Raw genomic sequence first — 55,293 nt, 5'->3', positions numbered from 1 at the left:
CGAGGCGCCGGCATGTTCGATCCGGGTCAGCAGGTGATGCAGGCCATGGCCGAATTCGTGGAAGAGGGTGGTGACTTCATCATGGGTCAGCAGCGCCGGGCGCTCACCCACCGCCGGGGTGAAGTTGCAGACCAGGTTGGCCACCGGCGTCTGCAGGGTGCCCAGGCAGGTGCGGCGCTTGTCGCGCGCACCATCCATCCAGGCGCCGCCGCGCTTGTTGGCACGGGCGTAGAGGTCGAAGAAGAAGCGGCCGACGTGCTCGCCGTTCTCGCGGATCTCGAACAGGCGCACGTCCGGGTGCCAGCTGTCGAAGTCCTCCAGCTCGTGAATCTCGATGCCGTACAGACGCTGGACGATGGCGAACAGCCCCGACAGCACCTTGTCGATGGGAAAGTATTCGCGCAGCTCTTCCTGATTCAGACTGTAGCGCTGCTGGCGCAGCTTCTCGCCGAAGTAGCCCAGGTCCCAGCTCTGCAGGTCGGTCACGCCATGGTCGGCAGCGAAGGCGCGCAGCTCCTGCAGGTCGCGCTCGGCGAACGGCTTGCTGCGCACGGCCAGGTCACGCAGGAAACCCAGCACCTGGTCGGTGCTTTCGGCCATCTTGGTGGCCAGCGACAGCTCGGCGTAGTTGCCGAAGCCCAGCAGCCTGGCCAGTTCCTGGCGCAGATCGAGGAGTTCTTCCATCACCGGGCCGTTGTCGAACTGGCCGGCATTCGGGCCCTGGTCCGAGGCGCGGGTGGAATAGGCGACGTAGACTTCCTCGCGCAGGGCGCGGTCGTCGGCGTAGGTCATCACCGCGTAGTAGCTGGGGAATTCCAGGCTGATCAGCCAGCCATCGAGTTCCTTGGCCTTGGCGGCTTCGGCCATCTGTGTCTTGGCCGAATCGGTGATGCCGGCCAGCAGGCTTTCGTCGGTGACGTGCTTGGTCCAGGCCTGGGTCGCATCGAGCAGCTGGTTGGAGAACCTGCTGCCCAGTTCGGCGAGCTTCATGCGAATGGCGCCGAAACGCTGCTGCTCGGCAGGCGGCAGGTCGATGCCGGACAGGCGGAAATCACGCAGGGCATGTTCGATGATGGTCTTCTGCGCCACATCGAAACCGTCCGCCTCGGGGCTCAGCGACAGCGCCTGGTAGGCGGCGAACAGATCGGCATTCTGCCCGAGCTCGGTGGCATAGGCGGACAGTTTGGGCAGGCAGGCCTCGTAGGCGGCGCGCAATTCGGGGTTGTTGCACACCGCATTCAGGTGGCTCACCGGCCCCCAGGCACGGCTGAGGCGCTCGTTCATTTCATCCAGGCCGACCACCAATGTCGACCAGTCGAGGCTTTCCGCCGGACGGCTGAGCAGTTCCTGCAAGGCGACGCGGTTGTCGCCGAGGATGCTGTCCACGGCCGGCTCGACATGCTCGGGGCGAATCTCGGAATAGGGCGGCAGGTCGAAATCGCGAAGCAGCGGATTGGTGGCGGTCACGGCATTGGCCCTTTCTGATGGATACCCGTGGCATGTTAAAGACAAATGCCTGACCGCGCAGCTGGGAATCGGCGCTATAGCGCTTCCCTATGCGTTATGGCGCAGCGGTCTCGGGTAGCTGCTCCGGCTCCTCCTCTCGCTGCGCATAGCGCTGGGCGAGCACCGCGCAGACCATTAGCTGGATCTGGTGGAAGATCATCAGCGGCAGGATGATCGTGCCCACCGCGCTGGTGGCGAACAGCACCTGCGCCATGGGCACGCCGGTGGCCATGCTCTTCTTCGAGGCGGCGAAGAGGATGGTGATGCGGTCTTCCAGATTGAACCCCAGGCGCTTGCCGAGGAAATGCGTGGCCCAGAGTACGATGGCCAGCAACAGGCAGCAGACCAGCGTCAGCGCCAGCAGTCGCGACAGCGGTATCAGTTGCCAGAGACCTTCGACCACCGCATCGCTGAATGCGGTGTAGACCACCAGCAGGATGGAGCCCTGGTCGACGGTTTTCAGCCAGCCCTTGTTGCGCGTCACCCAGGCGCCGATCCAGCGCCGTGCGAACTGTCCGGCGACGAAGGGCACCAGCAGCTGCAGCACGATCTTGCCGATGGAATCAAGCGTCGATCCGGCTTCGCCTTCAACGCCCAGCAACAGCATCACCAGGATCGGCGTGAGGAAGATGCCGAGCAGGCTGGAGGCCGCCGCGCTGCAGATCGCCGCCGGGATGTTACCGCGCGCCAGCGAAGTAAAGGCGATGGCCGACTGCACGGTGGCTGGCAGGGCGCAGAGGTAGAGGATGCCCAGGTACAGCTCGGTGCCGACCAGCGGCGTCAGCAGCGGCTTGAGCGCCAGGCCCAGCAGCGGAAACATCACGAAAGTGCAGGCGAAGACCAGCAGGTGCAGGCGCCAGTGGCCGGCACCGGCGAGAATCGCTTCGCGCGACAGCTTGGCGCCGTGCATGAAGAACAGCAGGGCGATGGCCAGGGTCGTGGCCCAGCCGAAGATCACCGCGCCCTGGCCTTCGCAGGGCAGGAAGGTGGCGATGGCGATGACCGCCAGCAGGGCGAGGGTGAAGTTATCGAACAGCAGGCGCAGATGAGCCATGGCGTAAAATCCTTGTAACTTGCAGACAACAGGCCGCGACCTTATCGTGATCGGAATTTTCCGACTAACGCCAGGCAGGCACTAAATGTCGCCAATCGGACAAGAGGCTGCGCTGATCGCCCGCCTCGGTGAGCTCCGGCAATTGCCACGGCCGGTCTATGGCCAGCTCGATTCACCGCCCAACCTCAAGCTCGGCTATCGCCACAGCCATCCCTGGGTGCAGCTGTCCCATGCGGTGGAAGGGGTGCTCGAGGTGCGTACCGACCGTGGCCGCTTCATCGCGCCGCCGCTGCGCGCGGTATGGGTGCCCGCCGGCATCACTCATCAGGTGTTCTGCGCGGCGGATACCTGCATCCGCAGCCTGTACATCGACCGCAGCGTGGTCAGCGACGCCCCCGAGCGCTGCCGCGTCTTGCAGATCAGCCCGCTGTTGCGTGAGCTGATCCAGCACTTCAGCACGCTGCCCGAAGCCTATGCCGAGGATGGTCCGGAAGGCCGTCTGGTGCAGGTGTTGCTGGATCAGCTGGGTTGCGCGCCGGAGATCGAACTGGTGCTGCCGCTGCCAGCCGAACCGCGCCTGCGCCAGCTGTGCAAACGCCTGCAGAACCACCCCGACTCCCGCGAGAGCCTGGCCGACTGGAGCCAGGCGCTAAACGTTTCGGAACGCACCCTGAGCCGGCTGTTCCTGCGCGAAACCGGCCTGACCTTCCGTGCCTGGCGGCAACGCCTGCGGCTGCTCAGCGCGCTGCCGGCGCTGGAGCGTGGCGAGCGGGTCACCGATGTGGCGCTGGGCTGCGGCTACGAATCGCTGTCGGCCTTCATCGCCGCGTTTCGCGAGCAGTTTGGCGCCACGCCCGGCGAGTTCTTTCGCGATGCCCGGCGAGAGAATCAGCCATAAGCTTCACGCCAAGGAGGTTCTGCTCTGCTTGGCGTTCATTCATCACTGGAGTCAGCCATGTCCATCCGCACCTACCAGAATCACACGCCGAAGCTCGGCGAGCGCGTATTCGTCGACCCCAGCGCCGTGCTGATCGGCGACATCGAGATCGGCGAAGACAGCTCGGTCTGGCCATTCACCGTGATCCGCGGCGACATGCACCGCATCCGCATCGGCGCGCGCAGCAGCATCCAGGACGGCAGCGTGCTGCACATCACCCACGCCGGCCCGTTCAACCCGGACGGCTTCCCGCTGACCATCGGCGACGAAGTCACCGTCGGCCACAAGGTCACCCTGCATGGCTGCACCCTGGGCAACCGCATCCTGGTGGGCATGGGCTCAATCGTCATGGACGGCGCGGTGGTCGAAGACGACGTCATCATCGGCGCCGGCAGCCTGGTACCGCCGGGCAAAACGCTGGAAAGCGGCTTCCTCTATGTCGGCAGCCCGGTGAAGCAGGCCCGCCCGCTGACCGAGAAGGAGCGCAGCTTCTTCAGCTATACCGCCGGGAATTACGTGAAGTTGAAGGATCAGCACCGGGCCGAAAGCTTCGCGGGTTGAACCGGGGCCGATCCGGAACGCACACCGCGTCCGGATCGAGCCAGCACTCTCAGAGAAACATGCCTCCCGACGCCTCGATGCGCTGACCGGTCATCCAGCGTCCTCCCTCGCCGAGCAAAGCGGCCACTGCCAGGCCGATATCATCCGCCTGCCCAGCGCGCCCTAGCGCCGTGTTGCCAGCGACAAAGGCATTGAGATCGGCGTTATCGCGCACCGCACCGCCACCGAAGTCGGTCTCGATCGCGCCGGGGGCGAGCACATTGACGCGGATACCGCGCGCACCGAGCTCACGCGCCTGATAGCGGGTCAGCACTTCGATGCCACCTTTCATCGCCGCGTAGGCGGCATAACCGGGTAGCGAGAAACGCGTCAGTCCGCTGGACAGATTGACGATGCGCCCGCCGTCAGTGATCAGCGGCAACAGCGCCTGGGTCAGAAAGAATGGACCTTTCAAATGGATATTCATCAGCAGATCGAACTGCTCCTCGCGGGTATCGGCGAAGCTGGCGGTCTGACCGATACCGGCATTGTTGATCAGAAAATCGAGGCTCTGGCGGTCGAAGCGCTCGAGCACAGCCGCGCGCAGGCCGTCAGCGAAACCGGCAAAACTTGCACTGTCGCCGACATCCAGTTGCAGCATCAGGGCCCGCGCGCCGAGGCGCTCGATCTCATCAGCGACCGCTTGCGCTTCGCCCGCCTTGCTGTGGTAGGTGCCAATGATGTCGACACCTTGTGCGGCCAGTTGCAACGCAGCGCTACGGCCCAGCCCGCGGCTGGCACCGGTGATCAATGCGACTTTGCCTTTCATGTGGGTCTCCCGTTCGATGAGTGTCGGGACCACTCTATTTGTTCATGAATGCCCGGATAAACCGGCACCTTCTGGATAGACTGTTCGACACAACCGGCCAATCGAGCATTCGCACATGAACTTGCTGGAGTTACTGCGCACCTTTGTTCGGGTCTATGAGCTGACCAGTTTTACCGCCGCCGCCGACAGCCTGGGGATGCCCCGTTCGACGGTTTCAGAACAGATCCGCGTGCTCGAACAACGGCTCGGTGCACGCCTGCTGCAGCGCACGACGCGGCGGGTGCAGCCGACCCAGGACGGTGTACTGCTGTACGAGCGCAGCCGCGACATGCTTGATCAGGTGGAAGAAGTCGAAGGGCTGTTTCGCGAGGGCAGCACGCTTGCCGGACGCCTGCGCATCGACCTGCCGGTCGCCCTGGCGCGCAATCTGGTGATGCCGCGCCTGGGCGAGTTCCTCGATCGACACCCGAACCTGGAAATCGAAGTGAGCGCGACCGACCGACGCGTGGATCTGGTGCGCGAGGGCTTCGACTGCGTGCTGCGTATCGGCGAGGTCAGCGATACGGGCTTGGTGGCACGCCGACTCGGCCGCTACCCCCTGGCCAATTGCGCCAGCCCTGACTACCTGAAGACCTACGGCATTCCGAAGACGCTGGCGGACCTCGCCAACCATCAGCTGGTCCACTATGTCCCGGTGCTCGGTGCACGCTCGGCCGGCTTCGAATATGAGGAGAACGGCAAGCCGATGTGCCTGCCGATGCGCGGCCGGGTCACGGTCAACAACAGCGACAGCTACAAACAGGCCTGTCTCGATGGCTTCGGCCTGATTCAGGTGCCGCTTGCCGGTGTTCGGGAGTCACTCGATCGCGGCGAACTGCAGCTTGTGCTGCCCGACCACGTGCCGGCACCCATGAGCGCATCGCTGCTTTACGCCCATCGGCGCAACCTGCCGCGTCGGGTCCGGGCGTTCATGGATTGGCTGGGCGCGATGATCGAACAGGACATCGCCGCCGCGCATGCGCTTGCACAGCGTCTGCAAACCGCAGCGCGATGATGCGTGGTTTGCCCGAATGCCGACAGGTGCGGGACAATCGACGACCACCCAGCTGTCGGCGCTTTTCCATGCATCATTCCACCATCCTCTTCGATCTCGACGGCACCCTCACCGATCCGCGCGAAGGCATAACCCGGTCGATTCAGCATGCGCTGGCCAGGCTCGGCATCGACGAGCCGGATCTCGCCAAGCTGGAGCCTTTCATCGGCCCGCCGCTGCTGCAGGCATTCATGCAGTTCTATGGCTTCGACGAGGCGCGCGCGTGGGAGGCGGTGGGGCATTACCGTGAGCGTTTCAAGGTCACCGGTCTCTACGAGAATCTCCTATTCGACGGCGTGCTGGAGATGCTCGAACACCTGCGTGGCCAAGGCCGCACGCTCTATGTCGCCACTTCCAAACCCTCAGTGTTCGCTCGCGAGATCGCCCGGCATTTCGCCTTCGATCATCACTTCAAGGTGATCTACGGCAGCGAGCTGGACGGCACCCGCACCAACAAGGTCGAATTGATCGCCCACCTGCTCGCCGAGGAAAAGCTGGAAGCCGCGCAGACGCTGATGATCGGCGACCGCAAGCACGACCTGATCGGCGCCCGCGAAAACGGCCTGCAGGCCGCCGCCGTCGGTTACGGCTTCGGCAGCCATACCGAGCTGATGGCCGAATCGCCCGCCTATTACTACGCCACGCTCGAAGAGCTGCGTCGGGCCTTCGCCTGACAAGAAACATCGAGCAAAAAAGACGCGCCCGAGGGCGCGTCAAGATCAAGCGCACGCGCTATCTATTTGATCTGCACGATCAGGTCGCGCCGGACCAGGGTCTTGATCTTCACCAGGTGGTCATCCTCCTGATCCTTGGCCTTGTGAAAGCTCTTGGCGATTTTCGGATGGCCGCCAGCCTCGGCCAGTTCGATCAGCAGCTCCCAGGCCGCATTGTCTTCCAGCTCGATGGTCAGCAACGCGCCCATGCCCTGGGCGAGGTTGGTACGTGGGTCGGTGAGCACTTGCAACACACCCATGGCCTTGACGCCGGCGACATCCGCGCAGGGCGTCACCGCTGTCGGATCGGCGCCCAGCGTCTCGATCGCCTCGCGCACCATGTTCATGTGCTCGAACTCTTCGTCGCGAATGTGCTGGAGCACCGGAATCAGGTCCGAGTCCGCCGTGCCCAACGCCTTGGCCTTGGCGATCATCGCGTCGTACAGGCGCACGCCGCTGCGCTCGAAGGCCAGGCGTTCGCCCAGCTTGTCGATTAGGATTTCCGGGCTCTTGCCAAGAGCCATGTCGAAGGTGGTCTTGAGCATGCCCTTGGCCGATCCCGGCACGGGGACCGAGCCGATGCGATCGGCTTCTTCGGTGCGCTTGATGCGTTCGAGCATCGCGCCCTTGTCGTTGCCCGCGACGTCCGGACGGATCTGCTCGACCGCTTCGAGCAGGCTCTTGGTGTCCTTGGGGGACATCTGTACGCCGGTCATGTTGGCGCCCACTTTGGCTGCAGTTGCCATATCGGAATCTCCTCAGGAGTGCTTGCGCATGAGTTCGCCACCTGGCGCCCATTGGTAGCCCGCCGAGACGATGTCGGACGCGAGCCCTTCCGAGGCCAGGTGGTTGCGGTAGTCGAGCGAGGATTGCGGCTCCTTGGCCTTGTCGACATAGGCCGGGCCGGCGGTGCGCAGATTAACCTCGGCGGCCAGTACCTGGCGGACGAACTCGCGCTGGCTCTTGAACTCGACCATCTTCGGCAGCGGGCCGGCGAGGATTTCCGCCGGGTCACGCCCTTCGATCTTCTTGAACCACTCGCAAGCCACGTTCAGATGGCCCAGCTCGTAATCGAGGAAGCGCTCCCAGATCGCCTTGATGCGCGGGTTGGTCTCCTGCTCGGCGCAGCTGGCGTACATGTAGACCTCCATCGCCTCGTGCACCAACCACTTCTCGATATGGCTCTCGCTGGGGTCGGACAACGCGCCGTACTGGGTCACGTGCTGTTCTTCGACCGAAGCGATTTCGGCGTACAGCTGACGTGCCAGTGGATCGGCGAATAGCGGGCCGATGTTCTGGTAGTAATCGTGGGTCTGATATTCGGCGCCAGTGATCAGCGCTGCGTGAATCTTGGTGATCAGCGCCGCGCTGTTCTTCTCATAGTTGTCGCGAATGTCGTTCTCGGGGTGGCGGTGGTGTTCGGAGGTTTTGCGCCCCGGCACGATATCGGTGTAGCCCTGCAGGATGTTGTTGGCATCCTTGCCTTCCAGCCGGTCGAGCATGGCCGAATAGCGATACAGGTGGTCGAAGTCCTCCAGCAAGCCGAAACGATAGGTCTGCGCCTGGTAGGGGTCGGGCTCGTTCTGCGCAACCGCGGCAGTGACCTCGATGGCCACCTGCTCATAGGCCACCGTAGTTTCCAGCGGCGAGTGATCAGCACCGATCAGCCAGTTGACCATGGTCGCCTGGTGCTGCTCGACACGACGTATCTCCGCCAGCGGCAGGCGCAGCTCCTTGTTGAAACGGGCGATGCCGTGTTTCAGGCGCAACGCGTCGGTTTCCACGCCGTTCATGAGAATGATGCGCACGCGGGTGAAGGCGTCGTCATCGAGCTTGCTGATCGGCTTGCCGGCCATTTCCTTCCATGTGAATTTCTGCTTTTCCAGCGGCGTGCCTTTGTTGTCGAAAATCCCGGAAATGGTCTCCATGGAGCCTCCGTTGTTCTGGTATCAGGCTAGGTAGGGCGCCGCGAAAAATATGGGCGACCCGATAGAAATGACTAGAGAGGCATCAAAACAATTCCGGCGACTGGACAGGAGGCAGACCGCCGGAGGCGGGGCGACATAGCCGGCCTTCCCATGACGCACAGCGTGCCTCGCTGAAAGCCTTGCTAGTGCTGGTTCTGGCGTTCCGCCTGCGCTTCGGACAGGCGTGCTTCCCGCTCATCGGACGAAAGCCGGGCCAGTTCGGCGACGCGCTGGTGGAAGCATGGCCAGTCGCCTGCGCACTGCTCGAAGATCGCCGAAAATGCCGGTACCCAGCGGTCGTACAGACCGAACGGCAGCAAGGTGGCATTGTTCAGCGGCTGGGCGAACCAGCGCTCGAAGCGCCGATCACCTTCCCAGGCGCCGTCACGCAGCGCTCGATAGCCCTGCCGCAGGTGCATGAATTCTGCCTGTTTGAGACGGCGCAGCTCCGCTGGCGGCAGCTCGGACGCATACAGCGTGGCCAGGCGTTCCCGTGTCTGCAGCACCAGTTCCACCAGTTGCCGATAACGAATCCTGCCCTGTTCATCCTGCTCGACCAGACCCCGGCTGGCCCGCCACTGGCGCAACCCTTCGCGCTCGACGAAGCTGGCATAGGATTCGTTGAACGCCGTGTCGCCGGGCAGGTACAGCTGCTGGTGCGCCAGCTCGTGAAAGATCAGCGCGGCCAGTTGCTCGTCGTTGCGGCGCAGCATGGTGTTGAGCAGCGGGTCGTCGAACCAGCCCAGCGTCGAATAGGCTTCCACCCCGGCGACATGGGTATCCAGGCCTTGCAAGCGCAACCGCGCAGCCTCGCCACGCGCAGCGCCCTGGCGGTAATAGCCGCGATAGGCCACGCAGCCGGCAACGGGGAAGCAATGCTGCAGCGGCTCGACGGAAAATTCCTCGGTGGCGAACAGGTTCCACACCACGTATGGCCGCTGCAGATCGGCATAGAGCCGATAGCTGTCGTTGTCCGGCAGGCCCAGCGCCTGGCTGGCGAATTCACGTGCCTGCAGCGCCTGGACAAGGCGCTGGCGCAGGGCGGTGTCCTGCGAGGGGTCGGCGATGATCGCTTCGACCGGTTGGCGCTGGCGCAGCAGTTCCAGTTGCCCCAGCGCCAACTGACCGTAGTAGGTGCTGCAACCATTCAGACCGACGGCAAGCAGCAAGGGAACCCAGCACAGGCGCAGGCGGTCGATCAAGGCGGCGTTGAGCTTCGGCATCGGGAAACCGTTTGCGGGACGGGACAGGCGCCTGGTGCGCATGGCGCACCCTACCGAGGCGGCGCGGTGGGTTGCAATCCCGGGCGCGCCACTTCCTTTCCGAATTCTCCAGCCGGAGCTCTTCCATGCGCGGTTTCGTTCTTGCCCTGTTCGTTTCGAGTCTCGCCGGCTGTTCGCTGTGGATGCCCAAGCCCGACCCGACGCAGGCCTGGATCGAGCTCGCTCCGCATCAGGAAACCGACCTGCAGGCGCTGGCGGTGGATGGTCGCCGCCTGGATGATGACCGCTATTTCCAGGTCCAGCCCGGCAGCCGCACGCTGGACATGCGCTACCGCTTCCAGGTCGACGGTGCCGACATCGGCCCCGACAGCGGTCCGCTGCCGCGTGACTGCAAGCTGACCCTGGAGTACGACCGTTTCACCGCCGGCGCACGCTATCGCCTGGTGGCCGGTGGCCATGGCTTCCGCCCCTGGGCCAAACTCTACGACCAGCAGCATTTGCTGCTGGCTCGGGCCTCGGAACAGGGTTGCGGCAATCTTGCGGAGCGATGAAGCCTGCAGGGCTGCATGATCGCGAGCAAGCGCGCTCCTACGGGTTTGATGGCGTCCAGGCTGGCAGCGTTGAAAACAAGTGGTAGTTGGCGCAGGCTCGGGCAACGATTCCATGAACTTCGGAGCCATCGCCATGCGCCTGCCGCTCGCCTTCCTGCTCGCTCTTGCCCTTGGCGGCTGCGCCAGCCCGCTGCCGCCGCATGATCCGGGCATGGCCTGGGTAGACATGAGTGCCCAGACCACCGATATCTTCATGTCCGACCACCTGGACGGCAAACGCACCTATGATGGCCGCTATTTCCTGGTGCCGCCGGGCGCGCATGAACTCGAAGCGCACTACGAATTCGAAGTCAGCAGCGGCGGCTTCGGCCTGTTCGGCGAGACCCAGACCATGCGCTGCACCCTGGTGGTGCAGTACGACAACTTCGAGGCCGGCAAGCGTTACCTGTTCCAAGCCCGTTCGCTGGGCTTCACCCCGCAGGGCTGGTTGCGCGACGAGCAGCGCAACGTGCTTGTCGAGGCCGAAGCCGAGCACTGTTACTGACTTTCGAGGTAGACGATGTCCCGCATTTCCAAGGCCCGCTTTTCCGCCCTCGACCTGGCGCCCATTCGCGACGACGGCACGCCGGCCCAGGCGCTGCACAACGCCCTGGCGCTGGCCCGGCACGTGGAAGGGCTCGGCTTCGAGCGTTTCTGGGTCGCTGAGCACCACAACATGGACGGCATCGCCAGCGCGGCGACCTCGGTGCTGATCGGTTACCTGGCCGCCAACACCGAGTGCATCCGCCTGGGCGCCGGCGGGGTGATGCTGCCCAACCATGCACCGCTGGTGATCGCCGAGCAGTTCGGTACCCTGGACGCGCTCTACCCCGGCCGGATCGACCTGGGCCTGGGCCGTGCGCCCGGTGCCGACCAGTTCACCGCCCACGCCTTGCGCCGCGACCGCATGGGCAGCGCCGACGACTTTCCCGCCGATGTCGAGGAGCTGGAAACGCTGCTCGGTCCACGCCAGCGCAACCAGCGGGTGATCGCCATGCCCGGCGTCGACAGCAAGGTGCCGATCTGGCTGCTGGGCTCCAGCCTGTTCAGCGCGCAATTGGCGGCGGCCAAGGGGCTGCCCTATGCCTTCGCCTCGCATTTCGCGCCACGCTTCATGCACCAGGCGATCAAGCTCTACCGCGACCACTTCCAACCGTCCGAAGTGCTCGACAAGCCCTACGTGATGCTCGGCGTGCCGCTGATCGCCGCCGACAGCGACGAACAGGCCGAGTATCTGGCCACCAGCGTCTATCAGCGCATCCTCTCGCTGATCCGCGGTCAGAGTCTGGTGCTGCGCCCGCCGGTGCAGAGCATGCAGGGCCTGTGGCTGCCGCACGAGCAGCAGGCGGTGGGCGATTTCCTCGGGTTGGCGTTGATCGGCGGGCCGGAGAAGGTTCGCGCGCGGCTGGAGGTGTTGCTGGAGCAGACCGAGGCCGACGAGCTGATCTTCACCTGCGACCTCTACGAAACCGCCGACCGCCACCGCGCGTTCGAGATTCTGGCCGGATTGAGGTAAACGCTCGCCCTGGTGCACGCTGGCGGGCCTGTTGGCCAAATGAATTCGGCCCTACGGGTGCGGAGGGGGCTTGTCCGCGAGCTTTGCTGCCTTGCTGCCATACGAAAGCATGCGGAGCAAAAGCAGCTGCGGTTCCGTAGGGCCGAACTCGTTCGGCCTTTGGCGGGCCCGTTAGCCGAATGAATTCGGCCCTACGGGTGCGGGCGTGGGAGGGGGTCAGCTGTTCTTCAGGCGGAAGCCGATCTTCACCGTGACCTGAAAATGCGCCACCTGGCCATCCTGGACATGGCCGCGAATCTCGCCCACCTCGAACCACTCGACGTTCTCCAGCGTCTTGCTCGCCTCGGCGATGGCGTTGCGAATGGCCTCGTCGACGCTGTTGCGCGACGAGCCGACGATCTCGATTTTCTTGTAGGTGTGATGATCCGACATGAATGCCTCCTTCTGGTCCGCGAGACTCCGCTCGGATGAATGCGTCCTGCCTGAATTGAGGCCAGCGGCACAAGGCGAAGTTCAGGCGCAGGGTGGATAACGCTGAGCTTATCTACCGTTGCGCCTTGTCGGGCGGCGTCGCTACGCGTGGAAAATGCTGCGCAGTTTTCCACCCTACGATGCAGGCAGCTTTTGGAGTCGTCGCAGGCGCTTCCGTCGCTTGCCGCTCACGGGGAGCATGAGGTTGTAGGGTGGATGGCCGAAGCCATCCACGCGGGGGCATGGGAATGATCGGTTGGCGCACTTACTGGACGCGCCGGTAGGCGTAGTGCTGCGGCTTGAATACCTGGTTGAAATGCCGGCCCAGCGAGTCCGCCTCCAGCAATGCCTGAACGGCTTCGGGCGGTACCTGTTCATAGCGATAAACCGCGCCGCCACTGAACTCCACTTCCAGCACCTGCCGCTCGGGGTCGTAGCCCAGCGAACGCAGGCTGCTGGACGCCACCGATGCGCGCTTCACGGGCGCTCGGACCGGATGTCGAAGCCTTCGGCCTGCATACGCCAGAGGGCATCGAACTCGCCGCCGTGCCGGCGGAGCTCGTGGGGCGGGCCATCCTCGACGATCCTGCCGTCGCGCAGCACGACGATCCGGTCGAAGCTCGACAGGGTCGACAGGCGATGCGCCACCGCCACTACCGTCCGGTTGTGCACCAGATCGTTGAGCGCCACCTGAATCTCGGCTTCGGACTGGGTATCGAGGGCCGACGTGGCCTCATCGAGGATCAGAATCGGTGCATCCTTGAGAAACGCCCGGGCGATGCCGAGGCGCTGGCGCTGGCCGCCGGAAAGCATCACGCCACGCTCGCCGACAAGAGTGTCGTAGCCCTCCGGCAGACCGCGGATGAAGCCGTCGCAGAACGCATTACGCGCAGCCTGTATGACTTCCTCGTCGGTCGCTCCGGGGCGGCCGTAGCGGATGTTCTCGCGGATACTGCGGTTGAACAGTGCGGTTTCCTGCGGCACCACGGCAATCTTCTCGCGCAGGCTGTCCTGGCTGACGCTGCGAATGTCCTGACCGTCGATGAGGACACGCCCGTCACTTACGTCATCGAGGCGCTGGATGAGGTTGATCAGCGTCGATTTGCCTGCCCCGGAAGAGCCCACCACACCGACCTTCTGTCCGGCGGGGATATGCAGGTCCAGATGCGAAAACACGGTACCGCGATCGGGGTAGCCGAAGCTGACGTTCTCGAACGTGATATCGCCCTCGGCCAGCAGCAGCTGAGCATCGCTGTCTTCCAGGCCGTGCGGCTGGACGATGATGCGCAGCGTGTCGTCGATGGCGCCGATCTGCTGCGTGGTGTCCACCAGCGCCAGCGCCAGATCGCGCGAGCCATGCAGGATGCGGAAGGTCAGCGCGCTGACCAGCACCACGTCACCTGCGGTGACCTGCCCACCGATCCACAGATTGATGGCCCAGATCAGCATGCCGCCGGCCATCACCGACAGGCAGATGTCGTGCATGACCCGCGCCTTTTCCAGATACATCCAGCTGCGCCGCTGGGCGCGCGCCTCGTAGCCGATCTCGTGGGCCAGGCGTTCGGCCTCGCGATCGCGTGCGGAAAACGCCTTGATGGTCCAGACATTGGACACCGCATCGACCAGCTCACCGCCGACCCGTGCCGATTGCGCGGCGAACCGCTGGTGCTTGGAGCGACCACGAATGCCGAACCCGGTGATCAGCGCGGCAACGATGGCGACGAACAGGATCAGCGCCACCGCCATGCGCACGTCGACCGTCAGCAGCACCACCACCGCGCCGATGAAATCGACGATCGGCGGGACGATTTTCCAGGCCAGCCCGCCATAGATCGCGCCCGCCGCCTGGCCCACCGCCGAAATGCGATTACCCAGCGACCCGGCGAAATGCTCGGTGAAATAACGCATCGGATGACCGGTCAGGTGCTTGAACAGGTCGACCCGGATGTCCACCACGCTGGCCACCACCGTGCGGCAGCCGAGCCAGCCGCCGAGGCGCCAGAACACGTTCTCGATGACGATCAGGCTGATGAACAGCCCCAACGGGAACCAGACGTTGGTGGCACCACGATCCGCGGTGCCCTGCGCCATGGAGTCGACCAGGAGCTTCATCCCGTACTGCACCGCCACCGCGCAGCTGGCGGCACCGACGATCAGGAACAGCAAACCGCCGAAATGCCACGGTCGCAGATGGATGTAATGCCAAAGGAACGCGACCGGCCGGCTTGGAAGCGGCGCCTCCTGAGGCTTCGCTTTGGGCGGCTGGGCCGGAACGTTCATGACAGCGCTTCGGCGAAAGGCCGCGCGGCGCTGAGTTGGCTGAACCTCATCTGCTGCAGACGCAGCTCATCGGCCAGCCCTACATGCACGCAGCGATTGCCGTTTTCATCCGGGAAGCCCAGCAGCCCCACCGGGCAGTGGCGCTCGTCGGTCCAGCCCGGGTAGTCCAGCACCGGATACAGACAGATACCTTCCACCGGCACCCCGCGCTGCATGGCCAGGCCTGCCTGCTCGCTGACATAGCGCAGCCAGTCGCCGCGCAGGTCGCCCTCGGCGCCGGTTTCGGCGATCAGCAAGGGCCGTTTATAGCGCTGCCAGATTTCACTGAGGATGCCCTTGAAGGGCCGGTAGTCCGGGTTGTCGCGCTCGATGGTGCGACCGTCGCCGTGATACCACTGGTTGTCGGAATAGTAATTGACGCCCAGTACGTCGAGGTACTCCGGCGCGCCGCCCAGCCCCGACCAGCGCTCGCCGCAGAGCATGTCCCAGGCCTCGAACTGCGATTGGCGAAATCGCTCGGCCTCACGCTGCGGGCCGGGGCGGTCATTGGATGCGACGACGTGGATGGCCGGATCGACCTGGACGAAGCGCGCCCTTGGCTCCACGTCCCGAATCGCCTGCATGGCTGCGATGGTGGCGCGCACCAGCTGATGCTTGAGTTCGAAGCCACGACCTCGCGCCATCGGATTGAAATAGGCCTCGTCACCGCCGGCCCAGGCCCAGAACGAGATCTCGTTGAGCGGCGCATAGAAGGGCACCGCATTGGTTTCATCCTTGACCAGCTGCGCCACCGCCGCCGCGTAGCGGGCGAAGCGTTCGACGAACTGCGGACGCCAGATGTCTATATCGTCCGGCCAGCCATAGTGGCAAAGGTCCCAGATCACCTGGGTGCCCTGACGATGGGCGGCTTGCAGCATCGGCAGGAAGCTCGACCAATCGTACTGGCCCGGCGCCCGTTCGATCAGGTGCCAGCGCAGGCCGTCGCGCACGCTGTGCAGGCCGTGCCGGTGCAACACCGAGTAATCATGCGCCGCCCAGCGATCATGGCCGGTGGCTGCGAGCAGATCGAGACGCCGGCCATCGCTGCGGCGATGGTTCGAGCATTCGAAACCACCCATGAAGAAACTCTTGAATAGCGTGGGCTGGTACATCTTCGGCCTCGTCTCAGGGTGCCTGTTCGGCCAGCGACTGGCTGTGCTGGGCGCTTTCGCCAGCCTCGGCCCCGTGCTCGGCTTCCTCGATACGCTTGTACAGCGCCAGCGCCTGGCCCACGACCTGGTCCATGTTGTAGTACTTGTAGGTGCCGAGCCGGCCGACGAAGGTCACGCCCGGCGTCTCGTCCGCCAATTGCTGGTAGCGCTTGTACAGCTCGGCGTTCTCCGGCCGCGGAATGGGGTAGTAGGGGTCGCCCTCGGCCGAGGGATATTCGTAGGTGATGCTGGTCTTCGGATGGACCTGTCCGGTCAGGTGCTTGTACTCGCTGATGCGGGTGTAGGGCACGTCCTCGCTCGGATAGTTGACCGTGCCGACCGCCTGGAACTGTTCCTGGTCGAGCTGCTTGTGCTCGAACTTCAGTGAACGGTAGGGCAGCTTGCCGAAGCGGTAGTCGAAATACTCGTCGATGGGGCCGCAGAAGATCAGCTGGTCGTGCTGCACCTCGTCGCGGATCTCGCGGTAGTCGGTGTTGAGCATCACCTTGATGTTGGGGTGCGCGAGCATCTTTTCGAACATCTTCGTGTAGCCGTGCTTGGGCATCTGCTGGAAGGCGTCGGTGAAATAGCGGTCGTCGGTGTTGGTGCGCGTGGGGATGCGCGAGGTGACCGACTTGTCCAGCTGCGACGGGTCCAGCCCCCACTGCTTGCGGGTGTAGCCGCGGAAGAACTTCTGGTACAGCTCGCGGCCGATGCCGTTGACCACCACGTCTTCGCTGGTCCGGATGTGCGCCACCGGCTCGGCACGGCTGGCCAGATACTCGGCGGCCTCCTCGTCGGTCTGCAGATTCAGCCCGTAGAGCCTGTTCAGCGTGGTGCGGTTGATCGGGATCGGCACTTGCTGGCCGTCCACCTGGGCCAGCACACGGTGCTCGTAGGGCCGCCACTCGGTGAAGCGCGACAGGTAGTCGACGATGCGCTGAGCATTGGTGTGGAAGATGTGCGGCCCGTAGCGATGGATCAGCACGCCCGATTCGTCGTGATAATCGTAGGCGTTGCCGCCGATGTGCGGCCGCCGGTCGACGACCAGCACGCGCTTGTTCAGCCCGGCGGCCAGGCGCTCGGCCAGCACGCTGCCGGCGAACCCGGCGCCGACGATCAGGTAGTCGAAGCCACGCCTGGTGCTGGCGGGACGATCGCCGGCGCCACCGCCTGCGAAATCCGTGGTGCTGTCTCGCAGGCTCATGTCGCGCATTGCATCTTCTCCTTCATCAGGCTCCAGGTGTGATCCCAGGACATGTCGCCGAGGATCTCGTCGGCCTTGGCCAGCAGGCCGTCACGGTCCTCGGCGTCGGCCAGGGCGGCTTCGGTGGCGGCGACGAAGGCCTCGGGGCTGTCGGCGATACGCACGATCCCCGTATCGCCGTAGGTGCGCACCACGTCGGTGATCGGCGTGGACACCACCGGGCGGCCGCCGGCCAGGTATTCGGGCGTCTTGGTCGGGCTGATGAAGCGGGTCGACTCGTTCAGCGCGAAGGGCATGATGGCCACGTCCCAGCCCGCCAGGTAACTCGGCAGTTCGTCATAGGTCCTGGCGCCCAGGTAATGAATGTTGTCGCGTTGCGGCAACAGGGCCGGGTCGATCTTCACCACCGGCCCGATCAGCACGATCTGCCAGTCCGGCCGTTGCGCGGCGACCTTGGCGATCAGCGCCAGGTCCAGCCGTTCGTCGATCACCCCGTAGAAGCCCAGGCGTGGCCGGGGAATCTCGGCCTGATCCGGTGGATCGGCCTGGGGTCGCCGCGCGGCGGCGAAATGCTCGACATCGACGCTGCTGGGGAACGGATGGGCGTTGTCGTGATGCTTGCGCTTGGCCTCGTAGAGGCTGTGGCCGCCGGTGAACACCAGGTTGGCGCGGCGCATCAGCTCCAGCTCGCGCTCGATCAGCTTGGGGGGCGCGCCGTGGAAGGCGGACAGCTCGTCCATGCAGTCGTAGACGGTCAGCTTCGGCTTGAGGTGATCCGAAAAGGCCAGGCTCATCGGCGTGTAGTACCAGAGCAGCAGCTCGTTGACCCCGAGCTTGGCCAGGTAACCGTCGAGCAGGTTGCGCTGCACCCGCTCGGCCGCCTCGCCTTCGCAGCCGGCCGGCAGGTGCGGGATCAGCACCTGCACACCGTTCTCCTCGGGGCGCACCTCCAGCCAGGGCTGGGCGTCTTCGGTGGGGATCGGCTCTTCGCAGAACAGCACGTTGAAGTCCCGGGCGAAGCGCGACATCAGGTGCTGCGGGCGCTGATAGACGAAGCTCCAGCGCAGGTGGGACAGACACAGCAGTGTCGGGATCTGCTCGTCGAAGACCACTTCGGCCGGCTCGGCCGACTTGTCGGGGGATTTGCCAATCTCGTACTGGAAGGGGCCTGCCCAGCTCATGAGAACCTCGGTACGGGTGGCGGTGCGGCCAGCGTCCCATCCGCTGCATCGCGCGTGAATTCGGCGCTGCCCTGCGCAACATATAAGGCGTACGGCGCGGCCATTAGTTCGTTTTCGAGCACACCGTTCGCCGGCTATGGACGGCGCGATGCAACCCGCGGTTCCCCCGTGTCCGGCGTGCGGAACACCCGTCATCGGCTGGGTTGAACTTGGCCGCACCTTGCCCGTCCCTACTTCAGGACGCCTGTTTTCTACTCGGTCCCCTGAGCGCTGCGCGCAGCCTGTTTTTCGCGCGATCCGGCAGGCCGACCTCACTTCGGAGACGCTTTGCGGCGCCGCATCTGCGGCCAGCTGCGACCTGTTCCTCGCGCGTCCATAAAACAGCATTGCGGAGGTACGAATTAATGATTCTGGTGACCGGCGGAGCGGGATACATCGGCTCCCACGCAGTACTGGAGCTACTTCTGGCAGGCGAGGAAGTGCTCGTTCTGGACAATCTTTGCAACAGTTCCAGGATCGCGCTCGATCGCGTCGAACAGCTGGCGGGACGACCGCTGCAGTTCGTCAAGGGCGACGTGCGCAACCGCTCGCTGCTGGCCGCGCTGTTCGCTTCCTATCCCATCCGCGCGGTGATGCACTTCGCCGGGCTCAAGGCCGTGGGCGAAAGCGTGCGCGAACCGCTGCGCTACTACGAAACCAATGTCAGCGGCAGCATCGCGCTGTGCCAGGCGATGGCCGAGGCGGGCGTGTTCCGGCTGGTGTTCAGCTCCTCGGCCACGGTCTACGGCGAGTCGCCGATGATGCCCATCACCGAGGACCGTCCCACCGGCGTGCCGACCAATCCCTACGGCCAGTCCAAGCTGATGGCCGAGAGCGTGCTCAAGGGCCTGGCCGAGTCCGACCCGCGCTGGTCCATCGGCCTGCTGCGCTACTTCAACCCGATCGGCGCCCACGAATCGGGGCTGATCGGCGAAGACCCCAATGGCGTACCCAACAACCTGCTGCCGTACATGCTTCAGGTCGCGGTCGGGCGGCGCAGGCAGCTGAGCGTCTACGGCGCCGACTACCCGACGCCCGATGGCACCGGCATTCGTGACTACATCCACGTGGTGGATCTGGTGAAAGGCCATCTGAAAGCCCTGGAGCGGCTCGAGGCGGTACGTGGCGTCTCGGTGTGGAACCTCGGCACCGGCAAGGGTCACTCGGTGCGCGAAATGATCACCGCCTTCGAGGAGGTCACCGGCCGGCCCCTGCCGCACGTGATCAAGCCACGCCGCGCGGGCGATATCGCTCAGTGCTGGTCCGATCCGGGCAAGGCCTGGCAGGAGCTCGGCTGGCGCGCCGAACGCGACCTGATCAGCATGCTCGCCGACGCCTGGCGCTGGCAGAGCAACAACCCTCGCGGCTACGCCGAACCGACCCCGGAAAAGAAAACGCCCACCGCACTGGCCAGCTAGCGCAGTCCGGCAATGGTGCACGGATCGCACCTTTCCTGGCTTTACCGATCCGCCTTCCTCGTGCTCTCCCCCCTTCCAGCCTGACGAAACGGCCACCGGCATCGACTTCACGCCATGGAAAATGGCAGGCTTGTGGATCGACGCCTGATCCAAACGGGACCCGCATCGGCATCGCGCGCGGCAGATCGCCAGCGCCCCGCCGCTCCAACCCATCGAGGAAATGCCATGAGCGACACCACCCCCTACGTTCCACCGAAGGTCTGGACACATGACGCACCCTCGGGCGGCAAGTTCGCCAGCATCAACGCCCCCACCGCCGGCGCGCGCGAGGAAAAGGCACTGCCGGTGGGCAGGCATCCGCTGCAGCTCTATTCGCTGGCCACCCCCAACGGCGTGAAGGTCAGCATCATGCTCGAGGAGCTGCTCGCCCTCGGCCATGCCGGCGCCGAGTACGACGCCTGGCTGATCAGCATCGGTGACGGCGACCAGTTCGGCAGCGGCTTCGTCGAGATCAACCCCAACTCCAAGATTCCGGCATTGGCCGACCACAGCGTCGACGGCGAGCCGCTACGGGTATTCGAGTCCGGCTCGATCCTGGTGTACCTCGCGGAAAAATTCGGCGCCTTCCTGCCCAGCGAAACCCGCGCGCGCACCGAAACTCTGAACTGGCTGTTCTGGCAGATGGGCTCGGCGCCCTTCCTTGGCGGCGGCTTCGGGCATTTCTACGCCTATGCGCCGGAGAAGTACGAATACCCGATCAACCGCTATGCCATGGAAGCCAAGCGCCAGCTCGACGTACTCGATCGCCAGTTGGCCGAGCGCCGTTTCATCGCCGGTGACGACTACAGCATCGCCGACATGGCCATCTGGCCTTGGTACGGCGCCCTCGCCCTCGGCGAGCTGTACGAGGCAGCGGCATTCCTCTCCGTGCAGGATTACCGGCACGTGCAACGCTGGGCCGCCGAGATCGCCGCCCGCCCCGCGGTGATTCGCGGCCGCAAGGTCAACCGCAGCTGGGGTGAGGAATCGGAACAGGCGCCCGAGCGCCACCAGGCGTCTGATCTCGACTGAGCCTCGCAGGGTGGAAACGGCAACGCTTTCCACCCTTCATCACATCTCAAATCCGCTCGACAGACACTGCGTGTCAGGCATCCCGCACTCATCGCTGCGACCGCCGATCCTACCGTGCTGAACTCTGGCAATAGCCGCACACCCAAGTTTCATGAGCGCAGCTTTTGGCTGCCTGTCATCCACCGATGGCGCGTCGTCGTGCGGATAAACGCAGCGCTCTGCATACCCGGTTGTTCAACACAACGTGAGGTGAATCATGAGACATACCCTGGTAGCAGCGTTCGCAACGCTGACCGACGCCAACCGCACCCGTGGAGACCTGATGGCGCGGGGCATTCCTCGGGAGCAGATACATGCCGTGGGCGCCGAAACCGCGGACATCCACGCCTACGATGCCCCCTATACCACCACCGACAGCCCTCTGGATCGCACGCATCACGAGTCCAGGGTCGCGCACTTCTTCAAATCGCTGTTCGGCCAGGAGCCGCATGAAGAGCATCGCCCGTACGCCCACGCCTATCCGGACGCCGTGCGTCGCGGCGCGCTGGTGATCGCCGTGGACGTCGACGACGAGGATCAGCTGGCAAAAGCACGCGACGCACTGGAGTACAACGGTGCCATCGACATCAATGAGCGTGGCGGTACGGGCACGGCCGACGGCTATCCAGGCCCGAGCAGCCCTTATGCGGGAGCAACCGGCGGCGACAGTCATCTCGACAAACACTTCACCAAGCCCGGTACGGGTTCGGCTGCCGGCACCACGGCCACTACCGGTGCCGGGCTGCAATCGACCAGCGAGCGATTCGGTGAAGGCACCGGAAAGCGAGCGACTACCGAGGTTGGCGGATTCACGTCCGAGCCGACCGACTACGCCGACCGCAGCTCCGCCGACACCGGGCGCTACGACATCGGCAGCGCAGCCAAGCGCGCCGGCACTGACTACCCGGAAACTGCCGCCACCAGCGCCCCGACTGGTGCGGGTATTACCGGTCATGGGGTCGGCACCGAAAGCCTCGAAGTGGCACCGGGCGTCGGCACCCGTGAAGCGGGCTTGTGCCGTGACCGCATCTGCGTGATCCAGCGACCGAGCTGACCTTGCCGCTGCAACCACGGGCCGCGCGATGCGGCCCATGGTCATTGCGCGTCGCTCCGAAACCCGGGATGGGCTGCAGCTCACCGCCATCCATGCGAACTTCGCCGGTGTGAGCTGCAGCCCACCACCATCCGCGAATATCGTCCCGGCGGGCCAAGCCCTACGTTGCGCTCGGGCGCCGCTCTAGCGACCGCCCCGCTGGTCGTTCAACGCCTGACGCAGCCCGGCGCGACCCACCGTCAGCGCCAGGCCTTCCTCGGCCAGACCGAGCGCCGCGTTGACCAGCGGCCTGGGTTGATAGGGCTTGCGCAGGGTCAGCCCGATCTTGGCGGCGATCAGCGCCGCGGTCGCACCGATCAGTGCCGGCACCAGCATCGGCTCACGCCGCACACCCGCCAACGCCGCAGCACTCACACCACCCGAAAGTGCACGGAACATCATCGACGGAACGATGGTGCGGTCCGGGGCGAACGGCATCTTGTCGCCAAGCATCTCGCCGGCCGCGAGCACTGGCAGAAATGTCTGCGCCGAGTCCGAGGTCAGCAGCTGCGCAGCCTCGCCCGCTCCGTCCAGATCATCGCGCTCGCTCAGCGCCCGACTGACCAGCGCCGGCGACAACATGCTGCGCATGCCCGTCACCGCTCCGATTGCCAGCGCCGCCCATAAAAGATTGCTCGAAGTCGTCATCGTCATTCTCCCAGTGGTTGCTAATAACGACCGGCCACCCGCCGCTAGCGTTCGGCCGCGCAGCGCAGCGCAGACATCGACGGGTGACGCGCTTGCCCGCATGGCCACGCTGCGCGCTCACCACTGGTAGAGCCCATAACCGACCACGCCAAGGCCGAAACCCATCTGCGCCAGCAGCAGCGAGCGAATCGCGAAGGTGTAGCTGATGACCCGGCTTTGCCCCAGGGCATCGGCGGCGAACAGCCGGTGGCTTTCGGGAAACTCGGCTTCCATCTCCTTGAGCGCCGCGATGGTCAGTTCCAGCAGCTGCCGACTGCGCGCATCCACCAGCCAGAACACCTGCGCCAGCAAGACGGTGAAGGCGCCCAGCAGAATCAGCAGCCCCGGCGAGAAGCCCCGCTGCAGAGCCGCCAGCACACCGCCATCGGCAAAGATGGCCAGCACCACGAAGAAGTTGAAGCCACGCAGACGCTGCTCGGCATTGAGCTTGAAATGCGCCCAGACAAACTCTCGACCATCCACGCGATTGCCCTCTGATGAGCCAGGCCGCAGCCGCGATCACTCGATAAGAACGTCGTTCTGACCGCCGGGACGACCGCAACCTGATTCTTACGCCGGCACGCCAGGTAGCGGGTTGGTGGGCTGAAGCCCACCGGTGTGTCCGTGTTGCCCAGTGATAACGGCTCGTCAGGCCGGATCGACCAGGTCCTGCCATTCCTCGTGCCGCTCGATGTACTTGGCGATGAACTCGCACTGCGGCACCACGCGCTTGCCGCGCCGCCGCGCATCCTCCAGCGCACCCTTGGCGAGCACACTGCCCAGCCCCTGCCCCGACAGGCTGGGGTCGACCTCGGTATGGGTGAAGACCATCTGCTCGCCCTGCTCGCTGTACGCGGCGAAGCCGAGGGGCTTGTCTTCGACCCACAACTCATAGCGCTGCTGCGCGGCGTCCTGGCGGACGGTGGCTTGTCTATCGGTCATGGCGGTCTCCCTCTCAGGTAAATGGCTGCGGCTAAGAGGTACGAGTGGGCGCTGCGGCCAAGGGTTCAGCGCGTTCGGCGCGCAGGCGGGCTCGACCTCGCGCCAGCCCTCAATCCACCCCGACAAAGCCACCCGTCTGGTGCTGCCACAGACGCGCATAGAGGCCGCCGCGGGCGATCAGCTCGGCGTGGGTGCCGGCCTCGATCACCTGGCCCTTGTCGATCACCACCAGCCGATCCATGCGCGCAATGGTCGACAGCCGGTGCGCGATGGCGATCACCGTCTTGCCTTCCATCAGGGTATCCAGGCTCTCCTGAATTGCCGCCTCGACCTCCGAATCCAGCGCCGAGGTGGCTTCGTCCAACACAAGAATCGGCGCATCCTTGAGCAGCACCCGGGCGATGGCGATGCGCTGACGCTGCCCACCGGAGAGCTTCACGCCGCGCTCGCCGACCATGGCCTCGAAGCCCAGGCCGCCCTGGCTGTCGTCCAGGGTCTTGATGAACGCGTCGGCGCGGGCCTTACGCGCGGCAGCCCAGAGTTCTTCCTCGCCGGCGTCGGGCTTGCCATAGCGCAGGTTGTCGCGGATCGAACGGTGCAGCAGCGATGTGTCCTGAGTGACCACGCCGATATTGGCGCGCAGGCTCTCCTGGCTGACCTCGGCGACATTCTGGCCGTCGATGAGGATGCGCCCGCTTTCCAAGTCATAGAGGCGCAGCAGCAGGTTGACCAGCGTCGACTTGCCCGCACCCGATGGCCCGACCAGGCCGATCTTCTCGCCTGGGTGAATATCGATGGTCAACCCGCTGATCACCCCGCCCTGCTTGCCGTAGTGGAAATGCACGTCGTCGAAGCGCACGCCGCCCTGCTCCACCTTGAGCGGCCTGGCGTCCTCGGGGTCGAGCACGTCACGCGGCCGGACGATGCTCTTCATGCCGTCCTGCACGGTGCCGACGTTCTCGAAGATGCCGTTGACCACCCACATGATCCACTCGGCCATGTTGTTGATGCGAATCACCAGGCCCAGCGCCAGGGCGATGGCGCCGGTGCTGATCAGCGCCTCGCTCCACAGCCACAGCGCCAGCGCGCCGGTGCCGACGATCAGCAGGCCGTTCATACAGGTGATCAGGAAATCCAGGCTGGTGATGACGCGCGACTGCAGGCGGAACTTGCCGAGCAGCTCCTGCATGGCCTCGCGTGCGTAGCTTTCTTCCTCCTTCGAATGGGCGAACAGCTTGAGCGTGGCGACGTTGCTGTAACCGTCGACCACCCGCCCCATCACCTTCGAACGCGCCGCAGATGCCGCCGCCGAACGCGCGCGGATACGCGGCACGAAATACCAGAGCGCAGCGCTGTAACCGACGATCCACAGCAGCAACGGCACGATCAAACGCAGGTCCGCGGCGGCGAACAGATACAGCGCGCTGCCGGCATAGACCACCACATGCCACAACGCATCGATCACCTGCATGGCCGAATCACGCAGCGACGGCCCGGTCTGCATCACGCGCTGGGCGATGCGCCCGGCAAAGTCGTTCTGGAAGAAGTTCAGGCTCTGCTTGAGCACGTAGCGGTGGTTCTGCCAGCGGATCAGGTTGGTCAGCCCCGGATTGATCGCCTGATGGGTGAGCAGGTTGTGCAGGCCGAACACCAGAGGCCGGATAATCAGCGCCACCACCGCCATCCACAGCAGCTCGTTGCGGTGCTCGGCGAAAAACGTCCGCGCGTCATCGGTCGCCTGGGCCATATCGATCAACTGCCCGAGGAAGCTGAACAGCGCCACCTCGATCACCGCCGCGAAGAAGCCGACCACCAGCACGGCCGTCATCAACGGCCAGACCTGCTTCAGGTAATGGGCGTAGAAGCGCAGCATCCCGGCGGGCGGCGCAACGTCCGGGCTGGGCTTGAAGACATCGATCAGGTTTTCGAAACGGCGGAACAGCATGGGGAAGTCTGCTTTGTGGCGAGGTGGGCGGGCGTCATTCTCGAATACGACCGCTCGGGCACGGCATCTCGGTTGGACGCCCCGAACCCGCGAGCGTTTCGCCAACCACATGCCCTGCCCGTCGATTCGCATTGTGGACAAGCGCAGCGTTGTCCACCCTACGCCACTCCGCGCCCTTCTGCCGATACCGCGCATTGGTAGGGTGGAAAACGGCGAAGCCTTTTCCACGCGTTACGTTCAGGCTACCTCGCTACCCCTTCGGAATGGTTTCCGGACGAAGGTAAGGCAGCATGTGCGCCACGTAGTCCGCCTTGCCCAGCTCGATCCCTTCCTTACGCAATATCGAGTAAGCGGTCATCACGTGAAAATAGAACTGCGCCAGCGTCCAGTCACGGGCGTACTGCTCCGCGGTCAGGTCGAAAATCATCCCGTTTGCCAGCTCGTGGGCGATTGGCTTGTCCGCGTTCACATCCAGCGCATCGGCGGTGAGGCCGTCGAGCAGCACGACCGTTTCATCGATCCGGGCATAGGCATCGGCAAGCGAGCCTGGCCGCTCACCAGCCTGTCGCCCCTCGTCCAGCAGCTCGTTGATGGCATCCGGAAACGCCTCTCCTCTCAGCCGGCACATGGCCTCGCGCGCCTGCACGCAGGCAAAGCGAATCTGGGTCGACAGCGGAAACATATCGGGCGCCAGCCGCACGGATAACAACGCCTGCGCCTCAACTTCTGGTAGCTGATCCTGCGCCTTCTTCAGCCAGCCGGAGAGGGTTTTGAGCATTTGGGTATAGGTGGGAATGAGGAGTGTCGTTAGCTGCATGGTGCTTACCTTGAGCGATTGAAGGCTACGCCGGAGAAAGTGAAGAGTGCTATGAAGCTAGCCAGCTGAAAGGTAAATAACTCCGTCAATCCTTCGCTCAAGCGCTCGCTGAGGGAGGAGCCTTGAAATCTGACAGGATGAATACCGTCTCGCTGCTTAACAACGCTTCCACCTCTGATAAAGACGCAAGCCTTTTATGGATCAGCGTTTCCGTGCCGGATGTGATCTTTACGTTTAATACATACGCTTGTTGATCGAACTTCAGTCGAGCTGAGTGCTTGGTTAACGTCTCGCCCGCTTCAATCAACGCGGTTGCCGACAGCTCACGATCAATCAGCATCCGGGTGGTTTGGCTATTCAACCTTTGCCTTTTGCCGCGCAGCTTTTGGGCTGTCAGCCAGCCACCTATCCATGTGGCCGCCATAACAACCCAAACCCAACCATACGGTGGAGGGCGCCTTCCAGAAAACCCTTGAGGACTACCCAGCCATTCAACAATGGAACTAACAGCTTCTTCCATGACGACCTCTTGCCTGTAGCCAACCGCGTGATCCGGTTATAAAAGGACAAAAGAATAAATCTGTCCCTTTTTCAGTGCTCTTTCCTTCAGCTATGCGCTACTTCACTTGCGCTACATGACGACGAGATCCGTCTTTACGTTTCATACGGCCATCTCGCATGAGGAGCCCGAGGAGGCTCCACGAGAGATAGTCTTTTGAGCCGCCTAAATAATCACTTTGCAAGCCAAGCGCCCGTGCGGCCTCGGAATTTAGAACTCCATTCGGATTTGCCTGAGCAAGTTCAAGAATCGCTTCTTTAAGAAAAGCTAATCCCAATTGTGCCTTTTCCCTAACGCCAGTCGGGAGGACAACACCTTTTGGAGCCACGGTTGTGGTGCCTGATGGAATCACTGAGTTCGTTAACAGGCCGCCGGTACTTTCCGTACCAAATGCTGAGATCAGCTCCGCTTCTAGTTTGAGCGCCTGAATTTCCGATAGCCCATCTGCTAGCAACGAAGTCACTACATCATGACCAGCAGCGTGTATTTTTTGGATCCGCTTACCTTTTCGCGTTTCATCGACCCGAGCCACATGGTCCCACGCGCGGGTTCCCGTACCCTTTCCAATATAAAAAGGCCTAGCCGGCGATTGCCTCGGATCTTTTAGCGCGTAGATGTAGTAAGCGGTATCAGTCATTGGCAAAAAGCACTCCATCTTTTACGGAACAGCGTATGAGCAGTACAAACCTACCAGTCCTGAGCTGACTGGGAGCTTTTTTACCACCACAACAGCTGGTAGCCGCAGCGCCTGGCGGTCGGCTGCGCATCCTGAACTGGCATGGTAGCCAGACCATTCGCAGGCGGGTATACCGCACAGGCCCAAGCACTGCGGCAGGTTGCTGCTGTACTGCGTCGCCGCCAAACATAAGCTTCCGCCAGCTCTCTCGAAAACGATCCCAATCATGAAAACCAACTTCGACGAAATACCCGAGGCCGAGGAACAGATGGCGCTGCGGCGGCAGGCGCTGGCCGAGCACAGCCTGATCGGCTTTACCGAGCCGGACCGCCTCAATGACTGGCCGGTGCGCTTGACGCCGGTAAAGCGCCACTCTGGATTAATCACTACGTTGCCTGGGGTTACCAGACATTTGGCCAGGCCGGATGCGAGCCCGCTTCGTGCAGGCTCGCACGGAGATATAGGTTATTTTTGCTTGTCTGGAGACTTTGGCATCGGGATCGCGACGCTGCTTTCTACGCTGCCGGCGGTGGCATCGCCTTCCTTGTAGAAGTGTTCCATCTCGTCTCTCGCTTGCGCCCAATGCTCACTTTCCTGCCCTTCGGGCCGGCCTTTAGCTTCCCAGATTTCGTAAGCCTTTTCGCGGATACGTTGCTCGTCGCTCATGTCGCTCACCTCGCCATGTGGATTAAGCCAGTGTCAGTCGCCTGCAGCGGTGCCTCGGACGTGACGACCCACCTGTTCAGCAGAGAGGGGTAGCGGGAGGATGGTTCCGGTATTCCTTTCGCGGCCGACGAACCGACTGCCCGGGGATGAGCCATGACGGGGATCGGCGCGGCTTCGCTTGGCTGCTTTCCGGAAGCGCCAGCTGATCACGCGATTGGCGTATCCAGGTTTCCAGGCCAGTGGCGACCAGCAGAAGGGGTCGTTGCCTGCCACTGGTCTTACTTAAAGCACCGGTGAAGCCGCACTCACTACCCGCAACGCCAGCCCTTCATACGGGTCGAGGTTGAAGGTCATTTCACCGTTTTCGGTCAGATCACCCTCGACCCGCTCATGAATGATATCGACTACCGGGCCGGGTGCGATGCCGGGGAAAAGGATCATTTCGCTGATGGGCTCAGCGCTGAAATTCAGTGCGGTGATCTGCACACCCTTGCCGGCAGGCAGTTCGTGCACCATCACCAGCAGGCCGGGCGCTTGCACGTCCGGAATCAGGATCTGCTTGCTGGCGGCGATGTCGTAGGCGCGGCGCACGCTGAGGATGTGCTTGAGCTGGCAGGCGAAGGAGCCGGGGCGCTGCAACTGTTCGACCAGACTGCCGTAGAGCGAGCGCGCCTTGGGCAAGCCTTCGGCAGAAGCGTCGGCCTCGGGGGCGAGATCGGCCAGGTCGTAGGCGCCGCGATGCAACCAGCGGGTATCGCCATCACCCATGAGGTGCTCGACCTGCTCGACTTCCAACGGCAGGGCGCCGACCAGGTCCCAGCCGGAGAGGGCGAACACACCGGGCTGCATGGCGTTGAACATCACCAGCAGGATATGCAGGCGCTGGATCTGTTCGATCTCGGCGGCGCCGATGGCATCGAGGTCACGGATGCCCAGCGCCGCAGTGATCACACTGACGGTCGTGCAAGACACGCCATTGGTGACGAACTTGAGGTTGTAGGGCGCGTGTTCGCCGGTCAGCCGCTCGTACATTTCCTCGCGGATGTGCTCGCGCAGGATACCGCCCGGCAAGGTCTGGCCGTGGTAGTGGTAATGGTCGTAGGCGTGCAGCGTCCAGAAGTGCACCAGTTCCAGGGTCAGCTCGTCGTGGTTCTGCATCGCGTGGATCAGCGAGGCCGGGTCGAGGCCGAAGGCATGCACCTCGCGCAGCATCAGTCGCAGGAATTCGGTATCGCCGGTCAGCAGGGCATGGTGATAGGCCGGGCGGGTGATGAAGTCGTAGGACAGGTCGGCACCGCCGTGGGACATGGCGGCGATGTCGTCGATGGTCAGGTTCAGCTCCTGGAAGCTGAAACCGCCGGCCTTGCGGATGGTGCTGGCGATCAGCTGGTTGCCGGTGACCGACAACGGATGGCTCTCGGACCAGGCGGTGCCCTCGGCACGGCGTTCGACGCCGAGAAAGCCGTTGGCGTCCAGGCGCAGCACGCGCGCTCCGGAGACATCGATGGCATGCAGGGCATCGCCGATGATCAGCTGTTGCGCGGCGAAGGTCGGGTCCAGCCAGTTCAGCGAGGGCTGGCCTTCCTTGAAGTAGTGCAGGTAGACCCAGCGCCGGCGCTTGCCGTCGACGCCCGTGATAACGCCGGTGGCGCTCCAGTCGGTGTCCTTGATCCCAGGCTCGAAGAAGATCACCCGTTGCAGCTGGCCGACGATGTAGTGCTTGTCCTTGAGCTGGTCCACCACCGCTGGCGGAAGGTTGACCGAGTCGCGCCCCGCCGGCACCTCGGGTAACAGCGGCCAGTCTTCCTCGTTGATCTCGACCATGTGGTACAGACCGGGATAATCGCCGCAAGCCATCTCGGCGAGGCGGAAATCCGGGCCTTTGCCGGTGTGTGCCGGGACGATGTCGTCGATGACGATGGCATTGTGCGCGGCGGCCATGCGGCTGAGCTGCAGCATCTGCGCCTCGGTGCCGAGGTTGGAGTCGATGTCGAAGCTGATGCGGTCGAAATTGCCGTCGATGGTCGGGGTGAATTCACGCCCGCGCAGACCGCCGGAGCGCTTCATCGGGCCGTTGTGAATGCCCTGCACGCCAAGTTCGGAAAGGGCACTCCAGAGCCGGTCATCACCCAGCGCCTGCAGCACCGAGCCGCCCTCGGCCGTGATGATGGCGGCGGGGTAGGCGGTGAACCATACCGAGGCAATCGCGCTCGCATCGCGCGGCCGCGCCTGGGCGTAGGGGCGCTGCCAGAGCCGGGCCTGGCCGGCATAGTGGCGAGCCCGCTCGCGGGCCGCTTGAAGCATGGACTGGCTTTCCAGCCATTCGATGTAGCTGCTGTCTGGTGTGCTCATGACGACGTGCATTTCCCGGTGCGCGAGGGACGATACGTCGTTTGAGTCGGGCGCAGCGGCATCGTTGCATCACAGGATGCATCGATGCCCGGAAGAGCCGTATCAGCGCGCGCCGGCTACCGCAGTCGCGGCATCGCCTGGCTGCCCGGCCAGTTGGCGCTCGGCCTGCTTCTGCGCCTTGTAGGCCAGGGCGGCAGGCGCCACCGGTGTGACCGTTCCGGTTTCCAGCCACTTTTTCAGGCGATTGGCATCGGCCATGTGGGTGTACTTGCCGAAGGCATCGAGCACCACGAAGGCCACGTCGCGCCGATCCATCACGGTGCGCATCACCAGGCAGTGGCCGGCGGCGTTGGTGAAACCGGTCTTGGTCAGCTGGATGTCCCAGTTGGGCTTGCGAACCAGGGCGTTGGTGTTGCGAAAGCCGAGCGCGTAGTTGGGCTTGCGGAAGGCCACTGTCTTCTCGGACATGGTGCTCAGTTCGTCGATCAGCGGATAGGCCTGGCTGGCGCGCAGCAGTTTGACCAGGTCATTGGCACTGGAGACGTTGAGCTCCGACAGCCCGGTGGGTTCGACGTAGCGGGTGCTGCTCATGCCCAGCGCGCTGGCCTTGAGGTTCATCGCCTGGATGAAGGCCGCGTAACCGCCTGGGTAGTGGTGGGCCAGGCTCGCCGCCGCACGGTTTTCCGAGGACATCAGCGTCAGCAGCAGCATGTCGCGGCGGCTGATCTCGCTGCCGACGCGCACACGGGAGAACACGCCCTGCATCTCCACCGCATCGTGGATGGTGATGGGCAGGCGCTCGTCCAGCGGCAGTTTGGCGTCGAGCACCACCATGGCGGTCATCAGTTTGGTCACCGAAGCGATGGGCACCACCAGATCGGGATTGCTCGAGTAGAGCACCTGGCTGGTTTTCAGATCCACCAGCAGGGCACTGCCGGAGGCCAGTTGCTGCTGAACCACGGCCGGAGCGGCCGAGGCGAAAGGGCTGGTAAAGGCACTGCTGCAGGCCAGCAGCAGGCCGAAAATCGAATGACGAAGCTTCACTGAAAGGCACCGAAAAAAAGGTGAAAAAAGAATGAAAAAGCGCCGCGCAGTATACGGAAAAGCGCATCCCATCACGGCAACGCCGCGCGATTTTCGTGTCGATCGCGTGTGGGTGGAGTGTAGAAGAGAATTTCCACGCCGCCGCTCTACCGCACCTTCAACGTCCGAGGCGGTCCAATCTCCAGTCGTCAACCAGGGGAGAACGCGCATGTCCCGCTTCAGCAGCACACCCACGACCCGTAACGATATCGAACGTGAGATCCAGAACCTGATGAGCGCACTGGACGAGCTCAAGCACGAGGCCACCCGCGGCTCGCGCCATCGACTCGATGACCTGCGCTCACGCGCCGAGTCGCTGTGGCACGACGCCAACTGGGACGAGCATTGCCAGGAGCTGTCCCGCCGCGGCCGCCAGGCCACGCGCATGGCAACCGACTGCGCACGCAAGCATCCCTTGAGCACCCTGGCGCTAGCCGCCGGCGCGGTGGCGCTGATCGGTTACCTGGCCACGCGCCGCTAGCAGGACGTTCCGCCATGCTCAACGCCGAAACGCCGCGCCTCAAGTTCGCCCTGTACGGGGCGCATTCCAGCCTTGGCAGCGCCGTGCTGTGCGAACTGCTGAGCCGCCAGCACGAGGCCGTTGCCTTGATCAACGACTTCAATTCGATCACCGCCCGGCCCGGACTGCGTGCCAAGGCCGGCGATCTGTTCGATGCGGCCAGCGTGTCGCGCAGCGTTGCCGGCATGGACGGGGTGATCTGCCTGTTCGACAGCCCCTCGGTTCCCACCGCACCGGATGCCACCCTGGTAGGGCAGCCGCAGGATCTGTATCAGGCGGTGTACACCTTGCTCCTGGGGATGACGGAAGTCGGCGTCGAACGTCTGCTGCTGGTGGCCGACTTCAACGCCCATGCCGAGGAATCGGAGCTTGCCGCAGCCTTGCAGCTCATCGCCTCGCATCCCCTGAAGTGGACCCTGGTGGATGCCAGCACGGCGGAGGAGGGGTTGTCCATCGAGGACTTCAGCAATATCGAAGGGCTGCCCAGCAACGATCCACGGACGAAACTGCGCCGCATCGCCGCGGCAATGGTCGATGAACTGGTGCAGCCGCAGCACCTGCACCAGCAGATACAGTTTCGCCTCTGAACGCGGCTCAGCCCTTGAGCTGATGGCGCAGCTCAGCCAGCACCGGCGCCGACTCCGGTCGTACCCCGCGCCACAGCTCGAAGGCCGCCGCGGCCTGCTCGACCAGCATGCCCAAGCCGTCGCGTACGGTCGCACCACGTGCTGCCGCCCACGCGCAGAAGGGTGTGGGCTCGGCCCCGTACATCATGTCGTAGCAGAAGCTTTCCCCGGCCTCGATCAGCGCATCGGCCAGTGGCGGCAGCTCGCCGGCAAGGCTGGCCGAGGTGCCATTGACGATCACATCGAAGCGACCTTCCAACTGTTCGAAGGCGCTCGCGCTCACCGTGCCCAGCTCGGCGAATTCGGCGGCCAGCCGCTCGGCCTTCGCCAGCGTGCGATTGGCGATCACCAGCGCGCCGGGACGCTGGGCCAGCAGCGGTTCGAGCACGCCACGCACCGCGCCGCCGGCGCCCAGCAGCAGGACACGCTTGCCCTGCAGGACGACGCCGGCGTTATCCAGCAGATCGCGCACCAGGCCCAGGCCATCGGTGTTGTCGCCCAGCAGCGTGCCATCGTCGAGCTTGTGCAGCGTATTCACCGCCCCGGCGCGACGCGCACGCTCGGTCAGCTGGTCAGCCAGCCGCCAGGCCTCTTCCTTGAAGGGCACGGTGACATTGGCGCCACGGCCGTCCACGAAGAACCGGCGCGCGAAGCCGGCGAAATCCTCCAGCGGCGCCAGCAGCGGCTCATAGCTGAGCGACTGCCCCGTCTGTTCGGCGAACAGCCGGTGGATCTGCGGCGACTTGCTGTGGCCGATGGGATTGCCGAATACGCCGTAGCGGTCCATGAAGTGCTCCAAGCTGCGAGTGACGGGCTGCAGGAATCAGGCACCGGCAAGCCAGTCGCGATCCTGCAGGAAGTATTCGGTCAGCCGCGCTTCCGGCGTGCCGGGCTCGGGCTGCTTGTCATAACCCCAGCTGACCTGCGGCGGCAGCGACATGAGGATCGACTCGGTGCGCCCGCCCGATTGCAGGCCGAACAGTGTGCCGCGGTCGTAGACCAGGTTGTATTCCACGTAGCGGCCGCGGCGCAGCAACTGGAATTCGCGCTCGCGTTCACCGAAGGCCGTGGCCTTGCGCTTGCGCACTATGGGCAGGTAGGCGTCCAGGTAGGCATCGCCGACCGCGCGCATGAAGGCGAAGCTGGTGTCGAAATCCCACTGGTTGAGGTCGTCGAAGAACAGCCCGCCGACGCCACGCGGCTCGTTGCGGTGCTTGATGTGGAAGTAGCGGTCGCACCACTCCTTGTAGCGCGGATAGACGTCGGCGCCAAACGGCGCGCAGGCGTCGCGGGCGACCCGGTGCCAGTGCACGCAGTCTTCATCAACGCCGTAGTAGGGCGTCAGGTCGAAGCCGCCACCAAACCACCAGACCGGCTCTTCGCCTTCCTTCTCGGCGATGAAGAAACGCACGTTGGCGTGGGAGGTCGGCACGTAGGGGTTCTGCGGGTGGATCACCAGCGACACGCCCAGTGCCTCGAAGCCGCGCCCGGCCAGTTCGGGACGATGGGCGCTGGCCGAAGGCGGCAGGCCGGTGCCGTGCACGTGGGAGAAGTTCACCCCGCCCTTTTCGATCAGCGCGCCGCTCTCGATCACCCGTGTCCGCCCACCGCCGCCGCCCGGGCGGGTCCAGGCGTCTTCGACGAAGCATGCTTCGCCATCCTCGGCCTCCAGCGCGGCGCAGATACGATCCTGCAGATCGAGCAGGTAGGCTTTGACGGCTTCGGTTCGGTCGTTCACGAAATCACCCTGGCATAAAGGACAGCGATACATCCCCGACGAACGCAGGAATGAGCGGAAGGTGCGCAAGCATATCATCCGCCCGGTTGACGAATTCCGACCAGGACGGTTGGATAGGCTCCTTTATGTACGGCCAGGAGCCCTCTCATGTCGCAGCGCATCCAGTTCAGCCAGCACGGTGGTCCCGAGGTTCTCGAACAGGTCGAGGTCGAGGTGCCCGTCCCCGCGGCCGGTGAAGTTCGCGTGCGCAACCACGCCATCGGCCTGAATTTCATCGACACCTATTTCCGCAGTGGCCTCTACGCGCCGCCAAGCCTGCCGTCGGGCCTGGGCACCGAAGGCGCTGGCGTGATCGAGGCGGTGGGCGAGGGCGTCGATCAGTGGCAGGTCGGCGAGCGCGTCGCCTACGCCACCGGTCCGCTGGGTGCCTACGGCGAGCATCACGTACTGCCGGCGCGGCATCTGGTGAAGCTGCCGGATGCGATCGGCTTCGAGCAGGCGGCGGCAGTCATGCTCAAGGGCCTGACCACACAGTACCTGCTGCGCCAGGTGCATCCGCTGCAGGCCGGCGAAACCATCCTCTTTCATGCGGCGGCCGGCGGCGTCGGCTCGATTGCCTGCCAGTGGGCGAAGGCGCTGGGCGCCCGGCTGATCGGCGTGGTCGGTTCGGCGGAGAAGGCCGAGCGCGCCAAGGCACTGGGCGCCTGGGCCACCGTCGATCGCACCCGCGAGGACGTGGTGCAGCGCGTGCTGGAGCTGACCGATGGACAAAAGTGCCCGGTGGTCTACGACTCGGTGGGCAAGAGCAGCTGGGAAATCTCGCTGGACTGCGTCGCCCCGCGTGGGCTGCTGGTCAGCTTCGGCAACGCCTCGGGCGCGGTGACCGGGGTCAATCTCGGCGTGCTGGCGCAGAAGGGCTCGCTGTTCGTCACCCGACCGATCCTGGCCGGCTATGCGGACACCGCGCCACGGTTGCAGGCGATGGCGGCCGAGCTGTTCGAGATGATCGCCAGCGGCAAGATCGAAGTCGAGATCGGCCAGCGCTTCGCACTTGGCGAAGCCGCCGAGGCACAGCGTTTGCTGGCCGAGGGCCGTACCACGGGGTCGACGATTCTGCTGCCGTGAAATTGAACTGCAGGGCCGAATTCATTCGGCCCTGATGGTTCGTGAAGGCCGAAGTGGTTCATCAAGGCCGAACAAGTTCGGCCCTACACGTTTCTAGCTCGCCCGGATGACTTCGCCGCTGCGCACATCGCGGATCGTGCTGGGGTTGCGCCGTCCGCCCAGCGGGCCGTCGAGGACGGCGTCGAGCTGGCGGGGGAAGTACTGCTCCACACGCAAACGCGAGCGTGCGGAAGGACGGCCGGCGGGATTGGCCGAGGTGGACACCAGCGGACCGGTGAGCGCGCAGAGCCGCGCCACCAGCGGATGGTCGGTCACTCGCAGTGCCACGGTATCGTGCTTGCCGGTGATCCAGTCGGGCAAGCGCTGGCGGTGCGGCACCAGCCAGGTGTTGGGCCCCGGCCAGCTGCCGGCCAGGCGATCCAGCCAGCGCTCCGGCAGATCCTCGAGGAGGAAATCGAACTGCTCGATGCAGTCGGCGATCAGGATCAGGCCTTTCTCCGCCGGCCGCTCCTTGAGCGCCAGCAGGCGATGGACCGCTTCGCTGTCCCAGGGATCGCAACCCAGCCCCCAGACCGCCTCGGTGGGATAAGCAATCACACCGCCGGCCCACACCACACGGGCCGCCTGCTGTATGCGCCAATTGCCGACCATCGCGACCTCTGCTGAAAACGGAACCGGTGCAGTTTACCTGAGCCTGATCAGCAGCAGGGCTCAACCGGCGCGGGCGCTCCACTGGCCGTTCTCACAGGCCACCCGCCCCTCGATTTCCAGTTCGGTCAGCTCCGCCAGCACCTGCGCCAATGACTGGCCAAGCGCCTGGGCCAGGGCTTCGCTGGTCATCGGCGCGGCCAACAGTTGATCGAGCAGTAGGTGACCTTGCCGTCGCTCGGGCTCCTCTATCTGCGTGGCCGGTGCAAGTTGCTGCCAGCCACGCAAGGCTTGCAGGATATCCTCGACGCTTTCGACCAGCGTCGCGCCCTGACGGATCAGCTGATGGCAGCCGCGAGCGCCGGGATGGTGGATCGAACCCGGAATGGCGTAGACCTCGCGCCCCTGCTCGGCGGCCAGGCGGGCGGTGATCAGCGAGCCGCTGGAAGGACTCGCCTCGACCACCAGCACACCCAGCGACAGCCCACTGATGATTCTGTTGCGACGAGGAAAGTTGGCCGCCTGCGGCGGGCAATCCAGCGGCAGTTCGGACACCAGCGCGCCACCGCCTTCGACGATGCTGCTGGCCAGGCCGGTATGCCGTGCCGGGTAGAGCCGCTGCAACCCGGTGCCCAGTACCGCGACGGTTTGGCCACCGGCATCCAGCGCGCCCTGATGCGCGGCGCCATCGATGCCCAGCGCCAGGCCGCTGGTGATGACGAAACCGGCACCGCCCAGGCTACGGGCGAAGCTCCGCGCGTTGTCCATACCCGGGCGCGAGGCGCGACGGCTGCCCACCATGGCCAGTTGCGGCCGCTCCAGCAGTGCCGGCTCGCCCTCGACGAACAACAGCGGCGGCGCGTCCGGCAGCTCGGCCAGCAGCGCGGGGTAACCGGGATCGTCCCACATCAGCAGATGGTGATCGGGCTGCTCCAGCCAGGCCAACGCAGCGGCTGCACGTTCGCGGATCGCTTCACTGCGTCTTGGTTCTGCGCAACTGGCCGGCAGGCCCAGGGAGCGCCAGGCACCGGCCGGGGCGCTGAGCGCGGAAGAGGCATCGGGGAAGGCACTGAGCAGCTTGTGCAGGCGACGCGGTCCGAGCTCTGGCAGCAGATGCAGGCGCAGCCGCGCTTCGAGCTCGGCGGGGGAAATGGCAGGCATATGACGTCCTTGTCCAATGTGCCGCATCCTTGCAGCACCTCAGTAACGAAAAGCCCCGCACTGGCGGGGCTGGTGAATCAGGGATTACGCACCTTGTCCTGCACCGCCAGCGAGCGCGTGGCTTGCAGCACCAGGCCGTAGCTGAGCTTCTCGTAGGTGCGGAACACCATCAGCAGCCCGGCGCGCTCATCCGGAATCTTGACGTTCTCGCCGGTGACCCGGTCGCGTACGGTTTCGCCGGTCTTGTAGACCGCCAGCACGTTGCCGTCCTTGATGCCGTCGCGGGCCCCCTTGTTGAGGGTAACCACATCGAACTGGCCGATCTGGGTCACGCCACGCGGCACGTCGAGAATCACGCCCTTGATCTCGCCTTCCGGCTCACTGGGCATGAAGGTGGAGTTGACCGCGCGCTCTTCGCTGGGGAACAGGCGGTCGCCGATGCGGGCTTCCTGCGTCACGCGGGTCAGCATCATGGTGGCGATGTCGCCTTCCATGTCGAGGATTTCGGCAGTGCCGACGTCATCGGCGTTGATGCCGAGGAATTCCTGGGTTTCCGGGTCGAAGTAGGTCTTGCCCTGGCGGAAGATGCCGTACACCGGCATGCCGTCCTCGAACGCGCCGCGCCCGTAGATGCGGTCGCCCGAACCACTGATGACGCGCTCGGCGTTGCCGGCGACGATATAGGGTGCGGCCTCGAACTGCTCGGCGCTGTCGATGATGCGGTTGCTCAGCAGGAAGCTGTTGATGGCTTCCAGCGGAATGGTCGGGATGGCTTCGGCCATCGGCGTGGTGCGCACCGTGGGGGAGAGCTTGATGGTGCCGCGCGAGGTGCCGCGGTTGAGCGTCAGCCGCGGCTGGCCGTCGATGTAGACCAGGCTGAGGTTGTCGCCGGGGTAGATCAGGTGCGGGTTTTCGATCTGCGGATTGGCATGCCACAGCTCGGGCCACTTCCAGGGTTCACGCAGAAAACGCCCGGAGATGTCCCAGAGCGTATCGCCCTTCACCACGGTGTACTGCTCGGGGTGGTCATCCTTGAGCTGAACGGCGGCGTGGGCGATACCGCCGACAGCCACCAGCAGCAGGGCGAGTAGTGATTTCCTCATGTGGTGAATCCCTTTATGATGTGCCTTCACGTAAAGCGCCCTAGCGCCGCAGAAACCCTTGTGGAAAGCGGCGTTAGCCGTTTACAAGCTGCCCGGCATCTTAGCAGCGGCTTTTGAATTTATTCCATAAGTGCATCACAAACGCATATGGCGATTCTGAACATCCTTGAGTTTCCCGATACGCGCCTGCGCACCATCGCCAAACCGGTGGACGTGGTCGACGACGGCATTCGCCAACTGATCGACGACATGTTCGAGACCATGTACGACGCTCCCGGCATCGGCCTGGCCGCGACCCAGGTCAACGTGCACAAGCGTGTCGTGGTGATGGACCTGTCCGAGGACAAGAGCGAGCCGCGGGTCTTCATCAATCCCGAGTTCGAATTCCTCACCGACGAGATGGACCAGTACCAGGAAGGCTGCCTGTCGGTACCCGGCTTCTACGAGAACGTCGACCGGCCGCAGAAGGTCAGGGTCAAGGCGCTGGACCGCGATGGCCAGCCGTTCGAGCTGATCGCCGAAGGCCTGCTCGCCGTGTGCATCCAGCACGAGTGCGATCACCTCAACGGCAAGCTGTTCGTCGACTACCTGTCCAATCTCAAGCGCGACCGGATCAAGAAGAAGCTGGAAAAGATCCACCGCCAGCAGGCTTGATTCCCCAAACGCCAAAGGCTTGCGACAGCAAGCCTTTTTTATTGATGGATCTTCACATGCGCATCGTTTTCGCCGGCACCCCGGAATTCGCCGCCCAGCATCTGCAGGCCCTGCTCGATGCAGGCCATTGCATCGTGGCCGTCTACACCCAGCCGGATCGTCCCGCCGGGCGCGGCCAGAAACTGATGCCCAGCCCGGTCAAGCAGCTCGCCGTCCGCCACGATATTCCCGTGCATCAGCCGCAGACCCTGCGCAACCCCGATGCCCAGGCGGAGCTGGCCACGCTGCAGGCCGATCTGATGGTGGTGGTCGCCTATGGCCTTATCCTGCCTCAGGCGGTGCTCGATATGCCGCGCCTGGGCTGCATCAACAGCCACGCCTCGCTGCTGCCACGCTGGCGCGGTGCGGCGCCGATCCAGCGCGCCATCGAGGCGGGCGATGCCGAGTCCGGGGTCACCGTGATGCAGATGGAAGCCGGCCTGGACACAGGGCCGATGCTGCTCGAGGTCGCCACGCCGATCAGCGCCGAGGACACCGGCGGCAGCCTGCATGACCGGCTCGCCGAGCTCGGCTCGCAGGCCGTGGTCGAGGCGGTTGCCGGGCTGCAGGCCGGTACGCTGGCAGGCCAGGCGCAGGACGATGCCCTGGCGACCTACGCGCACAAGCTGAACAAGGAGGAAGCGCGCATCGACTGGACGCGCCCGGCCGTCGAGCTGGAGCGTCTGATACGCGCCTTCCATCCCTGGCCGATCTGCCACGCCAGCCTCGAAGGCGCGGCGGTGAAGATTCATGCCGCTCGGGTCGGCGCGGGGCAGGGCAGGCCCGGCCAGATCATCGCCGCCGACAAGGACGGACTGGAAGTCGCCTGCGGCCAGGGCTCGCTGCGCCTGACCCGTCTGCAACTGGCGGGCGGCAAGCCGCTGGGCTTCGGCGATCTGTACAACAGCCGGCGCGAGCAGTTCGCGCCGGGCAAGACGTTCGAATGATGGCGATGAATCCACGGCTGGCAGCCGCCCGCGCCCTGGCCACGGTGCTCGCCGGCAAGGCATCGCTGGGCAGCAGCCTGCCGGACATGCTGGCCAAGGTCGAAGCGCGTGACCGAGGCCTGACCCAGGAGCTGGCTTTCGGCGCCGCACGCTGGCAACCGCGCCTGGCCGGGCTGGCCGCCAGGCTGCTGCAGAAACCTTTCAAGGCCGCCGACCGCGATGTCGAGGCATTGCTGCTGATCGGCCTCTACCAGCTGTTCTACACCCGCATTCCACCGCATGCGGCCATCGGCGAAACCGTCGGCTGCGTCGACAAGCTGAAGAAGCCCTGGGCCAAGGGCCTGCTCAACGCCGTGTTGCGCCGTGCCCAGCGCGAGGGCGAGGCACTGCTGGCCGAGCTGGAACACGACCCGGTGATCCGCGTGGCGCACCCGCGTTGGCTGCAGAAATCGCTCAAGGCGCATTGGCCGGAGCACTGGGAAGCCATCTGCGCTGCCAATAACGTCCATCCGCCGATGATGCTGCGGGTCAATCGACGTCAGCTCGACCGCGATGCCTATCTCGATGAATTGCGCGCCGCCGGCATCGAAGCCTTCGCTTGCCCGTTCAGCGAGGACGGCATTCGCCTGGCCGCACCCTGCGATGTCCAGCAATTGCCCGGTTTCGCCGAAGGCCGGGTCAGCGTGCAGGACGAAGCGGCGCAGCTGGCCGCCTCGCTGCTGGAGCTCAAGCCCGGCCAGCGTGTGCTGGACGCCTGTTGCGCACCGGGCGGCAAGACCTGCCACATCCTCGAGCACGAGCCGGGCCTGGCCGAAGTCGTCGCCCTGGACCTGGAGCCCAAGCGTCTGCAACGCGTGCAGGAGAACCTGGAGCGCCTGCGGCTCGAGGCCACGCTGACGGCGGCCGACGCCCGCGACACCGAACGCTGGTGGGATGGAAAACCCTTCCAGCGCATCCTGCTGGATGCGCCCTGTTCGGCTACCGGCGTGATTCGTCGCCATCCGGACATCAAGCTGGCCCGCCAGGCAGAGGACATCGCACCGCTGGCCACGCTGCAGGGCGAGATGCTCGATGCGCTCTGGCCCACGCTGGAGGTCGGCGGCGTGCTGCTGTATGCCACCTGCTCGGTGTTGCCGACGGAAAACCGCGAGGTGATCGAGGCCTTCCTGGCCCGCATGCCTGGGGCACGCGAGCTGGATCTGGCCGGCGACTTCGGGCTCAAGCAGCGCCACGGTCGCCAGTTGCTGCCGCAGGAAGGCGGCCACGACGGCTTCTACTATGCCAAGCTGATCAAGGTCGCGGCCGAATCCGGCACGGCGAAAACAGGCGTTCCGAAGACATAAGAAGAACCGGGCGAACGACCGCCCCGGGGCGACGGCAGCGCCGTCAGGAGTGACAAGGTGAAAATCATCATTCTCGGTGCCGGCCAGGTGGGCGGCACCCTTGCCGAAAACCTCGCCAGCGAAGCCAACGACATCACCGTGGTGGACACAGACGTCGATCGCCTGCGCGACCTCGGCGACCGCCTGGACATCCGCACGGTGTTCGGTCGTGCGTCCTTCCCGACCATCCTGCGCCAGGCCGGGGCCGACGACGCCGACATGCTGGTCGCGGTGACCAACAGCGACGAGACCAACATGGTCGCCTGCCAGGTCGCCTACACCCTGTTCAACACCCCGACCAAGATCGCCCGCGTGCGCGAACCGGCCTACCTGACCCGCTCCGGGCTGTTCGCCAACGAGGCGATCCCGGTGGACGTGCTGATCAGTCCTGAACAGGTGGTGACCAACTACATCAAGCGCCTGATCGAACATCCCGGCTCGCTGCAGGTGATCGACTTCGCCGGCGGCAAGGCGCAGCTGGTGGCCGTGCGCGCCTACTACGGCGGACCGCTGGTGGGCCAGGAGCTGCGGCAGATCCGCAAGCACATGCCTAACGTCGATACGCGGGTGGCGGCGATCTTCCGCCGCAACCACGCGATCCTGCCGCAGGGCGACACCGTGATCGAACCCGATGACGAGGTGTTCTTCATCGCCGCCAAGGGACATATCCGCGCAGTGATGAGCGAGATGCGCCGGCTCGACGAGAACTACAAACGCATCGTCATCGCCGGTGGCGGCCATATCGGCGAGCGCCTGGCCGAAGCCATCGAGAGCCGCTACCAGGTGAAGATCATCGAGATGAACCCGGCCCGCTGCCGCTATCTCTCGGATACCCTGGACAGCACCGTCATCCTGCAGGGCAGCGCTTCGGATCGGGACCTGCTGATCGAGGAAAACATCAGCGATGCCGATGTGTTCCTGGCGCTGACCAACGACGACGAGGCCAACATCATGTCGTCCTTGCTGGCCAAGCGTCTCGGTGCGCGCAAGGTGATGTGCATCATCAACAACCCGGCCTACGTCGACCTGGTGCAGGGCGGCGACATCGATATCGCCATCAGTCCCCAGCTGGCCACCATCGGCACGCTGCTGACCCACGTGCGGCGCGGCGACATCGTCAGCGCGCACTCGCTGCGCCGCGGTGCCGCCGAAGCCATCGAGGTGATCGCCCATGGCGATGTCCGCTCCAGCAAGGTGATCGGCCGGCCGATCGGCAAGATCGTACTGCCGCCGGGTACCACCATCGGCGCGGTGATTCGCGACGAACAGGTGCTGATTGCCCACGACAGCACGGTGATCGAGTCCGGCGATCACGTCATTCTCTTCCTCGTCGACAAGAAGCATATCCGCGATGTGGAACGGCTGTTCCAGGCGGGCCTGACCTTCTTCTGAGCCGCTCTCGGGCCAGCCTGGCGAAGCGCCGGCTGGCGGAGCGAAGCGGCAGTCGAATATTTCCGCGAACCAAATTCCCGCCAGATAAGTCAATCATTGCGGCTATTCGCTTCAATTGGCCGCTGGATTTCCGTTTGCCGGCGAGCTTTTGTATCCTCCGGGTCAGGAGCAAAAGCGGCTCCTTCCCAGACAGCCAACGAAGAGCGAGGCGTTCAACCGCGAGACATCTGTCGTTGATGCTGCATCGACAATCCCAGAACTGCCTCCTAGCCAATAAGGTCAGCCGCCGGCCGGCCCCTAGAACAACACAGGAGAAACACCCATGAGGAACCATGCCATCTCACCCATTTCCCGGCTTCTGATCGGCTGTACGGCCCTCGCCAGTATCACGATCAGCAGCCTGACCCAGGCCGATACCCTGGACAAGATCAAGGAAAACAGCAGCGTCCGCATCGGCTATGCCAACGAAACCCCCTTCGCTTACACCGCCCTCGATGGCAGCGTCACTGGCGAGTCGCCCGAAATCGTCGAGAAGATCTTCCAACGGATGGGCATCGAGACCATCAAACCCGTCCTCACCGAGTGGGGCTCACTGATCCCCGGCCTGCGCGCCAGCCGCTTCGACCTCATCGCCGCCGGCATGTACATCACGCCCGAGCGCTGCAAGCAGGTACTGTTCACCGATCCGCATTACCAGTTGCCCGATACCCTGCTGGTGAAGACCGGTAACCCGAAGAACCTGCGCAGCTACGCCGATATCGCCAACGACCCCGAAGCCAAGCTGGCGATCATGTCCGGCACCGTTAACCTGGCTTATGCGCGTGAAGCCGGCATCAAGGACTCGCAGATCGTCCAGGTGCCCGACACCACCTCGCAACTGCAGGCCGTACGCACCGGCCGCGCCGATGCCGCGATCGGTACCCAGCTGACCATGAAAGGCCTGGCCGAGAAGGCCGGCGATCAGGTCGAAGCCACCACCGACTTCAAGGACGACCCCGCCCACACCGGCTATGGCGCGCTGGCTTTCCGCCCCGCGGACAAGGCGCTGCGTGATGCGGTCAATGCCGAGCTGAAGAAGTGGCTGGGCAGCGACGAACACCTGCAGACCGTCGAGCCCTTCGGTTTCGACCGCTCCAACATCACCGACAAGACCGCCGAGGAGCTCTGCTCCGCCTGACGGAACGCGGCTGCCCGCGTGGCCTGAGGGCTTCGCGGCATGCCACGGAACTGCGTTTGATCCCCGACTGTAGAAACGCTTCGCCTTCACCTGCCCGCATCGCTTTTTCAGCGGTGCGCTTGGCGGTGGTCGCGCGCACGGCCTTCTGCAGCGCGTTTCACCCCGGCCTCTCTTGGCCTGAAAGGCTGTTGGAAAACGTATGCGAGGCAGGCAAGACAAGGCAAAAACAGGCGAGGACACGGAGTTTAGTTGTTCTAAATGAGCAGTACTCACTTCGTTCGCCCTACCGGGCCGCGCTAAAGCGCGTTAGCCGCAAGCGGCTTGCCGAGCCTGTTTTTAACGCAGTACTGCCAACGCAGGTAGTTTTCCAACAGCCTGCTACCGGACAATCCCATGAATGAACTTCTCCCCCTGATGCTGGAGGGTGCCTGGGTGACCGTGCAGGTCACCTTCTTCGGCTCCCTGCTGGCCATCGCCGTCGCCCTGATCGCCGCCTTCGGGCGCCTGTCGCCGATCGCCCCGCTGCGCTGGCTGGCGATTACCTACATCGAACTCTTTCGCGGCAGCTCGCTGCTGGTGCAACTGTTCTGGCTGTATTTCGTGTTGCCGATGCCGCCGTTCAACATCAGCCTCAGCGCCTTCCAGGTCGCCGTCATCGGGCTGGGCCTGAACATCGGTTCCTACGGCGCGGAAGTGCTGCGCGGCGCCATCCGCTCGGTGCACGAAGGCCAGTACGAGGCCTGCCAGGCGCTGAACATGACGGCCTGGCAGCGCGCGCGGCGCATCATCCTGCCGCAGGCGCTGCTGGCGGCGATCCCGCCGGGCACCAACCTGCTGATCGAGCTGCTGAAGAACACCTCGCTGGTTTCGCTGATCACGCTGTCGGACCTGGCATTCCGCGCGCGCCAGCTGGATCAGGCGACGCTGATGACCCTGGAGATATTCGGCCTGGCGCTGCTGATGTACTTCGTCCTCGCCCAGATCATCAACTTCTCCATGCGCGCACTTGAGCGCCGGCTCAGTCGTGGGCGGATGCGTGGAGGTCTGTCATGAATTTCTTCGACTGGGAGTTCGCCTGGGCCATCCTGCCACGCTTGCTGGATGCTTCGCTCAAGACCATCGGCATCACCCTGGCCGGCTTTTGCATCGCCATCGTGCTCGGACTGTTCCTCGCCGTAGGCCGCCGCAGCCGTCAGCGCTGGCTGTCCTGGCCGGTGACCGGGCTGATCGAGTTCATCCGCAGTACGCCTTTGCTGATTCAGGTCTATTTTCTGTTCTTCGTCGCCCCTGCCTACGGCCTCAATCTGACGGCATTGCAGGCGGGCATCATCGGCATCGCCCTGCATTACGCCTGCTACACCGCCGAGGTCTACCGCGCCGGGCTCGATGCGGTGCCGCGCGCGCAGTGGGAAGCGGTCACGGCGCTGAACATGAAGGCCGTCACCGCCTACCGCAAGATCATCCTGCCCCAGGCGCTGCGGCCGATCCTGCCGGCGCTGGGCAACTACCTGATCTCGATGCTCAAGGACACACCCGTACTGTCCGCCATCACCGTGGTGGAAATCATGCAGCGAGCCAAGAACATCGGCTCAGAGCATTTCCGCTACCTGGAGCCGATCACCATGGTCGGCCTGTTCTTTCTCATTCTCAGTCTCGGCCTCGCCTGGTTCGTGCGCCGTCTGGAAAACCGCATGGAGCTCGCCCGATGAACCTGTCGATGCCCAATCCCGTCCAGCCCACCGAAGCCAGCGTCGAAGAGCCGATGGTGCGATTTCGCGGCGTGACCAAGCGCTATGGCGATCTGACCGTGCTCGACCACCTGGACCTGGATGTCCAGGCCGGCGAGAAGGTGGCCATCATCGGCCCGAGCGGCTCCGGCAAATCCACCCTGCTGCGCGCGTTGATGACCCTGGAGGACATCGACGAAGGTGTGATCATGGTCGATGGCGAACCGCTTACCCACATGCCCGGCGCCGATGGCCAGCTGGTGCCCGCCAGTGCGCGACATCAGCGCAGCGTGCGCGGCAAGGTCGGCATGGTGTTCCAGAGCTTCAACCTGTTTCCGCACATGAATGCCCTGCAGAACGTGATGGAAGCGCCGGTACAGGTACTCGGTATGCCGAAGGCACAAGCGCGCGAGCGGGCCGAGGAACTGCTGGCGATGGTCGGCCTGGAGGACAAGCTCGATCACTATCCCTCGCAACTGTCCGGCGGCCAGCAGCAGCGGGTGGCCATCGCCCGCGCGCTGGCGATGCGGCCGAAGGTGATGCTGTTCGACGAGGTCACCTCGGCGCTCGATCCGGAACTGTGCGGGGAAGTGCTGAACGTGATTCGCCGGCTCGGGGATGCCCACAGCCTGACGATGCTGATGGTGACCCACCAGATGGGATTCGCCCGGGAGTTCGCCGACCGCGTATGCTTCTTCAATCAGGGGCGCATTCATGAGCAGGGCAGCCCCGACGAGCTGTTCGGCAATCCGCAGCAGGAGCGCACCCAGGCGTTTCTCAGCGCGGTCAACGAGGCGCACTGAAAGCAGCTGCAGGCATGGCCGGTCGCGGGACCGGCGGCTTGCAACGTTGCGAAGGAGATCACCGATGCTTGAATCGCTGGAAAAGATGCTGGCGCAGGGCATGGACAACCCCATGCTGCGCTTCGGCCTGGGCAAGGGCTATCTGGACGCCGGCGATGCCGAAAAAGCTGCTGCGCACCTGCGGCGTTGCGTCGAACTGGACGCCCGATACTCGGCTGCCTGGAAGCTGCTCGGCAAGGCCTTGCAGAGCAGCGGTGACCTGGAGGGCGCACGCACTGCTTGGGAAAAGGGTCTGGTTGCCGCACAGGCCCACGGTGACAAGCAGGCCGAGAAAGAGATGACGGTGTTCCTGCGCAAGCTGGACAAGGCGTCCCGCCCCTGATTCCACGTGCCTGGCTTGTACTGCGCTTCGGAAACGCGCCTGTCGTTCCGTAGGGCCGAATTCACTCGGCCGCCGATGCAAAGGCCGAACAAGTTCGGCCCTACGGTATCGATCAATCCGCCAGGATGAACCGCAGCCCTACGCCTTCGGCGTCCACCCGCATCACTTCCATTTGCAGCTCGGGAGCGGGGATGGGCAGATCCTGCACCTGGCCACGGACGATGGTGCCCGGCTGCAACGAGATCAGATCGGGATGTTTGACGTAGACGCCGCTGTCCGAGAGGTCGCGGGTCTGCGCCAGCACATCGCCGAAGGATTCGTGGCTGATGCGGATTCGGCATTTCATGCTGGCGCGTGGGTGCATACGCTGGTTGGTCACGGATCCCTCCTGGTCTACTTATTGTTTTTCCCGGGTCAGTACCAGCGAGCCTCGCCGGCCGGACGCTTCTTGAAGCGCTTCATGGTCCACATGTACTGGCTCGGCCAGCGGCGCACGTAACTTTCGATCACGCGGCTCATCGAGGCAACGGCGGCGTCGATATCCTCGCTGTACATCTCCTGCGGCGCGGCTTCGAGAATCACCTTGAAGCCCGAGCCATCATCCAGCCGCAGGGCATGAAGGAACACGCCCACCGCCTTGCCGCCAGTGAGCATGCCGGGCACGAATTTGCTGGTCAGCGCCTGGGTGGCAAAGAAGGGGACGAATACCCCGGCGCCCTCGCTGGGCTCGGGATCGGCCGGAATGCCCACCGAACCGCCACGGCGCACTTCCTTGATCACGCTGATGATGCCTTCACGGGTCGAAGGCGCGACCCGGTTGCCCAACTGCACCCGCTGCCGTTGCAGCAGATCGTCCACCGCCTTCAGCTTCGGCGGACGGTAGAAGATGATCGGTTTGCATTGCGCGCAATAGAAGTGGTTGAGCACTTCCCAGTTGCCCAGGTGGCTGGTGATGCCGACCACGCCCTTGCCTGAGGCCAGCGCCTGTTCCAGCACTTCTAGGCCTTCCACTTCCTTGATCAGGCGCAGCGTCTTGTCCGCCGGCCAGATCCACGCACAGGCGCTCTCGGTGAAGGTCTTGCCGATCTGCTGCAGGCTGTCGCGCAACAGCTGATCGAGCGGATCGCCGCGCAGTTCGGGAAAACAATGGCTCAGGTTGGTGCGCGCCACCTCGCGCGAGCGGTTGGGCAGCTTCCACATCAACCAGCCGATCAGCGCGCCCAGGCGCTGCACCATCGACCAGGGCAGCAGGGCGAACAGTCGTAGAAAACCGACTATCAGCGCACCTTTGAACTTGTCCAAGGATCTCTCCCGAGAAAAAACAAAGGCGCTAGTGTACCTGCATCGATGGGCCCGACGTTGCCGACGCATCGACCAGTTGCGCATGACGATGGCAATCGAGGGTGTGGTCCATGACCAGGCCGCAAGCCTGCATGTAGGCGTAGCAGATGGTCGGGCCGACGAAACTGAAACCGGCCTTCTTCAGGGCGCGACTCATGGTCTCGGCTTCGGCAGTGACCGCCGGCACCTGTTCGCGCGACGCGTATTGGTTGACCAACGGCCGGCCGCCTACGAAGGACCAGATGAACCCCACCGGGTCCTCCAGCTGCAGCCAGGCCCGGGCGTTGTTGCGCGCCGCTTCGAGCTTGCGACGGTTACGGATGATGCCGGGGTCCTGCAGGCGTTCGTCGATCTCGGCGTCGGTCATCCGCGCCAGGCACTGCGGATCGAAGCCGAACAGCACTTCGCGATAGCGTTCGCGCTTCTTCAGCACAGTGATCCAGGACAGCCCGGCCTGGAACGCCTCGAGCAGCAGAAACTCGAACAGCACTTGCGGGTCGCGGGTCGGCACGCCCCATTCGTGATCATGGTAATCGATGTACAGCGGATCGTCGCTGCACCAGGCACAACGCTGCATGGGCTCGTCCTGAAAGGGTGAAGGGCTCATCGAAAGCATCTTCCAAACGCAGCCGGCGGCGTCGGGAAAGCCTGCGAATCGGGTATACTCCGGGGCTTTCTGTCGAAGCCCAGCACAGGTGAAATTTTGACTCAGCCTACGCCTGCCGTGCGCACCTTCCAAGACCTGATCCTCGCCCTGCAGAGCTACTGGGCCGAGCAGGGCTGCGTGGTCCTGCAGCCCTATGACATGGAAATGGGCGCCGGTACCTTCCACACCGCCACCTTCCTGCGCGCCATCGGTCCCGAGACCTGGAACGCCGCCTACGTCCAGCCGTCGCGCCGCCCGGCCGATGGCCGCTACGGCGAGAACCCCAACCGCCTGCAGCACTATTACCAGTTCCAGGTGGTACTCAAGCCCAACCCGGACAACATCCAGGACCTGTACCTGGAGTCGCTGCGCCGCATCGGCGTCGACACTTCTGTGCACGACGTGCGCTTCGTCGAGGACAACTGGGAATCGCCGACCCTCGGCGCCTGGGGCCTGGGCTGGGAAGTCTGGCTGAACGGCATGGAAGTCACCCAGTTCACCTATTTCCAGCAGGTCGGCGGCCTCGAGTGCTATCCGGTCACCGGCGAGATCACCTACGGCCTGGAACGTCTTGCGATGTACCTGCAGGGCGTCGATTCGGTCTACGACCTGATCTGGACCGACGGTCCCTTCGGCACCGTGACCTACGGCGACGTGTTCCACCAGAACGAGGTGGAGCAGTCGACCTACAACTTCGAACACGCCAACGTCGACAAGCTGTTCGAGCTGTTCGACTTCTACGAATCCGAAGCCAACCGCCTGATCGAGCTGGAACTGCCGCTGCCCACCTACGAGATGGTGCTCAAGGCCTCGCACACCTTCAACCTGCTCGATGCGCGTCGGGCCATTTCGGTCACCGCGCGCCAGCAGTACATCCTGCGCGTGCGCACCCTGGCCCGCGCCGTGGCGCAGAGCTACCTGCAGGCGCGCGCCAAGCTGGGCTTCCCCATGGCCACCCCCGACCTGCGTGACGAAGTACTGGCCAAGCTGGAGGCAGCAGAATGAGTGCACAAGATTTCCTGGTCGAGCTGGGCACCGAAGAGCTGCCACCCAAGGCGCTGGGCAAGCTGGCCGAAGCCTTTCGCAGCGGCATCGAGAAGGGCCTGAAGGAAGCCGGCCTGGGCCATGCGCGGGTACAGGCCTATGCCGCCCCGCGTCGCCTGGCCGTACTGGTCGAACAGCTGGCGACCCAACAGCCCGATCGCAGCGTCAATCTCGACGGCCCACCGATTCAGGCCGCCTTCGACGCCGAGGGCGAGCCGACTCAGGCCGCGCTGGGCTTTGCCCGCAAGTGCGGTGTCGAGCTGGCGCTGATCGATCGCAGCGGTCCCAAGCTGAAATTCAGCCGCACCATCGAAGGCCTGCCGGCGGCCGAGTTGCTGCCCGGCATCGTCGAAGCCTCGCTGAACGAGTTGCCGATTCCCAAGCGCATGCGCTGGGCCGCGCGCAAGGATGAGTTCGTGCGTCCGACGCAGTGGCTGGTGATGCTCTTCGGCGAACAGGTCATCGATTGCGAGATCCTCGCCCAACGCGCCGGTCGCGAATCCCGCGGCCACCGCTTCCACAACCCGGCGCCCGTGCGCATCAGCCAGCCGTCCAGCTATCTGGAAGACCTGCGTGGCGCCCATGTCATCGCCGACTTCGCCGAACGCCGCGCGCTGATCGCCAAGCGCGTGGAACAGCTGGCGAGCGAACAGAACGGCAGCGCCATCGTGCCGCCGGCGCTGCTCGATGAAGTGACCGCGCTGGTGGAATGGCCGGTGCCGCTGGTCTGCTCGTTCGAGGAACGCTTCCTCGAAGTGCCGCAGGAAGCGCTGATCACCACCATGCAGGACAACCAGAAGTACTTCTGCCTGCTGGATGCGGACGGCAAGCTGCTGCCGCGCTTCATCACCGTGGCCAACATCGAATCGAAGGACCCGGCGCAGATCGTCGCCGGCAACGAGAAGGTGGTGCGCCCGCGCCTGACCGATGCCGAGTTCTTCTTCAAGCAGGACAAGAAGCAGAAGCTGGAAAGCTTCAACGAGCGCCTGCGCAACGTGGTGTTCCAGGCCCAGCTCGGCAGCGTCTACGACAAGGCCGTGCGGGTTTCCCGGCTGGCCGCGTTCATTGCCGAGAACACCGCAGGCGACGTCCAGCAAGCGGCGCGAGCCGGCCTGCTGAGCAAGTGCGACCTCGCCACGGAGATGGTCGGCGAGTTCCCGGAGATGCAGGGCATCGCCGGCTACTACTACGCGCTGAACGACGGCGAGCCGCAGGACGTCGCCCTGGCGCTGAACGAGCAGTACATGCCGCGCGGTGCCGGCGCCGAGCTGCCGAGCACCCGCACGGGCGCCATCCTCGCCGTGGCGGACAAGCTCGACACCCTGGTCGGTATCTTCGGCATCGGCATGTTGCCCACCGGCAGCAAGGACCCCTACGCGCTGCGTCGTGCGGCGCTGGGCATCCTGCGCATCCTGATCGAGAAGCAGCTGGACCTGGATCTGGTCAAGGCGGTGGATTTCGCCATCGCGCAGTTCGGCAGCCAGGTGAAGGCCAGCGGGCTGTCCGAGCAGGTGCTGGCGTTCGTCTTCGAGCGCCTGCGTGCGCGTTACGAGGACGAGGGCGTCGAGGTGGCGACCTACCTGTCGGTTCGCGCCGTGGCGCCGGCTTCCGCGCTGGATTTCGATCAGCGCGTGCAGGCCGTGCAGGCGTTCCGCAAGCTGCCGGAAGCCGAAGCCCTGGCCGCGGCCAACAAGCGCGTCTCCAACCTGCTCGGCAAGTTCGAGGCGAAGCTGCCGGAAACCGTCGAGCCACGCTGGTTCGACAACGCCACCGAGTTCTCGCTGTATTCGGCGTTGCAGCAGGCCGAACAGGCCGTGCAGCCGCTGGCCGAGGCGCGCCAGTATCGCGAAGCGCTCGAGCGCCTGGCGCACCTGCGCGCGCCGGTGGACGCTTTCTTCGAGGCGGTACTGGTCAATGCCGAGGACGCTTCGGTACGTGCCAACCGCTATGCCCTGCTGGCCCGTTTGCGAGGACTGTTCCTTGGCGTCGCCGATATTTCCGCACTTGGCTAAGCCGTTGAAGCTGATCGTCCTCGACCGCGACGGCGTCATCAACGAGGACTCCGATGCGTACGTGAAGACCCTGGAGGAATGGATTCCGATCCCCGGGTCGCTGCAGGCCATCGCCCGCCTGAGCCAGGCCGGCTGGACGGTGGCCGTGGCCACCAATCAGTCCGGGCTGGCACGCGGCATGTTCGACGCCTCCACCCTCGACGACATGCATTTCAAGATGCAGCAACTGGTGATGGAGCAGGGCGGACGCATCGACCTGATCGTGCATTGCCCGCACGGACCGGACGCTGGCTGCGAATGCCGCAAACCGAAACCCGGACTGTTCCGTACCATCGCCGAGCATTTCGGCCTGGCCGACCTGAAAGGCGTGCCCGTCGTCGGCGACAGCCACCGCGACCTGCATGCGGGGCTGATGCTCGGCGGCACGCCCTATCTGGTCCGGACCGGCAAGGGCCTGCGCACCCTGGAAGGGACGCTGCCCTCCGGCACCCAGGTCTTCGATGACCTGGCAGCGGTTGTCGATCACCTGCTCGAGAAATCTCGATGAGCCTCCTGTACCCCCTGCGCATCGCGCTGTTCTACTTCCTGCTGGCCTTCAGCGCATTCGCCTGGTGTCTGGTGTGCCTGGTCTGTGCGCCGTTCATGTCGTTCCGTATGCGCTATCGCTTCGTGGTGCAGAACTGGTGTCGCTGTGCCGTCTGGCTGGGCCGGTCGCTGATCGGCCTGCGCTACCAAGTACAGGGTACGGAGAACATTCCGACGCGGCCCTGCGTGATCCTCGCCAAGCACCAGAGCACCTGGGAAACCTTCTTTCTCTCGGCCTACTTCGAGCCCCTGACCCAGGTGCTCAAGCGCGAACTGCTGCGGGTGCCGTTCTTCGGCTGGGCCATGATGCTGGTCAGGCCGATCGCCATCGACCGCGACAATCCCAAGGCGGCGTTGCGCCAGGTGGCCAAGCAGGGCCATGAACGCCTGGAGCAGGGCGCCTGGGTGTTGATCTTTCCCGAGGGCACGCGCGTACCGGTCGGTCAGCAGGGCAAGTTTTCCCGCAGCGGCGCAGCACTGGCAGCTAACGCCGGCCTGCCGGTATTGCCGATTGCCCACAATGCGGGCATGTTCTGGCCCAAGGCGGGCTGGGGCAAACGTCCCGGAACCATTCAGGTGTGCATTGGCCCGGCCATGCATGCCGACAGCGAAGCGCCGCGTGCCGTCGCCGAGCTCAACCAGCGCGCCGAAGACTGGATCAACGCCCAGGTACAGATCTTGGAGCAACAGGCCCGCAACGCAAGCTGATCAACCCGTCGCCGGACAGGGCAGGGATGCTGCCCCGGACACCACCGAGAACCTGGTTACGTGCAGCACATTCCCAATGAACAGCTGGCGGGCGAATGGCGCCGCCTGTTAGATCAATTCTCGCCCGAGGCAGCCGCGGTCCTGCATGGCGTCGCCGAGCAGAGCAACGAGGATCTGGCCGCCCATTTCTACGAGCAGATGCTGGCCGATCCCCACGCCGCGGTATTCCTGTCCCACGAACAGGTCCAGAACCGGCTCAGCCACTCCATGCAGCGCTGGGTGTTCACGGTGCTCACCTCCAGGCCGGAGGACGACCTCGAAGCGGTCATCGACCTGCAGCGGACCATCGGTGACGTCCACGCTCGCATCGAAATTCCGGTCAGCCTGGTGCTGCGCGGCGCGCGCTATCTGAAGGGGCGGCTGCGCCGCCTTGTCGAACGGCAGGCGGCGGAAGCCGTCACCCGGCGCGACGCCGCCCGCCTGGGTGCCGATATCATCGATCTGGCAGTCGAGATCATCTGCTTCGCCTACTCGCAATCCCATGACCGCAATTCGCGCGCCGAGGAGGCCTATCGGCTATTCGCGGTTTCGCAGAACCAGGGGGCCGAGAAGGAGCGCCAGCGTGCCGCCTTGCTGGACTGGGAGAACCAGCTGATGTTCGACCTGGCCGTCGGCAGCGGCTATGAAAGCCTGCCACGGCTGGCGAGTTCCGAGTTCGGCCTGTGGTTCCGCCACAAGGCTTCCCATGCCTTTCAGGGCACTCCCGAATCGGCCAGCATTCTCGACTACATCATGCAGATCGACCAGGAACTGCAGATCCTGGCCGATGCCGGAAAAGAGCAGGGCAGCCTGGGCAGCCTGCACCGCGTTCGCGAGCAGACCCGCTCGATCCGCTTTCTGCTCGACAGCCTGTTCGAGCAGGCCAACGAGCTGGAAGCCGGCCGCGATGTGCTGACGCGCCTGCTCAACCGCAAGTTCCTACCGGTAGTGATGACCAAGGAGATGCTCTACAGCCGTCAGGCGGGAGGCTCGTTCGGTGTGCTGATCGTCGATGTCGATCACTTCAAGCAGATCAACGATGCTCACGGCCATGACGGCGGTGACCAGGTCTTGCAACAGGTGGCGACGGCCCTGTCGAACAATACCCGTGGCGGCGATTATGCGTTCCGCCTGGGCGGCGAGGAGTTCCTGCTGGTACTGGTGGACGTCGATGCACAGAAGATCACCCAGGCTGCGGAAAAGCTGCGTCAACGCATCGCCGAGGACAGCTTTCGCCTGCCCCAGGGCGAGGTGATCAAGGTGACCGTCAGCATCGGTATCGCCGTGCATGACGGCCATCCCGACTATGAGCGGTTGTTGCGGCGCGCCGACCAGGCGCTTTACGAAGCCAAGAACGCCGGCCGAAACCGCTGCGTATTGGCACGGAACGACTAGACCGCAGCTTTCCTCGGCATGACGCAGAAAGGGAGCAGATTCGCATCTGCTCCCTTTCTTTTTGCGCCTTGCGTCACTTACGCCGGTACGGACGTCCGGATCAGGTGGTCGAAGGCACTCAGCGAGGCCTTGGCGCCTTCGCCCACGGCGATGACGATCTGCTTGTAGGGCACCGTGGTCACGTCACCGGCCGCGAACACGCCGGGGATGTTGGTCTGGCCCTTGGCGTCGACGATGATCTCGCCGAAGCGCGACAGCTCGACGGTGCCTTTCAGCCAGTCGCTGTTGGGCAGCAGGCCGATCTGCACGAAGATGCCTTCCAGCTCGACCTCGTGCAGCGCCTCGCTGGTGCGGTCCTTGTAGACCAGCCCGGTGACTTTCTGGCCGTCGCCCTTGACCTCGGTGGTCTGCGCCA

Annotated in this window: 59 protein-coding genes (1 of these 59 only partly in view); 28 read left to right on the top strand and 31 right to left on the bottom strand. The window is 64.5% G+C overall.

What is annotated here, in order from left to right; translation table 11 throughout:
- Together prlC and EA795_RS11540 are read right to left on the bottom strand one after the other, a co-directional pair.
- Positions 1–1,467, bottom strand: partial view of an oligopeptidase A gene (prlC, locus tag EA795_RS11545; RefSeq protein ID WP_122077408.1) — the 5' portion only. 582 nt of this gene lie to the left of the window's left edge; only the first 1,467 of its 2,049 coding nucleotides appear in the window; the start codon lies at positions 1,465–1,467; its stop codon lies beyond the left edge, outside the window.
- Positions 1,468–1,561: 94 nt separating this feature from the next.
- Positions 1,562–2,560 (bottom strand): bile acid:sodium symporter family protein, encoded by a 999-nt coding sequence (locus EA795_RS11540; RefSeq protein WP_122077406.1) that lies wholly within the window; start codon positions 2,558–2,560, stop codon positions 1,562–1,564.
- Between the two features lie 85 nt (positions 2,561–2,645).
- On the opposite strand from EA795_RS11540, the gene EA795_RS11535 reads away from it, so the two are divergent.
- Complete coding sequence (locus EA795_RS11535; RefSeq protein WP_122077404.1) at positions 2,646–3,458, top strand: AraC family transcriptional regulator; 813 nt, start codon at positions 2,646–2,648, stop codon at positions 3,456–3,458.
- Between the two features lie 57 nt (positions 3,459–3,515).
- Complete coding sequence (locus EA795_RS11530; RefSeq protein ID WP_122077402.1) at positions 3,516–4,058, top strand: gamma carbonic anhydrase family protein; 543 nt, start codon at positions 3,516–3,518, stop codon at positions 4,056–4,058.
- Between the two features lie 49 nt (positions 4,059–4,107).
- Here the strand turns inward: EA795_RS11530 and EA795_RS11525 are convergent, their stop codons facing one another.
- Positions 4,108–4,866, bottom strand: coding sequence for an SDR family NAD(P)-dependent oxidoreductase (locus tag EA795_RS11525; protein ID WP_122077400.1), 759 nt, complete (start codon positions 4,864–4,866; stop codon positions 4,108–4,110).
- 115 nt (positions 4,867–4,981) lie between these two features.
- Between EA795_RS11525 and EA795_RS11520 the strand changes: the two genes are divergently transcribed.
- Both EA795_RS11520 and EA795_RS11515 read left to right on the top strand, forming a co-directional pair.
- The gene (locus EA795_RS11520; RefSeq protein ID WP_122077398.1) at positions 4,982–5,920 is read left to right on the top strand and encodes a LysR family transcriptional regulator; all 939 of its coding nucleotides are present in this window, start codon (positions 4,982–4,984) and stop codon (positions 5,918–5,920) included.
- Between the two features lie 68 nt (positions 5,921–5,988).
- Positions 5,989–6,633 carry an HAD family hydrolase gene (locus EA795_RS11515; RefSeq protein WP_122077396.1) on the top strand — a complete coding sequence of 215 codons (645 nt, stop codon included), beginning with the start codon at positions 5,989–5,991 and terminating at the stop codon, positions 6,631–6,633.
- Between the two features lie 62 nt (positions 6,634–6,695).
- Here EA795_RS11515 and EA795_RS11510 read toward each other — a convergent pair whose 3' ends face one another.
- The 3 genes from EA795_RS11510 to EA795_RS11500 form a co-directional block, all read right to left on the bottom strand.
- Positions 6,696–7,418: a ferritin-like domain-containing protein gene (locus EA795_RS11510; RefSeq protein ID WP_058075221.1), complete on the bottom strand. Its 723-nt coding sequence runs from the start codon at positions 7,416–7,418 to the stop codon at positions 6,696–6,698.
- Positions 7,419–7,430: 12 nt separating this feature from the next.
- Complete coding sequence (locus EA795_RS11505; protein WP_122077394.1) at positions 7,431–8,600, bottom strand: hypothetical protein; 1,170 nt, start codon at positions 8,598–8,600, stop codon at positions 7,431–7,433.
- 182 nt (positions 8,601–8,782) lie between these two features.
- Positions 8,783–9,862, bottom strand: a complete 1,080-nt coding sequence (locus tag EA795_RS11500; RefSeq protein WP_122077392.1) for an aminopeptidase — start codon at positions 9,860–9,862, stop codon at positions 8,783–8,785.
- Between the two features lie 125 nt (positions 9,863–9,987).
- Here EA795_RS11500 and EA795_RS11495 point away from each other — a divergent pair, with 125 nt between their 5' ends.
- From EA795_RS11495 to EA795_RS11485, 3 genes are all read left to right on the top strand, one after another.
- Positions 9,988–10,413 (top strand): PA0061/PA0062 family lipoprotein, encoded by a 426-nt coding sequence (locus EA795_RS11495; RefSeq protein ID WP_014850972.1) that lies wholly within the window; start codon positions 9,988–9,990, stop codon positions 10,411–10,413.
- A 133-nt stretch (positions 10,414–10,546) separates the two neighbouring features.
- A complete protein-coding gene (locus EA795_RS11490; RefSeq protein WP_043942694.1) occupies positions 10,547–10,957 on the top strand; it encodes a PA0061/PA0062 family lipoprotein in 411 nt (136 codons plus the stop codon).
- A 15-nt stretch (positions 10,958–10,972) separates the two neighbouring features.
- Complete coding sequence (locus tag EA795_RS11485) at positions 10,973–11,968, top strand: LLM class flavin-dependent oxidoreductase (protein WP_122077390.1); 996 nt, start codon at positions 10,973–10,975, stop codon at positions 11,966–11,968.
- Positions 11,969–12,184: 216 nt separating this feature from the next.
- Here the strand turns inward: EA795_RS11485 and EA795_RS11480 are convergent, their stop codons facing one another.
- From EA795_RS11480 to EA795_RS11455, 6 genes are all read right to left on the bottom strand, one after another.
- Positions 12,185–12,400 carry a dodecin gene (locus EA795_RS11480; protein ID WP_014850969.1) on the bottom strand — a complete coding sequence of 72 codons (216 nt, stop codon included), beginning with the start codon at positions 12,398–12,400 and terminating at the stop codon, positions 12,185–12,187.
- Positions 12,401–12,704: 304 nt separating this feature from the next.
- Entirely contained in the window at positions 12,705–12,920 is a 216-nt protein-coding gene (locus EA795_RS11475) for a KTSC domain-containing protein (RefSeq protein ID WP_014850968.1), read from the bottom strand.
- A complete protein-coding gene (locus tag EA795_RS11470; RefSeq protein WP_122077388.1) occupies positions 12,917–14,719 on the bottom strand; it encodes an ABC transporter ATP-binding protein in 1,803 nt (600 codons plus the stop codon). The genes EA795_RS11475 and EA795_RS11470 overlap by 4 nt, the downstream gene beginning before the upstream one ends.
- On the bottom strand, positions 14,716–15,870 hold the full coding sequence (locus tag EA795_RS11465; protein ID WP_122077386.1) for a glycoside hydrolase family 1 protein: 1,155 nt from the start codon (positions 15,868–15,870) through the stop codon (positions 14,716–14,718). The genes EA795_RS11470 and EA795_RS11465 overlap by 4 nt, the downstream gene beginning before the upstream one ends.
- A gap of 13 nt (positions 15,871–15,883) precedes the next feature.
- The gene (glf, locus tag EA795_RS11460) at positions 15,884–17,125 is read right to left on the bottom strand and encodes a UDP-galactopyranose mutase (RefSeq protein WP_014850965.1); all 1,242 of its coding nucleotides are present in this window, start codon (positions 17,123–17,125) and stop codon (positions 15,884–15,886) included.
- The gene (locus EA795_RS11455) at positions 17,113–18,297 is read right to left on the bottom strand and encodes a glycosyltransferase family 1 protein (RefSeq protein ID WP_122077383.1); all 1,185 of its coding nucleotides are present in this window, start codon (positions 18,295–18,297) and stop codon (positions 17,113–17,115) included. Before EA795_RS11455 ends, glf begins: the two co-directional genes overlap by 13 nt.
- Before the next feature lie 404 nt (positions 18,298–18,701).
- On the opposite strand from EA795_RS11455, the gene galE reads away from it, so the two are divergent.
- The 3 genes from galE (at position 18,702) to EA795_RS11440 (ending at position 21,918) form a co-directional block, all read left to right on the top strand.
- Positions 18,702–19,754, top strand: coding sequence for a UDP-glucose 4-epimerase GalE (gene galE / locus EA795_RS11450; protein ID WP_122077381.1), 1,053 nt, complete (start codon positions 18,702–18,704; stop codon positions 19,752–19,754).
- Between the two features lie 225 nt (positions 19,755–19,979).
- On the top strand, positions 19,980–20,825 hold the full coding sequence (gene yghU, locus EA795_RS11445; RefSeq protein ID WP_122077379.1) for a glutathione-dependent disulfide-bond oxidoreductase: 846 nt from the start codon (positions 19,980–19,982) through the stop codon (positions 20,823–20,825).
- Positions 20,826–21,081: 256 nt separating this feature from the next.
- Positions 21,082–21,918: a hypothetical protein gene (locus EA795_RS11440; protein WP_122077377.1), complete on the top strand. Its 837-nt coding sequence runs from the start codon at positions 21,082–21,084 to the stop codon at positions 21,916–21,918.
- 183 nt (positions 21,919–22,101) lie between these two features.
- Here EA795_RS11440 and EA795_RS11435 read toward each other — a convergent pair whose 3' ends face one another.
- The 7 genes from EA795_RS11435 to EA795_RS11405 all read right to left on the bottom strand — a co-directional run bounded on the left by EA795_RS11435 (position 22,102) and on the right by EA795_RS11405 (position 27,544).
- The gene (locus tag EA795_RS11435; protein ID WP_122077375.1) at positions 22,102–22,605 is read right to left on the bottom strand and encodes a DUF4126 family protein; all 504 of its coding nucleotides are present in this window, start codon (positions 22,603–22,605) and stop codon (positions 22,102–22,104) included.
- Positions 22,606–22,722: 117 nt separating this feature from the next.
- Entirely contained in the window at positions 22,723–23,127 is a 405-nt protein-coding gene (locus EA795_RS11430) for a hypothetical protein (protein WP_014850959.1), read from the bottom strand.
- A gap of 165 nt (positions 23,128–23,292) precedes the next feature.
- A complete protein-coding gene (locus EA795_RS21575) occupies positions 23,293–23,586 on the bottom strand; it encodes a GNAT family N-acetyltransferase (protein ID WP_122077373.1) in 294 nt (97 codons plus the stop codon).
- A gap of 109 nt (positions 23,587–23,695) precedes the next feature.
- The gene (locus EA795_RS11420; RefSeq protein WP_122077371.1) at positions 23,696–25,531 is read right to left on the bottom strand and encodes an ABC transporter ATP-binding protein; all 1,836 of its coding nucleotides are present in this window, start codon (positions 25,529–25,531) and stop codon (positions 23,696–23,698) included.
- 250 nt (positions 25,532–25,781) lie between these two features.
- Positions 25,782–26,348 (bottom strand): DUF1993 domain-containing protein, encoded by a 567-nt coding sequence (locus EA795_RS11415; RefSeq protein ID WP_122077369.1) that lies wholly within the window; start codon positions 26,346–26,348, stop codon positions 25,782–25,784.
- Positions 26,349–26,445: 97 nt separating this feature from the next.
- The gene (locus EA795_RS11410) at positions 26,446–26,868 is read right to left on the bottom strand and encodes a hypothetical protein (protein WP_147456298.1); all 423 of its coding nucleotides are present in this window, start codon (positions 26,866–26,868) and stop codon (positions 26,446–26,448) included.
- A 97-nt stretch (positions 26,869–26,965) separates the two neighbouring features.
- Entirely contained in the window at positions 26,966–27,544 is a 579-nt protein-coding gene (locus EA795_RS11405; protein WP_122077364.1) for a GIY-YIG nuclease family protein, read from the bottom strand.
- Positions 27,545–27,809: 265 nt separating this feature from the next.
- Here EA795_RS11405 and EA795_RS21210 point away from each other — a divergent pair, with 265 nt between their 5' ends.
- Positions 27,810–28,133, top strand: coding sequence for a hypothetical protein (locus tag EA795_RS21210; RefSeq protein ID WP_170162227.1), 324 nt, complete (start codon positions 27,810–27,812; stop codon positions 28,131–28,133).
- Here EA795_RS21210 and EA795_RS11400 read toward each other — a convergent pair.
- The 3 genes from EA795_RS11400 to pbpG form a co-directional block, all read right to left on the bottom strand.
- Entirely contained in the window at positions 28,049–28,249 is a 201-nt protein-coding gene (locus EA795_RS11400; RefSeq protein ID WP_082636271.1) for a DUF2934 domain-containing protein, read from the bottom strand. The genes EA795_RS21210 and EA795_RS11400 overlap by 85 nt on opposite strands.
- A gap of 282 nt (positions 28,250–28,531) precedes the next feature.
- Positions 28,532–30,601, bottom strand: a complete 2,070-nt coding sequence (treS, locus tag EA795_RS11395) for a maltose alpha-D-glucosyltransferase (RefSeq protein ID WP_122077360.1) — start codon at positions 30,599–30,601, stop codon at positions 28,532–28,534.
- Positions 30,602–30,703: 102 nt separating this feature from the next.
- Complete coding sequence (gene pbpG / locus EA795_RS11390) at positions 30,704–31,645, bottom strand: D-alanyl-D-alanine endopeptidase (protein ID WP_122077358.1); 942 nt, start codon at positions 31,643–31,645, stop codon at positions 30,704–30,706.
- 208 nt (positions 31,646–31,853) lie between these two features.
- On the opposite strand from pbpG, the gene EA795_RS11385 reads away from it, so the two are divergent.
- On the top strand, positions 31,854–32,165 hold the full coding sequence (locus tag EA795_RS11385) for a DUF883 family protein (protein ID WP_014850952.1): 312 nt from the start codon (positions 31,854–31,856) through the stop codon (positions 32,163–32,165).
- A gap of 14 nt (positions 32,166–32,179) precedes the next feature.
- Positions 32,180–32,791 (top strand): NAD(P)-dependent oxidoreductase, encoded by a 612-nt coding sequence (locus EA795_RS11380; protein ID WP_014850951.1) that lies wholly within the window; start codon positions 32,180–32,182, stop codon positions 32,789–32,791.
- A gap of 7 nt (positions 32,792–32,798) precedes the next feature.
- On the opposite strand, the gene aroE is transcribed toward EA795_RS11380, so the two are convergent.
- Positions 32,799–33,617, bottom strand: a complete 819-nt coding sequence (gene aroE, locus EA795_RS11375) for a shikimate dehydrogenase (protein ID WP_122077355.1) — start codon at positions 33,615–33,617, stop codon at positions 32,799–32,801.
- Between the two features lie 36 nt (positions 33,618–33,653).
- Positions 33,654–34,568, bottom strand: coding sequence for an oxygen-dependent coproporphyrinogen oxidase (gene hemF, locus EA795_RS11370; protein ID WP_122077352.1), 915 nt, complete (start codon positions 34,566–34,568; stop codon positions 33,654–33,656).
- A gap of 147 nt (positions 34,569–34,715) precedes the next feature.
- On the opposite strand from hemF, the gene EA795_RS11365 reads away from it, so the two are divergent.
- A complete protein-coding gene (locus EA795_RS11365) occupies positions 34,716–35,693 on the top strand; it encodes an NADPH:quinone reductase (RefSeq protein ID WP_058077867.1) in 978 nt (325 codons plus the stop codon).
- Positions 35,694–35,786: 93 nt separating this feature from the next.
- Here the strand turns inward: EA795_RS11365 and tsaC are convergent, their stop codons facing one another.
- The 3 genes from tsaC to EA795_RS11350 all read right to left on the bottom strand — a co-directional run bounded on the left by tsaC (position 35,787) and on the right by EA795_RS11350 (position 38,605).
- Positions 35,787–36,344: an L-threonylcarbamoyladenylate synthase type 1 TsaC gene (tsaC, locus tag EA795_RS11360; protein WP_122077350.1), complete on the bottom strand. Its 558-nt coding sequence runs from the start codon at positions 36,342–36,344 to the stop codon at positions 35,787–35,789.
- A gap of 60 nt (positions 36,345–36,404) precedes the next feature.
- A complete protein-coding gene (gene dprA, locus EA795_RS11355) occupies positions 36,405–37,502 on the bottom strand; it encodes a DNA-processing protein DprA (RefSeq protein ID WP_122077347.1) in 1,098 nt (365 codons plus the stop codon).
- A 77-nt stretch (positions 37,503–37,579) separates the two neighbouring features.
- Entirely contained in the window at positions 37,580–38,605 is a 1,026-nt protein-coding gene (locus tag EA795_RS11350; protein ID WP_014850945.1) for a LysM peptidoglycan-binding domain-containing protein, read from the bottom strand.
- Positions 38,606–38,752: 147 nt separating this feature from the next.
- Between EA795_RS11350 and def the strand changes: the two genes are divergently transcribed.
- The 9 genes from def to EA795_RS11305 all read left to right on the top strand — a co-directional run bounded on the left by def (position 38,753) and on the right by EA795_RS11305 (position 47,108).
- Positions 38,753–39,259, top strand: a complete 507-nt coding sequence (def, locus tag EA795_RS11345) for a peptide deformylase (RefSeq protein ID WP_065985960.1) — start codon at positions 38,753–38,755, stop codon at positions 39,257–39,259.
- A 44-nt stretch (positions 39,260–39,303) separates the two neighbouring features.
- Positions 39,304–40,245 (top strand): methionyl-tRNA formyltransferase, encoded by a 942-nt coding sequence (gene fmt / locus EA795_RS11340; protein ID WP_122077344.1) that lies wholly within the window; start codon positions 39,304–39,306, stop codon positions 40,243–40,245.
- Between the two features lie 5 nt (positions 40,246–40,250).
- The gene (gene rsmB, locus EA795_RS11335) at positions 40,251–41,588 is read left to right on the top strand and encodes a 16S rRNA (cytosine(967)-C(5))-methyltransferase RsmB (protein WP_122077341.1); all 1,338 of its coding nucleotides are present in this window, start codon (positions 40,251–40,253) and stop codon (positions 41,586–41,588) included.
- A 57-nt stretch (positions 41,589–41,645) separates the two neighbouring features.
- Positions 41,646–43,019: a Trk system potassium transporter TrkA gene (gene trkA, locus EA795_RS11330; protein WP_014850941.1), complete on the top strand. Its 1,374-nt coding sequence runs from the start codon at positions 41,646–41,648 to the stop codon at positions 43,017–43,019.
- A gap of 322 nt (positions 43,020–43,341) precedes the next feature.
- Positions 43,342–44,196 carry an ectoine/hydroxyectoine ABC transporter substrate-binding protein EhuB gene (ehuB, locus tag EA795_RS11325; protein WP_122077337.1) on the top strand — a complete coding sequence of 285 codons (855 nt, stop codon included), beginning with the start codon at positions 43,342–43,344 and terminating at the stop codon, positions 44,194–44,196.
- 393 nt (positions 44,197–44,589) lie between these two features.
- A complete protein-coding gene (gene ehuC, locus EA795_RS11320; RefSeq protein WP_058077864.1) occupies positions 44,590–45,249 on the top strand; it encodes an ectoine/hydroxyectoine ABC transporter permease subunit EhuC in 660 nt (219 codons plus the stop codon).
- Complete coding sequence (gene ehuD, locus EA795_RS11315) at positions 45,246–45,905, top strand: ectoine/hydroxyectoine ABC transporter permease subunit EhuD (RefSeq protein WP_058075150.1); 660 nt, start codon at positions 45,246–45,248, stop codon at positions 45,903–45,905. The genes ehuC and ehuD overlap by 4 nt, the downstream gene beginning before the upstream one ends.
- Positions 45,902–46,726 carry an ectoine/hydroxyectoine ABC transporter ATP-binding protein EhuA gene (gene ehuA / locus EA795_RS11310; RefSeq protein WP_058077862.1) on the top strand — a complete coding sequence of 275 codons (825 nt, stop codon included), beginning with the start codon at positions 45,902–45,904 and terminating at the stop codon, positions 46,724–46,726. Before ehuD ends, ehuA begins: the two co-directional genes overlap by 4 nt.
- Positions 46,727–46,790: 64 nt before the next feature.
- Positions 46,791–47,108, top strand: coding sequence for a tetratricopeptide repeat protein (locus EA795_RS11305; protein ID WP_058077861.1), 318 nt, complete (start codon positions 46,791–46,793; stop codon positions 47,106–47,108).
- A 112-nt stretch (positions 47,109–47,220) separates the two neighbouring features.
- Here EA795_RS11305 and EA795_RS11300 read toward each other — a convergent pair whose 3' ends face one another.
- The 3 genes from EA795_RS11300 to EA795_RS11290 are packed head-to-tail and all read right to left on the bottom strand — an operon-like array spanning position 47,221 to position 49,026.
- Positions 47,221–47,487: a PilZ domain-containing protein gene (locus EA795_RS11300; RefSeq protein ID WP_058077860.1), complete on the bottom strand. Its 267-nt coding sequence runs from the start codon at positions 47,485–47,487 to the stop codon at positions 47,221–47,223.
- Positions 47,488–47,522: 35 nt separating this feature from the next.
- Positions 47,523–48,410, bottom strand: coding sequence for a lysophospholipid acyltransferase (locus EA795_RS11295; RefSeq protein ID WP_122077334.1), 888 nt, complete (start codon positions 48,408–48,410; stop codon positions 47,523–47,525).
- 28 nt (positions 48,411–48,438) lie between these two features.
- Complete coding sequence (locus tag EA795_RS11290; RefSeq protein WP_122077332.1) at positions 48,439–49,026, bottom strand: DNA-3-methyladenine glycosylase I; 588 nt, start codon at positions 49,024–49,026, stop codon at positions 48,439–48,441.
- Between the two features lie 126 nt (positions 49,027–49,152).
- Between EA795_RS11290 and glyQ the strand changes: the two genes are divergently transcribed.
- From glyQ to EA795_RS11265, 5 genes are read left to right on the top strand one after another with little or no spacing between them, the layout of a single operon-like run.
- Entirely contained in the window at positions 49,153–50,100 is a 948-nt protein-coding gene (gene glyQ / locus EA795_RS11285) for a glycine--tRNA ligase subunit alpha (RefSeq protein ID WP_014850932.1), read from the top strand.
- Complete coding sequence (gene glyS, locus EA795_RS11280; protein ID WP_014850931.1) at positions 50,097–52,151, top strand: glycine--tRNA ligase subunit beta; 2,055 nt, start codon at positions 50,097–50,099, stop codon at positions 52,149–52,151. Before glyQ ends, glyS begins: the two co-directional genes overlap by 4 nt.
- Before the next feature lie 4 nt (positions 52,152–52,155).
- Positions 52,156–52,698 (top strand): D-glycero-beta-D-manno-heptose 1,7-bisphosphate 7-phosphatase, encoded by a 543-nt coding sequence (gene gmhB, locus EA795_RS11275; protein WP_014850930.1) that lies wholly within the window; start codon positions 52,156–52,158, stop codon positions 52,696–52,698.
- The gene (locus EA795_RS11270) at positions 52,695–53,444 is read left to right on the top strand and encodes a lysophospholipid acyltransferase family protein (RefSeq protein WP_058075143.1); all 750 of its coding nucleotides are present in this window, start codon (positions 52,695–52,697) and stop codon (positions 53,442–53,444) included. The genes gmhB and EA795_RS11270 overlap by 4 nt, the downstream gene beginning before the upstream one ends.
- Before the next feature lie 60 nt (positions 53,445–53,504).
- Positions 53,505–54,878, top strand: a complete 1,374-nt coding sequence (locus EA795_RS11265; RefSeq protein WP_122077329.1) for a diguanylate cyclase — start codon at positions 53,505–53,507, stop codon at positions 54,876–54,878.
- A gap of 77 nt (positions 54,879–54,955) precedes the next feature.
- Here the strand turns inward: EA795_RS11265 and EA795_RS11260 are convergent.
- The coding region (locus EA795_RS11260; protein WP_158601302.1) for an FAD-dependent oxidoreductase at positions 54,956–55,293 on the bottom strand (338 nt) is incomplete at its 5' end.

It is taken from the genome of Stutzerimonas nitrititolerans, from assembly GCF_003696285.1.
In the GTDB taxonomy this organism is placed as follows: domain Bacteria; phylum Pseudomonadota; class Gammaproteobacteria; order Pseudomonadales; family Pseudomonadaceae; genus Stutzerimonas; species Stutzerimonas nitrititolerans.
This window is presented reverse-complemented; position numbering and strand designations above follow the sequence as displayed.

Excerpts from the sequence above, each read along its gene's own strand:
- EA795_RS11540 (WP_122077406.1), bottom strand. The coding sequence starts at position 2,560 with ATGGCTCATCTGCGCCTGCTGTTCGATAACTTCACCCTCGCCCTGCTG.
- EA795_RS11535 (WP_122077404.1), top strand. The coding sequence starts at position 2,646 with ATGTCGCCAATCGGACAAGAGGCTGCGCTGATCGCCCGCCTCGGTGAG.
- EA795_RS11530 (WP_122077402.1), top strand. The coding sequence starts at position 3,516 with ATGTCCATCCGCACCTACCAGAATCACACGCCGAAGCTCGGCGAGCGC.
- EA795_RS11525 (WP_122077400.1), bottom strand. The coding sequence starts at position 4,866 with ATGAAAGGCAAAGTCGCATTGATCACCGGTGCCAGCCGCGGGCTGGGC.
- EA795_RS11520 (WP_122077398.1), top strand. The coding sequence starts at position 4,982 with ATGAACTTGCTGGAGTTACTGCGCACCTTTGTTCGGGTCTATGAGCTG.
- EA795_RS11515 (WP_122077396.1), top strand. The coding sequence starts at position 5,989 with ATGCATCATTCCACCATCCTCTTCGATCTCGACGGCACCCTCACCGAT.
- EA795_RS11510 (WP_058075221.1), bottom strand. The coding sequence starts at position 7,418 with ATGGCAACTGCAGCCAAAGTGGGCGCCAACATGACCGGCGTACAGATG.
- EA795_RS11505 (WP_122077394.1), bottom strand. The coding sequence starts at position 8,600 with ATGGAGACCATTTCCGGGATTTTCGACAACAAAGGCACGCCGCTGGAA.
- EA795_RS11500 (WP_122077392.1), bottom strand. The coding sequence starts at position 9,862 with ATGCCGAAGCTCAACGCCGCCTTGATCGACCGCCTGCGCCTGTGCTGG.
- EA795_RS11495 (WP_014850972.1), top strand. The coding sequence starts at position 9,988 with ATGCGCGGTTTCGTTCTTGCCCTGTTCGTTTCGAGTCTCGCCGGCTGT.
- EA795_RS11490 (WP_043942694.1), top strand. The coding sequence starts at position 10,547 with ATGCGCCTGCCGCTCGCCTTCCTGCTCGCTCTTGCCCTTGGCGGCTGC.
- EA795_RS11485 (WP_122077390.1), top strand. The coding sequence starts at position 10,973 with ATGTCCCGCATTTCCAAGGCCCGCTTTTCCGCCCTCGACCTGGCGCCC.
- EA795_RS11480 (WP_014850969.1), bottom strand. The coding sequence starts at position 12,400 with ATGTCGGATCATCACACCTACAAGAAAATCGAGATCGTCGGCTCGTCG.
- EA795_RS11470 (WP_122077388.1), bottom strand. The coding sequence starts at position 14,719 with ATGAACGTTCCGGCCCAGCCGCCCAAAGCGAAGCCTCAGGAGGCGCCG.
- EA795_RS11465 (WP_122077386.1), bottom strand. The coding sequence starts at position 15,870 with ATGTACCAGCCCACGCTATTCAAGAGTTTCTTCATGGGTGGTTTCGAA.
- glf (WP_014850965.1), bottom strand. The coding sequence starts at position 17,125 with ATGCGCGACATGAGCCTGCGAGACAGCACCACGGATTTCGCAGGCGGT.
- EA795_RS11455 (WP_122077383.1), bottom strand. The coding sequence starts at position 18,297 with ATGAGCTGGGCAGGCCCCTTCCAGTACGAGATTGGCAAATCCCCCGAC.
- galE (WP_122077381.1), top strand. The coding sequence starts at position 18,702 with ATGATTCTGGTGACCGGCGGAGCGGGATACATCGGCTCCCACGCAGTA.
- yghU (WP_122077379.1), top strand. The coding sequence starts at position 19,980 with ATGAGCGACACCACCCCCTACGTTCCACCGAAGGTCTGGACACATGAC.
- EA795_RS11440 (WP_122077377.1), top strand. The coding sequence starts at position 21,082 with ATGAGACATACCCTGGTAGCAGCGTTCGCAACGCTGACCGACGCCAAC.
- EA795_RS11435 (WP_122077375.1), bottom strand. The coding sequence starts at position 22,605 with ATGACGACTTCGAGCAATCTTTTATGGGCGGCGCTGGCAATCGGAGCG.
- EA795_RS21575 (WP_122077373.1), bottom strand. The coding sequence starts at position 23,586 with ATGACCGATAGACAAGCCACCGTCCGCCAGGACGCCGCGCAGCAGCGC.
- EA795_RS11420 (WP_122077371.1), bottom strand. The coding sequence starts at position 25,531 with ATGCTGTTCCGCCGTTTCGAAAACCTGATCGATGTCTTCAAGCCCAGC.
- EA795_RS11415 (WP_122077369.1), bottom strand. The coding sequence starts at position 26,348 with ATGCAGCTAACGACACTCCTCATTCCCACCTATACCCAAATGCTCAAA.
- EA795_RS11410 (WP_147456298.1), bottom strand. The coding sequence starts at position 26,868 with ATGGAAGAAGCTGTTAGTTCCATTGTTGAATGGCTGGGTAGTCCTCAA.
- EA795_RS11405 (WP_122077364.1), bottom strand. The coding sequence starts at position 27,544 with ATGACTGATACCGCTTACTACATCTACGCGCTAAAAGATCCGAGGCAA.
- EA795_RS21210 (WP_170162227.1), top strand. The coding sequence starts at position 27,810 with ATGAAAACCAACTTCGACGAAATACCCGAGGCCGAGGAACAGATGGCG.
- EA795_RS11400 (WP_082636271.1), bottom strand. The coding sequence starts at position 28,249 with ATGAGCGACGAGCAACGTATCCGCGAAAAGGCTTACGAAATCTGGGAA.
- treS (WP_122077360.1), bottom strand. The coding sequence starts at position 30,601 with ATGAGCACACCAGACAGCAGCTACATCGAATGGCTGGAAAGCCAGTCC.
- EA795_RS11385 (WP_014850952.1), top strand. The coding sequence starts at position 31,854 with ATGTCCCGCTTCAGCAGCACACCCACGACCCGTAACGATATCGAACGT.
- EA795_RS11380 (WP_014850951.1), top strand. The coding sequence starts at position 32,180 with ATGCTCAACGCCGAAACGCCGCGCCTCAAGTTCGCCCTGTACGGGGCG.
- aroE (WP_122077355.1), bottom strand. The coding sequence starts at position 33,617 with ATGGACCGCTACGGCGTATTCGGCAATCCCATCGGCCACAGCAAGTCG.
- EA795_RS11365 (WP_058077867.1), top strand. The coding sequence starts at position 34,716 with ATGTCGCAGCGCATCCAGTTCAGCCAGCACGGTGGTCCCGAGGTTCTC.
- tsaC (WP_122077350.1), bottom strand. The coding sequence starts at position 36,344 with ATGGTCGGCAATTGGCGCATACAGCAGGCGGCCCGTGTGGTGTGGGCC.
- dprA (WP_122077347.1), bottom strand. The coding sequence starts at position 37,502 with ATGCCTGCCATTTCCCCCGCCGAGCTCGAAGCGCGGCTGCGCCTGCAT.
- EA795_RS11350 (WP_014850945.1), bottom strand. The coding sequence starts at position 38,605 with ATGAGGAAATCACTACTCGCCCTGCTGCTGGTGGCTGTCGGCGGTATC.
- def (WP_065985960.1), top strand. The coding sequence starts at position 38,753 with ATGGCGATTCTGAACATCCTTGAGTTTCCCGATACGCGCCTGCGCACC.
- fmt (WP_122077344.1), top strand. The coding sequence starts at position 39,304 with ATGGATCTTCACATGCGCATCGTTTTCGCCGGCACCCCGGAATTCGCC.
- rsmB (WP_122077341.1), top strand. The coding sequence starts at position 40,251 with ATGAATCCACGGCTGGCAGCCGCCCGCGCCCTGGCCACGGTGCTCGCC.
- ehuB (WP_122077337.1), top strand. The coding sequence starts at position 43,342 with ATGAGGAACCATGCCATCTCACCCATTTCCCGGCTTCTGATCGGCTGT.
- ehuC (WP_058077864.1), top strand. The coding sequence starts at position 44,590 with ATGAATGAACTTCTCCCCCTGATGCTGGAGGGTGCCTGGGTGACCGTG.
- ehuD (WP_058075150.1), top strand. The coding sequence starts at position 45,246 with ATGAATTTCTTCGACTGGGAGTTCGCCTGGGCCATCCTGCCACGCTTG.
- ehuA (WP_058077862.1), top strand. The coding sequence starts at position 45,902 with ATGAACCTGTCGATGCCCAATCCCGTCCAGCCCACCGAAGCCAGCGTC.
- EA795_RS11305 (WP_058077861.1), top strand. The coding sequence starts at position 46,791 with ATGCTTGAATCGCTGGAAAAGATGCTGGCGCAGGGCATGGACAACCCC.
- EA795_RS11290 (WP_122077332.1), bottom strand. The coding sequence starts at position 49,026 with ATGCAGCGTTGTGCCTGGTGCAGCGACGATCCGCTGTACATCGATTAC.
- glyS (WP_014850931.1), top strand. The coding sequence starts at position 50,097 with ATGAGTGCACAAGATTTCCTGGTCGAGCTGGGCACCGAAGAGCTGCCA.
- EA795_RS11270 (WP_058075143.1), top strand. The coding sequence starts at position 52,695 with ATGAGCCTCCTGTACCCCCTGCGCATCGCGCTGTTCTACTTCCTGCTG.